We start from the raw sequence: 57671 nt of genomic DNA, 5'->3' as shown, positions 1-57671 counted from the left end.
CTTGCAGGACAGGTTGCCGATATGCAGGTCGGACTTTCGATGGTACAGGTAATGAGCCCTAATTCAAGAGAGCAGGTTCCTGTTTCGGCAGGTCTTTATCAGTATTCATTTCTTGCTATGATGCTTGTGAGCGGTTTGTACAGATACTTTGTTTCGGCTCTTGCGGATTCATTTTTGCTGATACCGGTTAATGGAGCGATATTCAATTCGGATAAGCTTCTTAACTCAATGATAAAGTTTTTGAGTGCGTATATGATCATCGGTTTTCGCATATGTCTTCCGATTTTTATTGTCACATTCATGATGAACGTTATTTTGGGTGTGCTCGCAAGAGTTGCACCTCAGATGAACATGTTTGCTGTTGGTATGCAGCTCAAGCTTATCGTTGGACTGCTTATTATGTATATAACCAGTACGTTGCTTTACAATGCGTCGGATTTCATATTTTCCAATATGCGACAAATGATCACGGAGTTTATAAATGACCTTATGTGAGGAGTTTGGACAACTTAATAATGGCCTTATGATCTCTTATGATTTGCAGTTTTTTGCGGATGGTCCCGGCGGTGAAAAAACCGAGGAACCCACAGCCAAAAAGCTGCAGGATGCGAGAAACGAAGGACAGGTTGCTAACAGCCGAGAGGTTGGAAATGCGGCAGGTCTTCTTGCGCTTTTTATTATGATCAGACTTCTTTACGGATATATGGGGAATAATTTTTCGGGGATGTTCAAGTATGTATATACTCAGATTCCGGACATTATAATAATGCATTCCGGAAATACTCCGTTTCAGAATATTACAGCAGTGATGAAACATGCGGTAATTATCATGTTTCTTACGGCACTGCCTTTTTTTGCTGCAGCTCTTCTTATCGGACTTGTGTCTAATGTTGCTCAGGTTGGATGGAAGGTGACAAGTAAGCCTCTTCAGCCCAAACTCAGTAAACTTAATCCGATAAATGGTTTTAAGAAGATTTTTTCTTCGAGATCTTTATTTGAGCTTTTTAAATCAATTGCCAAAATAGCCATAATAAGCTTTGTTGTATATAACTATTTTACAGGTGTCACAGCGTCGCTTTTTACACTCTATGATATGCCTTTGAAACAGGCCATTGGTCTTATGGGATCGATGGTTATCGATGTTGGAATAAGGATTGCTGCGATTTATGTAATTATCGCGGCGGCAGATGTTGTCTTCCAGCGAAGGAAATTCAAGAAAGATATGAGAATGACCAAGCAGGAAGTAAAAGATGAATACAAGAATACAGAAGGAGATCCTCAGATCAAAGGACAGCAGCGTCGCCGAATGATGCAGGCTTCACAGCGTCGAATGATGCAGGAGCTTCCCCAGGCAGATGTTGTCATCACAAACCCTACTCATTATGCTGTTGCGATTTCTTATGATGCTGATCTTTACGATGCGCCTAAGGTTGTAGCAAAGGGTGAGGATTATCTGGCTCAGAGAATCAAAGATGTTGCCAAGGAACATGGCATAGAAATAGTTGAAAATAAGCCTCTTGCCCGTATGCTTTATGCAAATGTGGAAGTCGGAGAGTTTGTCCCGCCGGAGCTGTATCAGGCAGTTGCTGAGGTTCTGGCATTTGTATATCACCTGCAAGGAAAAGTGTAATTACTTAGCGAGGTATTTTCGAGCTTAGTAATTACCTTGTTCTGGCGAGCGATAGCGATGTGCAGATCACCTGACGAGGTTTTTTCGAGTCTGGTGAGATGTCATACAGAGTAGAGCAGAACTTCCTCTAAACTTGTGTCCCATTTTTCTCTTGAACACAATATATGGTATGCGCTATACTAATTATGTATAATTATGAAAAAATGGGGAAAGGGGGATAATCATGAATTCAGGCTTGCTTGAAACAATAAGAAAGCGTGCTTTTGATTATGGAGTAGCGCTTTATTTTGTTGCAGCTATTATGATGCTCATTATCCCTATTCCTACGTGGCTGATGGATACGCTTCTGGCGATGGATTTGTCACTTTCTTTTGTGATACTTTTTACAGCCATGTTTTCCAAGGAAGTACTGGATATGTCATTCTTCCCGACTATCCTTTTGTTCACCACAATTTTCCGTATTGCACTTAACGTATCATCTACGCGTCTTATACTCACTGGAGGAGATGCCGGAAGGGTTATTGAGGTATTCGGATCTTTCGTAGGAGCCGGAGATCTTATCATTGGTGCGATTGTGTACGGAATGCTTATTCTTGTTCAGTTCATGGTTATCAACAAAGGTTCTGAGCGTGTCGCTGAAGTATCGGCTCGATTCACACTGGATGCTATGCCCGGTAAACAGATGGCTATTGATGCCGATCTTAACACGGGAGCTATCACAGATCAGGAAGCAAAAGAGAGACGTGAGAAGATCCAGAATGAAGCGAGTTTCTTCGGAGCAATGGACGGTGCTACGAAGTATGTAAAAGGAGACTCGGTTGCAGGACTTATTATCACCATAATAAATATTGTCGGTGGTATCCTGATGGGGGTACTCAGGCAGGGGATGCCTGTAACGGATGCACTTGATAAATATTCCATCCTTACAATGGGTGACGGACTTGTAAGTTCCATACCTTCACTTCTTGTGTCGCTAAGCACAGGTATTCTTGTTACAAAAGGCGGCAAGGAAGCAGACTTTGGACCTGCTCTTATTGGGCAGCTCTTTTCCATGTCCAAAACATTGTATCTGGTTGGCGGAGTAGTGGCTGCTTTGGGCGTATTTACACCGCTTCCTAATATTTTATATATACCGCTCGGAGGTCTTATAGCGGGACTGGGTTTCCTTATGGACAGAGAGTCAAAAATCGGACAGACTGAGGAAGAGGTTATGGCTGAAGAAGAACAGCAGGCAGAGGAGATCAGACAGCCTGAAAATGTTACAAGCCTTCTTCAGGTTGATCCTATTGAGCTTGAATTTGGATACGGGATTATCCCGCTTGCTGATGTAAATCAGGGCGGTGACCTTCTCGACCGAGTTGTTATGATACGTAGACAGATTGCACTGGAACTTGGTACCGTGGTTCCGATTATTCGCCTGCGCGATAATATTCAGCTTAATCCCAACCAATATATCATTAAGATTAAGGGAATTCAGGTGAGCGACGGTGAGATTCTGTTTGACCACTACATGGCGATGAATCCCGGGAATGTCGAGGAGGAGATAACGGGTATTCCTACATTTGAGCCTTCCTTCCATTTACCGGCAACCTGGATAACGGAGAGTCAGAGAGAGCGTGCGGAATCACTGGGGTATACTGTAGTTGATCCGCCTTCAATAATTGCAACTCATCTGACGGAGGTTATCAGAAACCATATTGCAGAGCTTCTCACAAGACAGGATGTTCAGAATCTTGTTAACAATCTTCAGGAGAATAACCCTGCACTGGTAGATGAACTTGTACCTAAGCTTATGAGCCTTGGTGAGATCGAGAAGGTTCTTCAGAATCTGCTCTCGGAGGGTATTTCCATAAGAGATCTTGTTACAATTTTTGAGACACTGGCTGATTATGCGCCGTCTACTCACGATAGCGATATCCTGACTGAGTATGTAAGGCAAAGCCTCAGAAGAGCGATTTCCAACAAGTATTTCTATCCGGGTGAAACAACAAGTGTCATAACTCTTGATCCTAAGATAGAACAGGAGATAATGCAATCTGTTAAGCAGACAGAAACAGGCGCATATCTTACACTTGATCCCACCAGAACCAAGGCAATACTCAAGTCTGTCGGTGAGCAGGCTAAAAAGCTTGAGGATGCCGGAATGATACCCATTATCATGACATCACCGATAGTTCGAATGTACTTTAAGAAGATGACGGAAGATTATTATAAGGACCTTATTGTTCTTTCATACAACGAAGTTGAACCTAATGTAGAAATGCAGTCTGTAGGAATGGTAGCGGCATAATATGATTATTAAAAAATTTACCGGAAAAACTGAATCGGATGCTACAGAAATTGCAAAGAAAGAGCTGGGAGACAACATTGTAATAATGAATGTCAGACCGGTTAAAAAGAGTGGCTTTTTTTCTATTTTTGCTCCCTCAAAAATAGAGGTTACGGTAGCGCTTGAAGATGAACCATCGAAGATAACGAGGTCTGTTAAGCCTACAAAGGATACTAAGACAGTAAGACCAAGTAAACCTGTATCGATGGCAGACAAACTGTTAAAGGCCCAGGCAGAGGGAGAGATTCCTCCGCTAAAAGTGTCTTCAGCTTCTCAGCCCCCTGCAACGCAGAAACGTGAGCCGATAAAGGAGCATGTCTTGCAGGAGGAGAGCAGTGCAATCGAGGAAAAACTGGATAGTCTTCATAACCTTCTTGAGCAAAATCTCAAAAACGAGAAGGATGATGTGAAAACTGACCTGTATTCTGAGGAACAGTCGGATATACGTGAGGAAAAGAACACTGTATCGGAAGAGACGCTCTCATTTGTCCGTGTATTATACAATACTCTGATAGAAAATGAGGTTGATGAGATTTATGCAAATCAGCTTACCGATGAGGTTGAAAAGGTAAGTAAACCCAATATTCCGATGGAATATGTTCTTGCCAATGTTTATCAGAAAATGGTACTTAAATTTGGACCGGCCAGCAGAATCAAGGAGAGCCAGGATGGCCCGATAGCTGAGATTTTCATAGGTCCCACCGGCGTAGGTAAGACTACAACAATTGCGAAACTGGCTTCGGATCTATGCATAAACAGAAAGAAGAAGGTAGCACTGTTGACAGTTGATACCTACAGAATTGCTGCCGCTGAGCAGCTTCGTACTTATGCGACCATTATGGATATACCCTTCAGAGTTATTTATTCTGTTGAAGAGATGAAGCAGGCAGCTGAGGATTTCAAGGATTATGATTACCTCATGGTTGATACGGCAGGCCACAGCCTTCATAACGAAGAGCAGAAGATGACAATGATAGGTTTTATAAATGCACTTGAAGAATGCGTAGAAACCGAAAACTATCTCGTACTTTCCGCAACAACCAAATACAGGGATCTTATTGAGATAGCTGACGGATATTCGGAGCTCGTGAAATATAAACTGATTTTCACCAAGATGGACGAGACAAGCTCAGCCGGAAATCTGTACAATATACATATGCACACGGGGGCACCTATGTCATATATAACTAACGGGCAGAACGTTCCGAGCGATATTGCCGTCTTTGATGCACAGAGAAGTGTTAAGGGGCTTCTTGGCGGAAAATAGTAGATGATTTTTGCATATTTTGATAGAATAGAAACAGGATTATTTTTATGGATCAGGCACAACAGCTAAGAGAAATTATAAAAGCAGAACATGCCCCACAGAGACCCCTCGCCAGAATCATAACGGTTACGAGCGGTAAGGGAGGCGTAGGAAAATCAAATGTTTCAATAAATCTGGCGATACAGTTTAGAAGAATGGGACAGAGAGTCATCATTCTTGACGCGGATTTCGGTCTTGCCAATATAGAGATTATGTTTGGAACCGTGCCCAAACATAATCTTAGCGATTTGATTTACCAGCATAAGAATATAAAGGACATTATTACCTGGGGGCCCGAAGGAGTCGGATTTATATCCGGAGGATCGGGAATCTCGGGTATGTATAATCTGGAAAGAAAATACCTGGTTGATATTATCGTTAATCTTGCTGAGCTCGATGCTATTGCAGATACAATAATAATTGACACCGGTGCGGGTATTTCGAGTGCAGTTATGGAGTTCCTCGTAGCAAGTGGAGAAATAATACTTGTTACCACTCCGGAACCCACATCGATAACGGATTCGTATTCTCTGCTTAAGGCATTAAACCAGCAGGAGAGATTTTCCAGAGACAATACGATGATTAAAGTTGTTTCCAACAGGGTTAATTCCGCAGAGGAGGGACAACAGTTATTTAATAAATTAAATGCTGTAGTTGCCAGATATTTAAAGCTTCCGCTTACATATCTGGGAGCTATTCCACAGGATCAGATGTTGGCTCGCGGTGTTATGCAGCAATCACCGGTTTCAATACAGTATCCTAATTCAAAGTCAGCCAAATCTTTTGAAAAGATTGCAGCTGATCTTGTGAAGAAAACGGAGAGTGAAAAATATAAGCCAAGGGGTATGGCAGCGTTTTTTTCACATATTATTACAGGTCGCAAATTGAACTCGGTGAAAAATACCGGAGACAAAGCATCCGGTCAATAAATAAAAGGTAAGAGGGGTACCTGTATGCTTGCGGACTATATTGCGCCAGGCAACAAAATTGAACTGAAGGCCATCGGGAAGGTCTGGATGGACGATGACAGCCGCACGAAGAAAATTCACCTAAGCAAGATTACCGATGTTTTGTCGGAGGACAGAATTGAAGTACTCATGCCGATGGACAAGGGGAAGTTGGTATTACTTCCCGTGGACGGTGAATACAGTTTGTGCTTTTACAGCTCAAGGGGACTGTTCCAGTGTTATGGAAGAATCATAGACAGATATCGAAGTAACAATGTCTATATTCTGGTCCTTGATCTTCTGAGCAACCTTCAGAGGTTACAGAGAAGAGAATACTACAGATTTAGTTGTGCGTTGGAACTGAGGTCGAGGATATTCTCTGAGGAGGAAGTGGAAGCTATAAGACGAAATTGGGGACTTCTGCTTGGGACGAATAAGCCTCTTCAGCGAAGTGTAATAGTGGATATCAGCGGCGGTGGTTTACGATTTGTCGCTAATTTCCAATATGAAGAGGGCAGTACGATTTACTGTTCATATCGCTTACCCGGAAACATTAATAATGTGGAGTACGAGATGGTGTGCACCGTACTTCGGGTACAGGAACTCGAAAACAGGCCGGGACTGTATGAGCACCGCATACAGTACAGCTACATTGACGAAACTTCCAGAGAAGATATCATACATTTTATCTTTGAGGAAGAACGAAAAATTAGAAAGAAGCAAAACTAAATGTCGAAAAAAATTTTATTAGTTGATGACTCTGCACTCATGAGAACCGTACTTAGTGATATAGTTAATTCAGATTCAAGATTTCAGGTTGTAGATAAGGCTAAAGACGGAGTTGAAGCCCTTGAGTTGCTGAAGAAAAATTCATATGATGCATGTATTCTTGATATCAACATGCCTCGCATGGACGGAATTACGTTACTCAAGGAGATTAACAAAAATAAAATAAGGGTGAAAGTTATGATGTGTTCCACAGATACTAAGGAAGGGGCGAAGGTTACCCTCGACTGTTTGGAACTCGGCGCCCTTGATTTTATTCACAAACCGGATCGCGCCTCGGATTGCCGCGGCGATGATTTCACTACGACGCTTACAAGAACTCTCGCAGCAGTTTGCGATTCAAAAGCGCCGGTTAGTGCGAAGGCTTTTTCAATTGATGAAATCAAAGCCTCTCGCAAGATGGTGGATATTGTCGCTAAGCATGCAGACAAGGTCACAGGTAATCGTATCGTTGCGATTGCAAGTTCTACGGGTGGGCCTCGTGCGCTTCAGGCGGTTATTCCCAAACTTCCCAAAAATCTTAAAACACCGGTTGTACTTGTACAGCACATGCCGGAAGGCTTTACAGCATCCCTTGCTGAGAGACTTAATTCCTTATCTGAGGTTACGGTTAAGGAAGCAGCCGAAGGAGATGTTCTTCAGGCCGGCACCGTCTATATCGCGAGAGGCGGAAAGCATATGCATGTATTGACCTCCGGTGGAAAGCACACCATTCACTATGTGGACGGTCCCACAAGAGAAGGTGTAAGACCATGTGCAAACTTTATGTATGAGTCACTTATGGATTCCGATTACGACTCAATTTGTTGCGTGGTACTCACCGGAATGGGTGCTGACGGTACTGAGGGAATTAAAAATCTGAAATCGGTTAAGAAGGTACATGTCATTGGTCAGGATGAAGCATCCTGCACAGTTTATGGCATGCCTAAGGCATTGGCAACAGCTGGTCTCGTTAATCAGGTCGTTACGCTTGATGACGTAGCCCAGGAAATCATTATGAACGTAGGTGTTCGATGACTAGCTTTTCCTGATTTCTGACGCCTGCGTGAGGGTTTTCTTATGGAGGTAAAGGGATTATGGATGTTTCTCAGTATCTAGGCGTCTTTCTCGACGAAGCAAAGGAGCATCTGCAAACACTGAATGACAGCATCATGCAGTTGGAGCAGGATCCGGAGAACGAGGATTGTATTAATGAAATTTTCCGTTCTGCGCATTCCATGAAAGGAATGGCAGGTACCATGGGTTATAAGAACATGCAGAATCTTACCCATGATATGGAAGATGTATTTTCTGATGTGCGTAACGGCACACTCAAAATCGATTCAAGCATGATCGACACTTTGTTCCAGTGTCTGGATGCAATACAGGCTTATGTGGATAATATCACAGAGTCACAGGACGAAGGAACTGAGGAAAATGCTAATATTATCAAGGCTTTGGCTGATATCAGAGCCGGAGCATCAGGCGGAGGAGCAGCACCCGCAGCGCCCGCAGCAGAAGCGGCACCTGCAGCAGAAGCAGCACCTGCAGCAGCGCCCGCAGCAGGAGGACCTGCACCCGATGCTGATCCTACAAAGGACTACAGAGCTATAAAGATTGATCCTGACACCAAGGGCAATTTGGAAGATATGAAGGGTCAGGGCAAAAAGCTTTATGGCCTTAATGTTAAGATACAGGAGAGCTGCATTCTTAAGGCAGCCAGAGCATTCCTCGTATTTAAGGGAATTGAGGAGATCGGTGAGCTTGTTGTTTCCGAGCCTTCTACCCAGGATATTGAGGATGAAAAGTTTGAATTCAATTTTAGTCTAATCATTTCTACAGACGAAGAAGATAAGGAAAAAATCAAAGAAATAGTAAAGAGCGTTTCTGAAATTGAGGACTGCGAGATAGGTGATTATGATCCTAATGCAGCAGCCAGCACGGAGGAAGCAGCACCCGCAGCAGGAGCACCTGCAGCCGCAGCAGCACCTGCACCCGCAGCAGCTGCTCCTGCAGCACCAGCCGCGCCTGCAGCTAAGCCTGCAGAGAAGGCACCGGCTAAGGATGCCGGAGGCAAGAAGCCTGTTGGTAAGCCTGTTGTTAACCGCACAGTTCGTGTTGATATCGATAAACTGGATGTCCTCATGAACCTGGTAAGTGAGCTTATCATTGCGAAGAACTCTTTGATATCTGCAGCAAATTCAGCAGGAATTGTAAGTGGCAATGTAAACGAGCAGATAGAATATCTGGAAAGCGTTACTACCAATCTTCATGAATCTGTCATGAAAGTTCGAATGGTACCTATCGAGAGCGTACTCCAGAAATTCCCTCGTATGATTCGAGATCTTAATAAGCAGCTTGGCAAGACAATGGAACTGACCATGACCGGTGAAGATACTGAAATGGACAGAACCGTGGTTGATGAAATCGGTGATCCTCTGATGCACTTGTTGCGTAACAGTGCCGATCACGGTATTGAGTCCGCAGAACTTCGTGCCGAGAGAGGAAAGACCGAAGAAGGTCATATTTTCCTGCATGCGTTCCAGGATGGTAACAGCGTAGTTATCGAAGTTGGTGACGATGGTAACGGTATTGATGCTGAAATAGTTAAGAACAAAGCTATTGAGAAAGGTATCGTAACACCTGAGGAAGCAGCTTCACTTACAGAGCAGCAGTGCGTGGATTTCCTTTTCCATCCCGGATTCTCCACAGCAAAGCAGGTTACTGAAGTATCAGGACGTGGCGTAGGTCTTGACGTTGTTAAGTCAAAGATTGAGTCCCTATCCGGTGAAGTAAGTGTTAAGACAAAGCTTGGAGAAGGAAGTACCTGGCAGATCAGACTGCCTCTGACACTTGCTATCATTCAGGCTCTGATGGTTGTAGTTGGCGGTGAGAAATATGCAATTCCGCTTGATTCAATTCAGAGTATTGAGGACGTTGCTCCGACCGACATTAAAACAGTTGAGAATAAGGAGGTTATTAATCTTCGCGGAAGTGTAACTCCTATTATTCGTGTAAGCAGAGCTCTTGAAACAGAGAGCACGAAGAATGAGGATGAAGATCTTGTTGTTGTTATCACAAGAAAAGGTGATCAGCAGTTTGGTCTTGTAATTGATGAACTCATGGGACAGCAGGAAATTGTTATCAAGCCTCTTGGCAGATACATGAATAAGTGCCGTATGATAAGTGGCGCAACAATACTTGGTGATGGCGAGATAGCTCTGATCCTGGATACAAATCAGTTAGCATAAAAGTAATCACTTAGCGAGGTTTTTTCGAGCTTAGTGTACTACTTTGTTCTGGCGAGCAAAGCGAGAGCAGAACTTCCGATTGAAGAAAGGATAATATTATGAATGAATTAAGAGATACTCAGGATGTCGGCGAACTGATTCAGTATATTATCATCAGGCTTGGCGACGAACAGTATGGAATAGATATCAAATATATTGATAACATTGTACGTATGCAGCAGATCACAAGGGTTCCACAGGTAGCGCATTACCTTAAGGGCGTTATCAACATTCGTGGTGTCATTGTTCCTGTAATGAGCCTCAGACTCAAGATGGATATGGAACCGGATGAGATAACGGACAAGAGCAGAATAATCATTCTTAAGGCTGAGGAAGATACTCTTATTGGAATTATTGTAGATCAGGTTAATCAGGTTCTTACTCTTGGAAGTAAGAGTATTGAGAAGGTAACCTACAGTGCCGATAAGGGCAAAAAGCTTAACAGTTTCATAAGCGGTGTTGGAAAATATGAAGGTGGGCTTGTCTCCATTCTTGATCTTGGAATGGTAGAGATGGAAGATGACAAGGCTAAGGCTTAAGAGTATTTGAAGGAGGAAGACCTTTGAGTGAAATGAGTTTGGAGAATCTGTCCAGCCAGTATTATGATGTCTTAAAAGAGCTGGGCAACATCGGCGCAGGAAATGCTACAACAGCTCTTGCACAGATGCTTAATACTAAGGTTGATATGTCTGTACCACAGGTAAGACTTCTTGATTTTAAGGACGTCGGAGACCTGATGGGTGGTGCTGAACAGATTATGACAGGCATTTATCTGAGCGTTGAAGGGGACATTAACGGAAGTATTATGTTCCTTCTGGGTATGAAAGCAGCCAGACATCTTGTTAATATGCTTATGGGCATTAAAGACAAGGACGAAACAGTCCCTTTTGATGATACGGAGCTTTCAGCAATCAAGGAAGTGGGTAACATTATTACAGGCTCTTATCTGAATGCACTTTCCATGATTACTAATCTTAAGTTGCTGCCTTCAGTACCGTTTGTTGCCATTGATATGGCGGGAGCAATACTTTCTGTGCCTGCTATTGAGTTTGGTATGATGGGTGACAAGATTCTTCTTATTGAGACAAGCTTTTTTGACACCGAGACACTGAGCGGATATTTCATTCTTCTGCCTGATATGGATGGTTACAGCAAGATACTTTCATCTCTTGGAATGGGAGATGTCACAATTAGTGGATAAGGAGCTAAGTGAATGAGTCAAATAATCAAGGTTGGTATGGCCGATCTTAATATTTGCGTCTCTCCTGACGGTATCACGACACTTGGACTTGGCTCCTGTGTAGGGATTGCTGTAAGGGATCCGGTAACGAAAATTGGCGGTTTGGCACATATTATGCTACCTGATTCTAAAGAAATAAAAAACAATTCCAATATTCCGAAATTTGCGGATACAGGAATTGATGAACTTATAAAGCAGGTAGTGGCTAAAGGTGCCAATAAATCACGCCTTGTGGCAAAGATAGCCGGTGGCGCCCAGATGTTTGCGTTTAATTCCGGCAATGCTACCATGCGCGTGGGAGAACGAAATGTAGCAGCTACGATTAAAAAACTAAAAGAACTGGGTATTCCTATTTTGGCACAGGATACCGGAGATTCTTACGGACGTACTGTTATTTTCTATCCAGAGAACGGCAACTTTGTCATTAGAGCAGTAGGAAAACCGGAAAAGACGATATGAGTGCTGAAGAGATTACTGAAGAGAAAATAGTAGAGGCCAGCGAAGAAAAGCCGGAAGAGAAGAAAAAAGAAAGAAAATTTCATAGGGAGACAAGGGTTATTACCGAAGCTCCTAAGACCAGACTTATTACCGCTTTCGTTATGCTGCTTGGAGGTGGATTCATGGCGATATTCACACTTCTGCAGCATTACGAAATCGGAGCCTGGATTAAAACTCTTCTTTTATCATTGGCTGTTTTTTTCGTGGTGGGTAGATTTTTTGAGCTGATTGTCAGTCATTTTGACAATTTGAACAGAGCCAAAGAAGATGCAATTCTTGTTCAGGAAGAGGCTATAGCTCAAAGAGAAGCCGATGAACTTGCTGCTGCCGAAGCTGAGGCGCAGGCCGAAGCTGAGAGGCTGGCTGCTGAGGAGGCTGCTGCTTTGGCAGATGAAGAAACAGAAAACCAAAATACACCGAATGAGTATAATCCATTCGGAGAAAGCGATGATTTCGTAGTCGGGGAAGACTTTTCGGAATTTTGACAGGGACTGTTAGCTTATGGATGAGACTGGAAGAAGTAAGCTTTGGAATGAATATCATAAGAATAAAGCACCTGAACTTAGAGAGAAGCTTATTTTGGAGTATGCTCCGCTTGTGAAACTGGTGGCGGGGCGACTTTCCATGTACCTTGGCTTCAACGTTGAGTATGACGATCTTGTTGGGTATGGTATTTTTGGTCTGATTGACGCCATAGATAAGTTTGACCTTATGAAGGATGTCAAATTTGAAACCTATGCAAGCGTCCGTATAAGAGGTGCGATTCTTGATCAGATAAGGAAGATGGACTGGATTCCCAGAACCATCCGCCAGAAGCAGAAAAAAATTGAGGCGGCGATACATGAGATTGAAAAAGAACAGGGGCATCCTGCGACTGATACGGAGATAGCTTCGAAACTCGGTATTTCCGATGATGAGTATGTAAACTGGCAGAATCAGATGAAGGTTACCGGTGTTGTTTCTCTCAATGAATTTATGGAACAGGGAAGCGATGTTCCGGAGGATACCAATAATCTTGCCTCGAGTTTTGAAAAACCCGAGGAAGCAATTGAAAAAGAAGAACTTAAGAAGATGCTTGCCGAAAGTCTGGCTCTTCTTACCGATAAAGAGAAGAAAGTTATTCTTTTGTATTATTACGAAGAACTGACACTAAAGGAAATAAGCAATGTGCTTGAGGTTTCCGAGTCCAGAGTTTCACAGTTGCATACGAGAGCTCTGCAAAAAATGAGAGAAAAACTCGGAAAGTACATGGGCATACTTACACAACTTGGCTAAAGGGGCTAATTGACAGGAGGGTATGAATGAACGGTTATTTTCAACTAATCACTATGCCCACTACGACCGGTATAAAGGTTTTTCCGCCTACAGATTTCGGAGAAGCCCTTCAATATGATGATATCAAGGAATACCTTGATGAAAGATCAATAAGCTATAGACCACAAGTGCTGAACGAGGCTGTTACGCAAGCGACAGGAGAGCTTGTTGTTTTAAACGACAACGCGGCTTTCCCGGAAAGAGAGAGCTACAGGCTCACTATTTCCCGTGACCGTATGGAGGCCTCGGCATTTTTTTATGCGCCTTCCGAAGGTGCAGAGGAGATGAGCCCTAAGGAGTTTATCGAAGATCTTGCGTACAGAAATATTGTATTTGGGATAGATTCTGAAGCTATAAGCAACTATTTCTCTGATAGAGAATATTGCAAGGAAATCGTGGTGGCAAAAGGGTCAAAAACAAGAGAAGGGACCAATGCGAAGGTTGATTATACTTTCAAGACGGATTTGCATGCGAAACCCACTATGCGTGAAGACGGTAGTGTTGACTATTTTAATCTGAATATTATTAACCATGTACATAAAGGCGAGCAGCTTGCCATACTAACGCCCGAAGATCCCGGAGATCCCGGACAGAATATTTATGGCGAGATTTTGAATCCTCATCCCGTAAAGGCATTAAAGCTTGTTCCGGGCAAAAATACTTATCTTTCCGAGGATGGGCTCGTTTTGTATGCCAATGCAGATGGGCATGTAACTCTGAAAGACGGTAAAGTTACGGTAAGCAACGTTATAGAGTTTGAAAACGTTGATGTCTCGACGGGAAATATAAATTATGACGGAAGTGTGGTAGTAAAGGGAACTGTAGCTTCAGGTTTTTCGATTAAAGCAGGTGCCAATATTATCGTGAAAGGTGTTGTTGAAGGTGCCAGCTTAAATGCCGGAAGCGATATTATTCTGGAACGCGGCATTAACGGTATGGGTAAAGGAGAAATAAAAGCCGGAGGTAATATTGTTACCAAGTTTATTGAAAATTCGAAAGTAACAGCGAAAGGAAGTGTTACAAGCGAGAGTATCCTTCATTCAAATGTTTCTTCCGGAACGGAAATCAATGTTTCCGGTAAAAAGGGATTTATTGCAGGCGGCAGAGTTACAGCTACTGATAAGATAACCGCGAAGGATCTCGGAAGCGATATGGGTGCCACAACTATTATTGAAGTCGGTGCAGACCCTAATATCAAGGTAAGGATAAGAGAGCTTCAAAAGGCGGTTGCAGATTCTACTAAGCGTCTGGTTACAATAAAGCCGACTGTAGAATCTATTACAAAAAGACTTAAAACAGGTGGACAGCTTTCACCGGAACAGACCAGGCAGGCCCAGCAGCTTATCACTATGAATAAAGTTCTGGTATCTCAGATTGAAAAGAACAATAAGGAACTTGAGCAACTTCAGCAAAAGCTTGCCGATTCAAAGGATGCTTACGTCGTAGTTGAAGGCACTGCTTATCCGGGAATTACAATTCATATCGGAGATCAGCAGACAACACTTAAAACAGAATCTACCTATTGTAGGTTTGAACTTAGGGATGGATATGTAAAAACCGGGCCAATATAATGTTTTTAGCGTTTTGGTACGATATAATAATTATAGAAAGGGGAGATATATTGCGGGAGAAGGGAGGTAAATATGTCGATTAACAGAATTGATTTCCAGGGCAATGTTTTAAGAACCAACGATTTTTCACAGATTAAGCAAAATGAAGACAACAAAGTCTTCACTGATCAGAATGCCTTCCAGACTGAATTCAACAAAGAAGTTGATCAGAAATCCAATTCTGTGATTAAGAAAGAAGATGTCTCCCAGCAGGAAAAAGAAAAACACGATGCCAAAGAAAAAGGAAAAAATGAGTACTTTGGAAATGGCGGAAAAGGTAAAAACAAGTATAGAACACCCGAGGAGCTTGAAAAACTGTCGGAAACCCTTATAGGGTCTGATGGAAAGCCTTTGGATATGCATATTTCCTCGGGGTTTGACTTCAAAATCTGAACACTTTATAATACTAGATAGTGTATTTCGTTACGGAGGAGCGGGATACTTTTGCTCGAGTGGGGATGTTATGATAAGTGTCACGGAAATAATTTTAATCGCCGCCGGAGTCCTGGCGGTTATAATAGGGTATCTGATTCCGGGTGGCAAAGAGGCAGACGGTTTCGATTTTGACAGAACCAATCAGAAGATAAATGATATGGTTTCCAAAGCAATCAAGAATTCTCAGGGACAAATCGATGAGATGCTTGATGATTGCATGGAGGAGGCAATTAATAAGGCCGAGCGTGCAATGGACAGGGTAACCAACGAGAAGATGTCTGCCATAAGCGAATATTCAGATACTGTCATGAATGATATCCATAAAAATCATGATGAAGTAGTTTTTATGTATGATATGCTTAATGACAAGCACAAGAACCTCAAAAACACTGTTTCTGAGGCTAATCGTGCTACCAAGGAAGTAAAGGAAGCAGAAGCTAAAAGGCAGGCTGAGCTTGAGGAAGAGGCCAAAAAACAGGTTGAACTGGAGGCTCAGGCCAGAGAACAGGCTCTGCGCGAAGAGGAAGAAAGAAGACAGGCAGAGCGTGAAGCGGAAGCGCGCAGAAGAGCTGAGATAGAGGCTGAAGCAAAAAGAAAAGCAGCTGAGGAAGAAGCAAGACTACGCGCTGAGGAAGAAGCCGCAAGACAGGCTAAGTTACAAGAAGAAACCGCAAGACAGGCCAGATTACAGGAAGAAGCAAAGCAGGCGGAGATTGAGGCAGGGGTGCAGGAGGAATCAGCACCGCAGTTTTCATCACTTGCCGATATTCTTGACAGAGCTGATGCTGTTGCAGCTAAAAAGACTCAGAACAGAGTAATAGGTTCGGAGCCTGAAAGCGCAGCCCAGGCTATGCCGGAAGAACTGGAGTATTATGATAACGAGCCAATGGAACTTCGTTCACAATATTGGCCGGATTCAGATGAGAATAATTTTCTTGATGATATTGCTGATGAGGTTATTGAGAACACTCCCCTCGTACAGCCTGAAATTCAGACTGCTGTTGCTGTAGATGATTCTACTGAACAAATCCCGATGGAAGAGGTGCCTGCTCAGGTTGAAAAGCCTGCGAAGGTAGTTTCGATTTCTGATGCTACAAGGAAAAAGACTATTGAAGAGGTGGTTGTTCCGAATAATGATGTAATAAGTGATCCCGCTTCAAGAAATCAGAAAATACTTGATATGCATAAGGCAGGAAAGTCAGCGGTAGTCATTGCGAGAGAACTGAGACTTGGCATAGGAGAGGTTAAGCTTGTAATAGATCTTGCCGGAAAACATAAGAAAAACCGCAGTTCAATAATGTAACAGCGGTTTTGGGGGAATGAAAGAGTTATCATGAAACTAAAATATTATTTAAGGGGACTTGGTCTCGGAATTGTCCTTACAGCTGTGATAATGGGTATTGCGCTTGGAAAACGTACTGCCAAAATGAGTGATGAGGAAATAATAAAGAGGGCTAAGCAGCTCGGGATGGTTGAAGCCGAAAGTACGTTGTCAAGCTATTCGGAGACGGCTAAGAATTCGGAGGTAATCGATGAAGCCAATAACACTGCATCCGATTCGCAAGTGGATGAAAAAGGAGAAGAAATATTTGAAGAAATCCACGAAGACGAGTCTGCAGCAGGTGAATCAGTTCCTGAAGTGGATGAAAAGACGCAGGAGAGCGAACCGACTGGAGAAAGCAGTGAAAGCATTTCAGCCGAAGAAGATGTTAAGCTCGCTTCGGATAACGCTTCTGAAACAGCTTCCACAGAAACTCTTCAAGCCGAAGAAACAGGAGCAGAAACTTCAGAAACAGAAACTTCAGAAACAGAAACTTCAACAGACGAGGCGGAAATTGCTCCGGAAGAAGCCTCAGTAAGTGAAGCTGCTTCTACAAACGATTCTTCAAATGAGAGTTCAGAAACTTCTCAGGTGGCAAACAGCAGTGATACAAATTATGTGGTTGTTGTTTTGCCAAGCGGCAGCGATTCGGATGACTGTGCCAGAATTTTAAGAGAGGCAGGAATTATTACTGACGGAGTTGAGTATAATAACTACCTTATAAGTACCGGGAAGGACAGATTTATACGATCCGGAACGAAACAGATCCCTCGAGGTGCTTCCTTTGAGGAGATCACATCAATAATTACAAAATAAAAATGTCTTGTCAAAAGCCCAAAATCATGGTATTCTTATGAAGCTGTGAGCATTTGGGCTTTTTTATGCCCATTTTTAGCTGACAGTGTAGCAAATAAACACGTATTTCCAGATTTCATCCGGTGTCTGACATGGATAGGGTGATAGCTTTCCAAAGGATTTAACGCCCCTTTGGGTTAAAAGAGCAAAGAAATGCGGAAGATTAACCAAATGGAGGTAATAACATGAGCGTTGTATCTATGAAACAGTTACTTGAAGCAGGTGTACATTTCGGACACCAGACCAGAAGATGGAACCCTAAGATGGCTCCTTACATCTTCACAGAGAGAAACGGTATCCACATTATTGATCTTCAGAAGTCAGTTGTTAAGGTTGACGAGGCTTACAAGGCAGTATTTGAAATCGCATCACAGGGTGGTACAGTTCTTTTCGTTGGTACTAAGAAGCAGGCACAGGACGCAGTTAAGTCTGAGGCTGAGCGTTGCGGTATGTACTATGTAAACGAGAGATGGCTTGGTGGTATGCTTACCAACTTCCGTACAATTCAGAGCAGAATTGATCGTCTTAAGAAGCTTGAGAAGATGCAGGAAGATGGTACTTTCGATGTTCTTCCCAAGAAGGAAGTTGCACAGCTCAAGAAGGAATATGAGAAGCTTAACAAGGTTCTTGGCGGAATTCGCGATATGAAGAGAATCCCTGATGCTATCTTTGTAGTAGATCCTAAGAAGGAAAGAATCTGCATTCAGGAAGCTGAGGCACTTGGTATTACACTTATCGGTATCGGCGATACAAACTGCGATCCTGATGAGCTTGATTTCATCATTCCCGGAAATGATGATGCTATCCGTGCAGTAAAGCTTCTTGTTGGTAAGATGGCTGACGCTGTTATCGAGGCTAACCAGGGTGCAGAGAACCTTACATCTGAGGAGCAGGTTGCAGACGAAGAGGCTGCAGAGGCTACTGAGGAGTAATCCTTATTCAGAATATTATTTGAAAAATATAATTTAAATATCGTGGAGGATAATACACATGGCTATCACAGCAGCAATGGTTAAAGAGTTACGTGAGTCTACCGGCGCAGGTATGATGGAGTGCAAGAAGGCTCTTACTGAGACAAACGGAGACATGGACGCAGCAGTTGAGTTCCTTAGAAAGAACGGTCAGGCTAAGGCTGAGAAGAAGGCTAGCAGAATCGCAGCTGAGGGTCTTACAAGAATCGCAGTTAAGGATGATAAGACTGCAGCAGTTGTAGAGGTTAATTCAGAGACAGATTTCGTTGCTAAGAACGAGCAGTTCCAGACTTTTGTTGAGGCAGTTGCAAAGCAGGCTGTTGAGTCTGATGCTAAGGATATGGATAGCTTCATGGCTGAGAAGTGGAATGTTGATACTTCTAAGACAGTTCAGGAAGCACTTATCGATATCACAGCAGTTATCTCTGAGAAGCTCAGCATTCGTCGTTTCGAGAAGATTACTGCAGAGAACGGTATTGTAGTACCTTATGTTCACGGTGGCGGAAGAATTTCTGTTCTTGTTGAGGCAGATACAGATGTTGTTAACGATAACATCAAGGATGCTATCAAGAACATTGCAATGCAGATTGCAGCACTTTATCCTAAGTATGTTGATATGAACGATGTTTCTGAAGAGTTCAGAAACCATGAGAAGGAGATTCTTCTTGCTCAGGCTACTAAGGAGAATGAAGAACTTCCTGAAGGAAAGAGAAAGCCTCAGCAGATCATCGAGAAGATGCTCGAGGGCCGTCTCCAGAAAGAGCTTAAGGAGATCTGCCTTAACCAGCAGGTTTACGTAAAGGCTGAAGATGGTAAGCAGACTGTTGCTCAGTATGTTGCTCAGGTTGCTAAGGAGAATGGCGCAAACCTTTCTATCAAGCGTTTTGTTCGTTTTGAGACCGGTGAAGGCATCGAGAAGAGAGAAGAGAACTTCGCAGAAGAGGTTGCTAAGCAGGCAGGAATGCAGTAATATTCCTATCAAGTATTAGATTTGATTGCCCTTGCCGTTATATAACGGCAGGGGCGTTTTTATTGAATAATATCGAAAAAGTTTGTTTGGGAGGAGTTATAGATGGGGGCAGTTAATCTTAAAGGTACGGGAAAAGGAATTATCCTTGAACTGGATCCCAAGGAGTCATTTGAGATTCTTGTTAAAGAGATTGCTGACAAGTTCCGTGAATCAAAATCCTTTCTGGGAAAAGCCTCTATGGGGATGATAATAAGAGGCAGGACTCTTTGCGACAAAGAAGAGAATGAAATTCTTGATACTATTTCCAATAATTGCGATATAGATGTGTGCTGTGTTATCAGAGATGATCCGGACACTGACAGAATTTTTGCAAGCTATGTAAAACAACCTGTAATTGTACAACAGGAAGAGGATAGTAAACCGGATGAAGAGCAGTTAGGGATTGATCCGGATATTATAAAAAAACAAGCAGATATACATACGGGTAATCTGAGATCCGGCCAGGACCTTTCTTTTGGCAAAAGTGTAGTAATTCTGGGGGATGTTAAACCCGGAGCATCAGTAAGTTCGGAGGGCAATATTTTTGTTATGGGGGCTCTTAGAGGCAGCGCACATGCAGGAAGCACAGGCGATGAGAGTGCTTTTATAATGGCGTTGGAGCTTGATCCATTGCAGGTCAGAATTGCCGATAAGATTGCTATTTCTCCCGATTCAGATGAGGGCCCCAGGCTGAAAATGAAAAGTTTTATGAAAGGTCAGACTGACAAAAAAACCGAGGTGGCATATATTTTAAACGGACATATTGTAAAAGATGTTTACGGCGCAGCATTTTTGAGAGATAATCGTCTTATATAAATTTTCTATGGAGGGTTGTATGGGAGAAGTAATAGTCGTAACTTCCGGCAAAGGCGGTGTTGGGAAAACAACAACTACTGCAAATATTGGTACAGCGCTTGCAAAGCTTAACAAGAAGGTTGTGCTGATTGATACCGATATTGGGTTAAGAAACCTTGACGTTGTCATGGGTCTTGAAAATCGAATCGTGTATAATCTCGTCGATGTTGTTGAGGGAAGCTGTAAGGTGAAGCAGGCGATGATAAGAGATAAGAGATTTGATACTCTTTTTCTTTTGCCGGCGGCACAAACGAAGGATAAGACCAGCGTAACACCTGATCAGATGAAGATGCTTTGTGAGGAACTGAAGCAGGAATTTGATTATGTTATTATGGATTGTCCTGCCGGTATAGAGCAGGGCTTTAAGAATGCTATAGCAGGTGCAGAAAGAGCTATTGTTGTTACTACTCCTGAGGTTTCTGCTGTACGAGATGCAGATAGAATAATTGGTCTTCTGGAAGCTAATGAGATAGGACAGACTCAGCTTGTTGTCAATAGAATAAGACCGGAGATGGTTAGAAGAGGCGATATGATGAGCGCCGATGACGTTGTGGATATCCTTGCTATTGATCTTCTTGGTGTCGTACCGGACGATGAGAATATAGTTATTGCAACCAATAACGGAGAACCGCTTGCAGGTGACAGCACACTTGCGGGACAGGCATATATGAATATATGCCGAAGGATACTTGGTGATTCTGTTCCGTTCCTTGATCTTGATGAGAGAAAGGGATTGTTCGCAGCTATAGCCAGCGTTTTCCATAGGTGATAGGGGGATATGTCATGAATCTGACAGATGTTTTTAAGAAAAAAACTTCCGGTCAGGCAGCCAGGGATCGCCTTAAACTTGTTCTGGTTTCTGACAGGCAGAACTGTTCACCTGAAATAATGGATCGAATTAAAAATGATATAATCGAAGTGCTTTCAAAATATGTTGAAGTGGATAAAGAAGGCCTTGATATTAAGTTTACACAGATGGATACAGAAGGGACAGGCGATGAAAAGAAATGCGTTCCTGCCCTATACGCGAATATACCGATTAAGAATATTAAGCATCAGGTGAAAGTATAAAAATATGAGGATGCGGTCAGCATCCTTTTATTTTTGGAATCAATCATTTAAATTTTGATTATATTTTTTTAAAAAATATTGATTTTGACTGACAATGTGCTATCATAAGATAACAGTATAATTGCTCGCAATTTAATTTGTTGTTATTTGGAGGGAAAAATGAGTAAAGAAAACTTTGATCAATTAAAGCTTGAGAATCAGCTTTGTTTTCCGCTTTATGCTTGTTCTAAGGAGATAATAAGGGCTTATAAGCCTTATCTGGATGAACTGGATCTGACATATACTCAGTACATCACGATGATGGTACTGTGGGATAAAAAGGAGATGAATGTAAAGAGTCTTGGGGAATGCTTATACCTTGACTCCGGTACACTTACGCCTGTTTTGAAGAAACTTGAGAGTAAAGGTTATATAAAAAGAACCAGATCTAAGACGGATGAGCGTAATCTTCTCGTTTCTATTACTCCTGAAGGAGAGGCAATAAAGACTCAGGCAAAAGATATTCCGGGAAAGATCGGAAACTGCGTAAAGCTTTCGGAAAATGATGCTAAAGAGCTGTATAGATTGCTATATTTGATCATTTCGAAAGTTCGCTAAAATTTTTATAAATAATTTGTTTTTTTTATAACAATTTTTTATGAAAAACTTAGTGTTTTGTGGTAGTATATTTAAGGCAACTTTTGCGGTCTTTTGCAAGGGATTTGCATAATATTATCCTGAAAGGGGTGGAGAATCTTTGACTATTTCAATTCTAAAAGCAGTAAGTTTCCTGATTCTTTTTCCATTTGTAATTGCAGTTCTCATGTTCTGCATTAAGAATTCATCACTACTGCGCAATTTTGTTGCAATTGTAGGAGGATTCAGTGTTATGGCTACCGCTATAATGGTAGGCATAAGGGTTCTTTCCATGAAGGGAACTACTCGCAATACATATCTGACTGCGACTGCTCCACATGATCATATTATCATGGGAGGAGAGCTTCTTCTCATGGCAATAGTTGTTTTCCTGAGTATAAAGTATAAGAAGTATTATGCTATACTTTTGTCCATGGTGGGTACAATTCCGGTACTTGCGATGGATTTATCAGGTTATGCGGTAGAGGGAGCGCCTCACTTAAGAGTGGATTTCCTCTCAGCAGTTATGATACTTATTGTTGGTATTGTAGGTATCCTGATCTGTATCTACGCAGTTGGTTATATGAAGGACTATCATAACCACCATACTGAGGTAGAGGACAGATCCAATTATTTCCTGGCACTTTTGTTTGTTTTCGTAGGTGCCATGTTCGGACTCATCGTGTCCGATAATCTCGGATGGATATATTTCTTCTGGGAAATCACAAGCGTTTGTTCATTCCTTCTCATCGGTTATACAAGGACCGAGGAAGCTGTAAACAACAGCTTCAGAGCACTTTGGATGAACCTTCTTGGCGGATGCGGATTTGGAGCGGCGCTTCTTGTCTGCAATCTTGTTCTTGGTATTTCAAACTTAAGTCAGCTTACAGCACTTGTTCCGAGACAGAATATGTTTGTAATGGTGCCTGTAACACTTATTGCATTTGCTGCTCTTACAAAGAGTGCACAGTTCCCGTTCTCAAGATGGCTCCTTGGAGCGATGGTTGCGCCTACTCCCAGTAGTGCACTTCTTCACTCAGCTACCATGGTTAAGATTGGTGTATATATGCTCATCAGACTTTCACCTATGCTTAACGGAACCTTCACAGGTGTAATGATCACTGTTATCGGTGGATTCACATTCTTTGCAGCATCACTTCTTGCTATCACAGTAAGTGATGGTAAAAAGGTACTTGCTTATTCAACAATTTCAAACCTCGGACTTATCACAGCCTGTGCTGGTACAGGTACTACAGAGGGTGTATGGGCAGCTACAATGCTTATTCTTTTCCACGCTGTATCAAAGTCACTTCTGTTCCAGACAGTCGGCGATATCGAGAACTGCATGCACAGCCGTGACATTGAGGATATGCATGGTCTTATTATCAAGCTTCCTAAGCTTGCATTCATAATGATCATCGGAATTTGCGGAATGTTTATGGCTCCTTTCGGAATGCTAGTTTCAAAGTGGGCTGCTCTTAAATCATTCGTTGATTCAAACTCTGTATGGCTTGTTCTTTTCCTTGTTTTTGGTTCAGGTTCAACATTGTTCTACTGGGCTAAGTGGCTTGGAAAGATTTGTACTGTTATTCATCAGTCTTATGAGCTCGAGGATATTACTCCCAAGAGTGAGATGATTTCACTTGTACCGCTTACTATGATGATCATTATTATGTGCTTCGCTTTCCCGAAGATGTCTGACATCATGGTTCAGCCCGTACTTAATGAGGCATTCCACAAAAATATTCCCAATGTTATCGGTGGCTCCGATGTCATCATAATGATGATCATGGTAGCCATGATATTTGCTATTCCTATAGGAAGCCGAATACTTGCCATTGGTAAGAAGAGTAAGATGACTATGTCCTACGTTGCCGGTGTTAATGCAGGTGATGACCGTAATTATATTGACTCTTTCGGAAAGGCAAGACCTCTGTATATGTCAAACTGGTATATGACAGAATACTTCGGAGAGGATAAGCTTCTTGTTCCCAGTATTGTGATTTCTGCAATAATCGTAATCGTAATGCTGATTATAGTTTGCGGAGGTGCTTTCTGATGATTATGACAGTGATTAAGGTTGTTCTTTATATTTTACTTGCACCCATCCTGGGTGGACTCATGGAAGGTGTTGACCGTGTCGTATCAGCCAGAATGCAAAGAAGACAGGGACCTCCGCTTTTCCAGCCGTTTTATGATGTTTATAAGCTTCTTGCGAAGCAGACCACTGTTGTTAACAGTATTCAGGTTCTCTTTGTGATTGCTTATACAATATTTACTATTTTTACAGGTGCACTTTTCTTTGGTGGCGGTGATATGCTGCTAGTATTCTTTGCTCTGTCAATGTCAGAGGTTATGATGGTTCTTGCTGCATATTCAACAAACGGCCCTTACAGTGCACTTGGAGCAAACCGTGAGCTTTTGCAGATGATGTGTTATGAGCCCATGATTCTTTTGGTTGCCATTGGTTTTTATGAAGCAAACGGAAGCTTTATGGTAAATGATCTTATTCATGCTGCAAACCCTGCAATCATTAAGATTCCCGGAATGCTCATCGGATTTTTGTTTATACTTACAATCAAGTTTAGAAAATCTCCTTTTGACATGAGTACCTCTCATCACGCACACCAGGAGATGGTTAAGGGTCTTACCTCTGATATTTCAGGTACGAACCTTGCTTTCTATGAGATAGCGGAATGGTATGATGAAGTCCTTATGATGGGTATCGTTGCTATGTTCTTTATTTACAACAATCCTATCAGTATCGTTTGGGCTGTTATAGCATGCATAATATTCTATCTCATGGAGACACTGATAGATAACATATTCCCCCGTGTTAAATACATGGCAATGCTTGTTTCCAGCTGGGTAGTAATTCTTGTAACAGCCGGAACAAACCTGCTTATCTTAAGTGTAATTAAGTAAAAGGAGAAACTATGAAAATTTCAAAATCACCCTGGGTGTTACATTATGATGGATCCAGTTGCAACGGATGTGATATTGAGGTTCTTGCAACAATGACTCCACTTTATGACGTTGAAAGATTCGGAATTATAAATACAGGAAATCCCAAGCATGCTGATATTCTGCTTCTTACAGGCGGTATAAATGCTCAGACAGCACCCGTAGTAAGACAGCTTTATAACCAGATGCCGGATCCCAAGGTAGTTATTGCCTGCGGAATTTGTTCCTGTGACGGTGGTATCTTCAAGGAGTGCTATAACATTCTCGGAGGTTCCGATAAGGTAGTTCCTGTTGATGTATATGTTCCCGGATGTGCAGTAAGACCAGAGGCACTTATTGATGGTGTGGTTAAGGCACTTGCCATTCTTGAGGAAAAGAGAGTTAAGGTTAAGGAATCAATGAAGCAGGGTTACTGCACAGTTGATTACAGTAAGATTGCAGTTCGTATGAAGGCTGAGGATTATGATCCGGCTACGCAGTATGATGCAGTTTTGACAGAAGAGGCATTAAGAGAGCAGGCAGAGGCCAAGATGGCACAGACAGCAAAGCCTGCACCTAAGCCGGCTGCACCCGCTGCTACAGCTCCTGCGAAGGCAGCTGCACCCGCAGCACCTGCAACGGAAACGGCTGCGCCTAAAAAGGATGAAGGAGGAAACGCCTGATGAATACAGAATTTAAGATTGTTAAGGCGGAGGAAGTCATCGACGAGGCGCAGAAGCTGAAGTTTGATGGTTACCATCTTATGCAGCAGTGTGCTACAAAAACCGCTGAAGGCTATGAACTTGTATACAGCTTTGGAAAGGCACTTGAGGTATTACAGGTCAAGATAATCCTTGAGAATGATCAGCCCATAAACAGTATCAGTCATGTTTTTCCCTGTGCTTTTCTTTATGAAAACGAGATGCATGATCTGTTCGGAATAGATATTCAGATGATCAGTCTTGACTACAAGGGTAATTTCTATAGAACAGCTATAGAAACTCCATTTAAGTAACTTCCTTGTGATTAGTTTGTATTAATAACGTAAATAGAAAGAGGAGATTCTATGTCAACTAGAAGTGTAATTCCTTTCGGACCTCAGCATCCTGTTTTGCCGGAGCCCATACATCTTGATCTGGTACTTGAGGATGAGAAGGTTGTCCAGGCTATTCCTTCCATTGGTTTCATCCATCGTGGTCTGGAAAAGCTTGTAGATAAAAAAGATTTTCATGAAATGGTATATGTAGCAGAGCGTATCTGCGGTATCTGCTCACTTGGTCATGGACTTGGCTATTGTGATGCTGTTGAGCACATTATGGACCTTGAAGTGCCAGACAGAGCAAAGTTCCTTAGAACAATGCTTTCAGAGCTTAGCAGAATGCATTCACATATGCTTTGGCTTGGACTTCTTGCAGATGCATTTGGTTTTGAGTCATTATACATGGAGTGCTGGAGAATCCGTGAAGAGATTCTTGATATGTTTGAGATGGCTACCGGTGGTCGTGTTATCTTCTCCATAATGAAGATTGGCGGACTTCGCCGCGATATTCCGGACGATATGCTCAAAGATTTCAGACAGAGACTTGATAGTATTGAAGAAGGCCTTAAGATGGTTAGCAAGCCTTTCTTCGATGATGTTGCTGTTAAGAACAGACTTGTAGGTGTTGGTATCCTTACTCCCGAGAAGGCAGATCTTCTTGGTACAGCAGGTCCTTTCCTTCGTGCAAGTGGTATTGCAAGAGATATCAGATCAACAGGTTATTGCGCATATGATAAGATTGAGTTTGAGCCTATCATCAGCACAGATTGCGATTCTTATGCTCGTACAGAAGTGCGTATCAAAGAGCTCTATCAGTCAATTGATATTATGAGACAGTGTATAGATAAGATGCCTGCAGGTGAGGTTGATTTACAGGTTAAACCTAATCAATTGCCTAACGGTGAGTACATGGCAAGAATCGAGCAGCCAAGAGGTGAAGCTCTTTACTATGTAAAAGCGAACGGTACAAAGTTTATCGATCGTATGAGAGTTAGAACTCCCACATTTGCAAATATTCCTGCACTTGTTGATATTCTGGCAGGATGTGATTTTGCAGATGTTCCGATTCTCGTACTTACCATAGATCCTTGTATCAGTTGTACAGAACGCTAACGCTTATTTAGAAAGAAGGTAGAGAGATTTGAGTCTAATAAATTTTAACGGTACAGTATTAAAAAATCTGTTCTCAAAACCTGCGACTCGTAAATATCCTTTCGAGCCAAAGGTATATCCTGAGCGTACTCGCGGTCATGTACAAAACGACATGGACGTGTGCGTACTTTGCGGTCTTTGCTCCATAAAGTGTCCGACACATGCGATAACTGTTGATAAAACTGAGAAGACCTGGTCAATCAGACCTATGAGTTGTATTCAGTGCAGATGCTGTGTTGATAACTGTCCGAAGAAATGTCTGTCTATGGACACTCACTTTACAGAGCCCGGAACTGAAAAGGTTACCAAGACGTTTAAGCAGTCAGAAAAGGCTATTGCAGCTCAGGAAGCACTTATGAAGGCAGCCAAGGAACGTGCGGCAGCCGCAGCGGCAGCAAAGGCAGCTGCAGCAGGAAACGCAGCACCTGCAGCAAATGCAGCATCCGCAGCTAATGCAGCTCCTAAGCCCCAGGCACCTGCAGCAGAGAAAAAGGACGAATAAAAATGAAAGCACTTATCCGTGTTACAGGGGCTGTCCAAGGCGTTGGTTACAGACCGTTTGTAGCAGAGCTTGCAAATAAATATGAGCTCAGAGGAGAAGTGAAGAATCTTGGTGGTATAGTGGAAATAACTGCTGAGGGTGATGGTGATAAGATTAGTTCATTTGCAGATGAACTTAGGACTAATTCACCGTCGGGAAGTATTGTTTTAAGAGTATCACTCGATTATTCAAAATGTAACGAACCGGAAGGTCAAATTGACCATTCCGGTTTTCGTATTGTAGAGAGCAGCGGAGAATTTGATAAAAATTATTTGCCTGTATTTCCACCGGACATAGGTATATGTCCGACATGTATGAAGGAACTTCTTGATAAAAAAGACAGAAGGTATCGGTATCCGCTCATAAGTTGTGCTTCCTGCGGACCAAGATTCAGTATATTAAAAGAACTTCCCTATGACAGAGAGACGACCACAATGGACGTCTTTTCAATGTGCCCGGTTTGTGAAAAGGAATACAGAAGTGGGAGAAGAAGACATGCCCAGACCATATCCTGTCATGACTGCGGCCCTCAAATCGTTTTCAGGAGCGGAAATGATGGTGATTTCTTCGAAAAAGAAGATGCTTTGTCACAGGCGACACGGGTTATTAGAGATGGCGGCATTATAGGGATAAAAGGTATAGGCGGATATCAACTTGCCGCAAGTCCATATAATTACGATACGGTAAAAAGACTGCGTCTGCTTAAGGGAAGAGAACAAAAGCCATTTGCAGTTATGTTTGATTCAGTTCGGAAAATAGAGCAGTTCTGTTTTGTTTCGGAACTTGAAAAGAAGTATTTGGAATCTTCGGCAAGACCTATAGTTCTTTTGGATAAAAAAGAGGATCCTTTTGCGGAAAATGTATGTGGAGATTCAAGGCAGATAGGTGGATTTTTACCTTCATCGGGGGTTCACAGATTACTTACTCTTGAACTTTCCGAACTTATCGTGACAAGTGGCAATATTTCCGGGGAACCGATGATAACAGATGATACGGTTTTTGCTGATAAATTTATGGATAGCATTGACGGGATACTCTATTATGAGCGTGATATTTTGAGACCGCTTGATGATTCAGTTTTACAGATTTATCGATCAGAAGACGGCTATGAATGCCCAAGGTTCATAAGGCGTGCCAGAGGATATGTTCCGCTCCCGATGTTTTTGGAAAAGCCGCTTAAGGATAAAATACTGTATGAGGCATATGGAGCGGATCTTAAGAATTCCTTTGCTATAGGCTTTGGGGATAGAATTATCCAGAGTCAGTTTTTTGGAGATATGGAAGACTACAGTGTCCTAAAGCTTCAAAGAAATGAACTACCGGAATTTGAGAAGATTTTTAGAACTGACAATTTAAGTACTGAAAAGAAAATTGCCATTTCAGATATGCATCCGGGATATCATTCAGCTGTTCTTGCAGATGAGGCTGGTGGGGAGCGTCTGAAGATTCAGCATCATCATGCTCATATTGGTTCTGTCATGGCGGAAAATGCACTTACAGAGTGCATTGGTGTAGCATTTGATGGTACAGGCTACGGTACCGATAATACTATTTGGGGCAGCGAATTTCTTATCTGCAGGAGCGGAGATTTTGAGAGGGCAGGACATTTTAAGAGTGTGAGAATTGCAGGTAGTGATGAGGCTATGAAAAATGCGGAAATATCTGCATTTTGCTATCTGTATGATTCAGGTATAGATATACCTGATCATATTCTGAATGAGTCGGAAAAAGGGTTATTGAAGGCAGCGCTTCAAAATAATATAAATGTACACAAAAGCTCAGGAATGGGACGGCTGTTTGATGCTGTAAGCTGTATTCTCGGAGTATGTAATTACAATTCCTATGAGGGTGAGTGTGCTATAAAGCTTCAGAATAAGGCTGAGGATTATTTGAAATCCCGGAAATCTGATGATATTGTCAAAAACCTTCCGATTTCAGAGCTGATCAGGATTAATTATGATAATGAAGAATACATTCCTGATATGCAAAAGCTCCTTGGGTATCTGACTGATAATGCCAATAGAAAGGATACCGGCATGCTCGCATATGCCTTTCACAATGTGATAGCGCAAATAACTTTAAGAGTATGTCTGAAACTCAGAGAAATGACAGGACTTAACAGCATATGCCTTTCTGGCGGAGTTTTTACCAATAGGGTTCTTTTGTCATTATGTGAAAGATTACTTGTAAATGATGGTTTTGTGGTATACTATAACCGCGTTTTTCCTACAAATGATCAGGGAATAAGCGCAGGTCAGATATATCTGGCAGACTTAAAGGAAAAATTAAATTAGTATTTATAATATTTGAAAGGAATAATTATGTGCGTAGCAATACCCGGTCGTATTACGCAGCTTAACGGAACAAAGGCAACTGTGGATTTTTCGGGCAACACGGTTGAGGCAGAGGCAGGACTTGTAAAGGTGAAAATCGGAGACAGAGTTCTGGTACATGCAGGCTGCATAATTCAGACAATGAGCGATGAAGAAGCTGATGAGATAGAAGAACTTTTCCGGGAAATAGAGGATATTCAGATTTAATTTATGAATAAATTAGAGCTTATAAAGGAAAAACTAAAAAATTATGACGGCGAAGAGCTCCGTTTTATGGAAGTTTGCGGAACTCACACTGCGGCTATTTCTGAAAATGGTATACCGGGGATGATATCGCCCAAAATCCATCTGATATCAGGTCCCGGATGTCCGGTATGTGTTACTGTCACAGCAGTAATTGACAGGCTTACAGAGCTGGCACTCACTGACAATACTACAGTGCTTACTTTTGGGGATCTTATAAGGGTAAAAGGCTCAAAGATGAGCCTTGCCGATGCGAGGGCAAACGGTGGCAGCGTCGAGATGCTCTATTCTCCGATGGATGCTGTGAAAATGGCAAAGAATAACCCTGACAGGAATTATGTTTTTGCAGCTATCGGATTTGAGACTACAACACCTGTCTACGCGATGGTATTAAAAGAAATAATTGCGCAGGATGTGCATAATTTTAAGCTTTTGACATCCCTTAAGACTATGCCCCAGGTGATAAGATGGGTTTGCAAAAATACCGATAATATAGACGGATTTCTTGCTCCCGGACATGTAAGTGTAATTACAGGTTCGGACCTGTTTAAAGAACTTTCAGAGGAGACAGGGCTTCCGTTTGTTGTAGCAGGTTTTGACGGCCAGGGACTCTTGGCTGCTGTATATGCTCTTTGCGGAATGAAGGGCGAAAGCGGAATAAAGAATGTATATAAGAGTGCTGTCACTGAAAAAGGAAATGAGGAAGCAAGAAAAGCAGTAAGCGAATTTTTTGAACCCTGTGACGCTTCATGGCGCGGAATGGGAATGATTCCCGGATCCGGTATGAGACTGAAAAAGGAATATAGCGAGTATGATGCCGGAAGCTATGGTCTTGATGAGGATCATATGCCGCCGGGATGCAGCTGTGCACGGGTACTGACCGGGGAGATATCTCCCGATGAATGCCCGCTGTTTGGAAAAAAATGTACGCCTGAGGATGCTCACGGTGCATGCATGGTCTCAACAGAGGGAAGTTGTTACAACTATTATATTTCAGGCAGAAAGAAGAGATAAGGAATAAATATAGATGAAAGTTACAATGGCACATGGAAGCGGCGGTGCTTCAACAACTGAACTGATAGAAAACATATTTGCCAAACATTTTAAGAATGAATATCTTGATCAGATGGAGGATTCCGCAGTTGTTCCCGGAAGCGGGAGACTGGCGGTTACTACAGACAGTTTTGTTGTAACCCCGTATTTCTTCCCGGGCGGAGACATCGGAAGACTATCCGTATGCGGCACCGTTAATGATTTGCTTATGAGCGGTGCTGTTCCCAAGTATCTTACCTGTGGATGTATCCTTGAGGAAGGAATGGATCTGGATGATCTTGATAAGATAATCGAATCCATGGCAGCTACAGCGAAAGAAGCAGGTGTCACCATAATAACAGGTGATACAAAAGTTGTGGAAAAGCGAGGGGATTTTGGCGGAATAATGATAAATACATCAGGCGTCGGTTTTATGCCCGAGGGTGTTTCACTTTCACCTTCAGGACTTAAAGAGGGCGATGTAATCATAGTATCCGGTAATCTCGGTGACCACCATGCAGCAATTCTATCGGGCAGAATGAATATAAAAAATAATATTAAGTCCGATAATGCACCTCTTTCCGAGATGTGCCGCTCACTTATAGATGAGAATGTAAAAGTACATGCCATGAGAGATGTGACAAGAGGTGGTCTCGGAACTGTTTTACATGAGTTTTCGAAGGCTTCAGATTGTGAGATAAATATATATCAGGATAAACTGCCTGTTAGTGGAGAAGTCGGGGATTTTTGTAAAATGCTCGGACTTGATCCGGTTTATATGGGAAATGAAGGGAAGATGATCTGCGTGGTTTCAGGTGACGACGCGGATAAGGCACTTTCTATCATAAAGTCATCAAAATATGGTGAAAATGCAACTATTATCGGAGTGGTCAAAAAAGCCGATAATTCAGGTGTAATACTTCATACATCAATCGGAGGAACAAGACTTATCGGGCCACTGTATGGTGAGGGACTTCCGAGAATATGCTGATAGGACATAAAGCGTAAATTGCTTTGTAATTTGAATATACTGTGATATAATGCACTATATGTTGTGATTTGAAAGTGGCTTTTGACATATTTGGAGTTTAATATGAAATTTACAAGAGTTAATAAGGACACTGTTAACTGCATAATTACAGAAGATGATATGGACGAGCAGGGACTTCGTCTCGAGGATCTTTTTGATAAGAGCCAGGAGGCTATGGATTTCCTACACGAAGTTATGGAGAAAGCAGCTGCTGAGGTTGATTACAAGCCCCAGGGAGCTTTTACACCCATGCAGATAACCGTCCTTCCGGACCATTCAATATCGCTTACTCTTTCCGAGAACACGGAGGGAGCTTTTGCAGATATGCTTAAGAATTTAACTGAAAAAGCGGGGCTGAGATTTCCCAAGAATTTCCTGGAGGAACTCGGTGATGTTCCAGAGGAAGACAGAATTCCCAAATTGAGTGAATATCTTCAGAGCCTTAAGGATTTCACCAATTCAGTTAAGAATATGGTGGAGAAGACTTCATCCGATATGAATGATAAAGAGGATGACAGTATACCGGTAAAGAGAGGATCTGTACGACAGACCAGAATAGAAAACAGAGACGAAAAAAGGGTATCTGAAGAACTTGAGAAGATCGGCTTTAAGACTTTTGTCTTTTCAATTAAGGATTTGAGGACAGCTATTTTACTAAGTAAGCAGATTCCCGATGATGTTGTCATGGGCAGTACATTGTATAGAAATCCTTCCGATAATATGTTTTATATGGTATTTGACCGAAAGGATGAAAATGCAAAAACATTTGCTGCAGTTTTCTCTGTGTGCTACGAGTTCGGCAAATTTGTAACCACGAAGAACAGTATAATCTGTCATATGGATGAGAACTTTGATACTGTTCTTAACGGGGATGCAATAGAGAGACTCCGCAGTTTATAACTTTCGAAGAAGGACCACTGCATTTATAAATGAGTTTTACCAAAAGGGACGACTTCCGATGAAGGACGTTCCTTTTTTATACTATGAAAACCACGAATATATTCTAAGAACAAAGAAAATATGGAAGAGATTAGATTAAATAAATATATTGCCATGTGCGGTGTATGTTCACGGCGGGATGCTGACAAGCTCATAGAGGAAGGAAGAATAACCGTCAATGGTAAGCAGGCTCAGTGCGGGATGAAGGTTAGCGATGAGGATGAGATTCTGTGCGACGGTGTTTTGATATCCCGATTTGGTGATAAAATTGTTATTGCGTATAATAAGCCTGTGGGCGTAGTTTGCACTGAAAAGGATGAACATGCAGAGAGAACAATAATTGAGGATCTCGGTTTTGACAGACGTGTGACCTACGCAGGCCGCCTGGACAAGGATTCTGAGGGGCTTATGATCCTTACGAATGATGGGGATCTTATTCAGGCAATGATGAAATCCTGCAACGGCCACGAGAAGGAATATGTCGTTGAAGTTGATAAATCCATTACGGAAGAGTTCCTAACTGATATGGAAAAAGGGGTTTATCTTAAAGAACTTGATAAAACGACAAGACCCTGTAAGGTGAAAAAAATATCTGAGAATTGTTTTGGAATAATACTAACTCAGGGGCTGAACAGGCAAATAAGACGAATGTGCGACGCTTTCGGATATAGTGTTGTCAGGCTGAAGAGAGTGCGCATACTCAATATTGAGCTGGGTGAGCTTGGGTATTCAGAGCATCGTATGATTGAGGGCGATGAACTCAAAATGCTCTATGAGCTTGCCCGGAAGAATTAGTATGAAAAAGGCAAAATAAGTTGTTTATGGGGAGTTTTTTATGGCAGATAATGATACACAATTAAAATATAAGGAGCTTTCGGAAAAAATCCGCTATCATATGGACCGGTATTACAATCAGGATGCTCCTGAGATTTCTGATTATGAGTATGATCAGCTGATGCTGGAACTTAAAAAAATGGAGAAAGAGCATCCGGAGCTCATAACCAAGGAGTCGCCGAGCCAGATTATCGGAGGCACAGCAAAGAGAGAAGCCGGAGTGAAGGTAACTCACAATGTTCCTATGCTTTCAATCGAAGACGTATTTGACAAGGCAGATGTTACTTCCTGGGTGAATAAAGTTCATGAAAAGCATCCGGATGCGCAGTTTTCTGTAGAACAGAAGATAGACGGTCTTTCGATGACTCTCAGGTATGAGGCGGATACAGATAAGCCCGGTTTTATGAAGCTTGTGATGGCTGAGACCAGAGGGGATGGAAGAATCGGGGAAGATGTTACAATAAATGCTCTTGTGATTCCTGATGTACAGAAGGAAATAAGGTACAGTGCAAGTTATCTGGAGCTTCGCGGTGAAGTATATATGTCACACGAGGACTTTGACAGATTCAATGAACAGCAGGAGAAGCTCGGCAAAAAGCTTGCAGCTAATCCGAGAAATCTAGCGGCGGGAACGCTTAGGCAGCTTGACAGTGCAGTTACAAAGGAGCGCGGCCTTCGAATGTTTGTGTTTAATGTTCAGGATGGCCCTGCAGCGCTTTTGGAAAGCCACTGCAAAGCACTTGATACTTTGGAGGAGCTCGGTATTCCTGTTGTACGACACAGACTCTGCAATAGTTCCGAGGATGTTATTGATGCGATAGATGCCATCGGTGACGAGCGATTTGACCTTACTTTTGATCTCGACGGAGCTGTAGTAAAGGTTGATCATACAGCCTGGAGAGACGATTTTCCGGCAGGCAGCAAATACTCAAGCGGACATATTGCATACAAGTACCCGCCTGAAGAAAAAGTTGTTGTAATGGATGAAATCATTGTAGATGTAGGCAGAACTGGTAAGCTTACTTTTACAGGAAGTTTTCATGATAAAGAGACCGGAAAACCCGCAAGACTTTGCGGAACCTCAGTTTCAAGAGCAACACTGCACAACCAGGATTACATCAGGGATATGAAAATAGGTATAGGAGGAGCATATAAACTCTTCAAATCAGGTGAGATCATACCAAAATTAAATGGTTGTGTGGAAGAACCTGCAGAGATATTCAAAGCTCCTGAAATATGTCCTGTATGCGGGCATAAGCTAGTTCGGGAAGAGGATACAGCAGACATAAGGTGCGTTAATCCCACATGCCCTGCTCAGGTTACGAGAACTATAGCCTATTTTACATCAAGAGATGCCATGAACATCATGGGACTTGGTGATACGCTCATAGAAGCCCTGACAAAAGACGGATATCTGAAAAGCTATGCCGATATATATGACCTTTACAAGTACCGTGATGAGATGGTTGAAAAGGGAATAATCGGTAAGGAAAAGAATACAGATAAACTCCTATCTGAGATAGAAAAGTCAAAAGAAAATGACCCGGTAATGCTTCTGACAGGACTTGCCATAAGAAATGTCGGGAAAGCTACAGCCAGAGAAATCATGAAACATGTATCGGATCTTACTGATCTTTTCAAAATTACTGTGGATGGATTTTTGTCTATGCCTGATATTGGAGATACGACGGCAAATGATTTGTACGAGTTCTTCCACAGCAAGGATAATGAAGAATTGATACTCAGGATGAAAGATGCCGGGGTAAATATGGCTGTTAAAATTGATGAGGACGCCTCGGATAAACTAAGCGGTATGACAATTGTTGTTACCGGAACACTGCCCAGTCTTGGGAGAAAAGAAGCAGAAGAGCTTATTACGAAGAACGGTGGAAAAGCTGCCGGAAGTGTTTCGAAGAAGACTACAATGGTTCTTGCGGGAGAAGCTGCAGGCAGTAAACTGACCAAGGCACAGGAACTGGGTATTAAAGTTATAAACGAAGCAGAATTTCTTGAATTAATAAAATAATATACCTTTTATAAGGTGATGGAGGTTATGGTATGCCGATCAAAATTATGAATGATCTCCCGGTACGTGAGATCCTGGAAAAAGAAAATATCTTTGTGGTTGATGAAAATCGCGCCATGCATCAGGATATTCGTTCTTTGAATATTTGTATTCTGAATCTGATGCCATTAAAGGAGGATACAGAGCTTCAGCTCCTTAGATCTTTATCTAATACACCTTTACAGATAGATGTTTCTTTTATGAGAGTTAGCAGTCACAAGTCGCTTAATACATCGCCAAACCATCTTAACAGATTCTATCATACCTTTGATGAGCTTCAGGATAATACCTATGACGGACTTATTATAACAGGAGCTCCGGTTGAGCAGATGGAATTCGAAGAGGTCGATTATTGGGAGGAACTCTGCAGAATTTTCGAGTGGTCAAAAACAAACGTGACTTCTACTTTTCATATCTGCTGGGGAGCACAGGCCGGACTCTATTACCATTACGGAATAAAGAAACGCCCACTGCAGGAAAAACTTTTTGGTTTATTTGAGCACAGGGTGGAGAACAGGAAAGTTCCGCTTGTAAGGGGATTTGATGATGTATTTCTTATGCCCCATTCAAGACATACGGAATCACCCTCTTCAGAGATACATGCATGCAAAGACCTTGTAGTTCTCGCGGAATCAACTGTTGCAGGTGTTTTTCTTTGCATGAGCAGAGACGGAAAAAACATTTTTGTTATGGGACATGCAGAATATGACAGACTGACTCTTCACAACGAATACATTAGAGATTTAAGCAAGGATCTTCCTATACATATTCCTGAAAACTATTATCCGGAAGACAATCCTGATAATACACCAAAGTTAACCTGGCGTTCACACTGTAATAATCTGTATTCCAATTGGCTTGATTATTATGTATATCAGGCAACTCCATATAGATGGGGCCAGATCCTTGATGACGAGAAAAAAACCAAAGCAACCTCTGCCCTTACGACTGAAACTATCTGAAATGTTTTTTTTATAAACATAAAAGTTTTATGAAATATGGGGTACTATGTCCGCAAACGATAAAAAATAAGCTAAAATATAATATATCGATGATGTTTAGCTTGCGGATTTTTATCTGCGGAAAAGGGGTAACCTATGGGTTTAGATCTTGAAGAGGAAGAGAAGGAAGTAAAGACTACAACTAAGACCAGAACCAAGAGAACCAAAGAACTTTTGGAAGAGAATGCCAAGCGGATGGAAGAGCTTAAGACTGAGCATGCCAATATGGAGAGAGAGATAGAGGATCTCGATAAAGAAGCAGCAGCTCTCGGAAACAAGGATGCCTTGAATTTAAAGATTACTCATGAGAAATTTGGCAAAGGCACAATTGTTAAGCAGGATGGCAAATATATAGAGGTTGAGTTTTCGGATGTAGTCAAAAAGTTTGTACTTCCGGGGGCAATAGCCGATGGATACCTTAAGATCGATGATGAAAATCTGCTTGATTATTTCAAGAAGAGAAACGATGTTCATAATCGTTCCCTTAAAGCGCATCTGGCTTTAAGATCTAATGAGTTTGCTATGGAACGACTTCAGGATGACATCGATAAACTTAATGAAAAGGCAAGGTAATTAAACAAATACAGCCGGTGCAAATGCACCGGCTGATTTTTATTTCTCATACTTTATGAAATTGCTTTTGCCTCTTCAAGCTTTTCTTCTTCATGAGCCTTGGTGTGAGCCGTAGAGAGCATGAGCTTGATTCTGTTAAGCTGATTTACTTCACTTGCACCCGGGTCATAATCAATTGCTACGATATTACATCCGGGATAGAGTTTTCTCATCTGCTTAATTACGCCCTTACCAACAACATGGTTCGGAAGACAACCAAAAGGCTGTGTGCAGACAATATTGGAGGCACCTTCCTTGATGAGCTCAACCATCTCGCCTGTAAGGAACCAGCCTTCACCTGTCTGGTTACCGATTGAAACAATAGGCTTTGCATATTCAACAAGCTTATAAATGCTTGTAGGAGCATCAAAGTGAATACTCTTTTCAAATGCTTTGGAAGCTCCGCCGCGAAGCTTTTCCAGAGCCCATATACCTGCTTTACAAAAGGCCTTGGTCTTAGCGCTTGTTCCAAACTGATCAGCTTTGTAAACCTGATTGTAGAAGCAGTAGAGCATGAAGTCTAAAAGATCCGGAACAACAGCTTCGGCGCCTTCTGATTCAAGAAGCTCTACAAGGTGATTGTTAGCAGCGGGAGCAAATTTTACAAGAATCTCTCCTACAACACCGACTCTTGGTTTAATGGCATCGGTAATTGGAATCTTATCAAAATCTTCAACTATTTCCCTGCACATACGCTGGAATTTGAAGAAGCTTAGATGCTTTGCAGAAACAAATTCTATACACTTTTTCTTCCACTTATCATGAAGGGCATTAACCGAACCTTCAGTAACTTCGTAGGGACGCATACGATATACGCATCTCATGAAGATATCACCGAAAACTGCCGCATAAGCAGCTCTTTCAAGCATCTCAAAATTGAGATGGAAGCCCGGGTTCGCCTCAAGCTTACTTAAGTTGGCGGAGATAACGGGGACTTGTTCCATACCGGCTTTTCTCAAAGCCCTTCTTATGAAACCAACATAGTTGGTAGCACGACATCCACCGCCTGTCTGGCTCATGAGCACGGCAGTTCTATCAAGATCATATTTTCCTGAGTGAAGCTCATCCATGATCTGACCGACAACCCAGAGTGAAGGGTAGCAGGCATCATTGTTAACATACTTAAGACCCATATCTATAGCATGCTTATTATCATTCTGCATTACAACAATGTTGTAACCGCATGCGGAAAGAGCCGGCTCAATGATGTCAAAATGTATAGGAGACATCTGAGGAACGAGAATGGTGTAATTTGCTCTCATTTCCTCCGTAAAGAGCTTTCTGTTAATTGCGGTTGAACCTATTGTGCGTTCTTTGTTTTCTTTCTGTGCGCGCACACGTATAGCTGCAAGCAATGAACGAACACGAATTCTTGCGCTGCCAAGATTATTAACTTCATCAATTTTAAGACAGGTATAAATTTTATCTGAACCAGATAATATATCATTTACCTGATCTGTGGTTACTGCGTCCAGACCGCAACCAAAAGAGTTAAGCTGAATAAGATCAAGATCATCTCTTGTGCGTACAAAACTTGCTGCGGCATACAGACGTGAGTGATACATCCACTGGTCTGATACAATAAGTGGGCGTTCAGGTGTCCCGAGGTGAGATACTGAATCCTCTGTAAGAACCGCAACACCGTAGGAACAAATCATATCCGGAATACCATGATTGATCTCGGGATCTACATGGTAGGGGCGACCTGCTACAACAATACCGTGGCGATTGTTGTCCTTCATCCAGCGAAGAGTCTCTTCGCCTTTCTTTCGGATATCATCCCTTGCTTTTTCCATCTCAGCCCAGCCTTCGCTTGCCGCTGCAATTATTTCATTGGCAGGAAGCTCTGAAAATTCCTTAACAAGTGCATCAGTGGCAGTCTTAAGGCTTGCAAAGGACATAAAAGGATTTCTAAGCTTTACTTTTCCATCAGTAATTGCTTCTACGTTATTCTTTATATTCTCAGAATAAGAGGTAACAATAGGGCAGTTATAGTGGTTTGTTGCTCCATCTACCTCGTCGCGCTCGTAGAACAGACCGGGATAGAAGATGAAATCAACGTTATTTCTGATGAGCCACTCAATATGACCATGAGAAATCTTTGCCGGATAACACTCAGATTCGCTGGGAATTGATTCAATACCAAGCTCATAAATCTGGTGAGTGGATCTGGGTGAGAGAACTACGCGATATCCGAGCTTTGTGAAAAATGTAAACCAGAAAGGATAGTTCTCATAATAATTCAGAACTCTGGGAATACCAACTGTTCCGCGTTTAGCCTCAAGTTCATTAAGAGGCTTGTAATCAAATATTCTCTTGTACTTATATTCAAAAAGATTAGGAATGCCGGCAGCATTTTTTACTTTGCCAATACCGCGTTCGCAGCGATTACCTGAGATGTGCTGACGTCCACCCGTAAATTTATTAATCGTAAGACGACAATGATTGGTGCAGCCCTGACAGGTAGTCATGCTTGTTGAATACTCGAGCTTGTTAATCTGATCGATTGTAAGCATGGTTGTCTTAGAGCTGTTTTTTTCGTGGAATCGATTTCTTGCGATAAGAGCAGCACCAAAAGCACCCATAATGCCGGCAATGTCAGGTCGTGTAACCTGAGCACCTGAAATTTTCTCAAATGCTTTAAGAACGGCATCGTTGTAGAAGGTACCTCCCTGAACAACTATGTGATCACCGAGTTCCTTTGCATCTGATACTTTTATAACCTTAAAGAGTGCGTTTTTAATAACCGAATAAGCAAGTCCCGCAGAAATATCAGCAACAGAAGCACCTTCCTTCTGAGCCTGCTTTACTCGTGAGTTCATGAAAACCGTGCAGCGTGTACCAAGATCAATGGGAGCATCAGCAAACAGAGCGATCTTTGCAAAGTCCTGAACGTTATAATTAAGAGATTTTGCAAAAGTCTCTATAAAGCTTCCGCAACCGGAAGAACATGCTTCGTTAAGCTGAACGCTGTCGACAGTTTCATTTTTTATATGAATACACTTCATATCCTGACCGCCTATATCAAGGATACAGTCAACTTCAGGATCAAAGAATGCAGCGGCATTATAATGTGCAATAGTCTCTACTTCACCATCATCGAGCATAAGCGCGGACTTAAGCAAAGCCTCACCGTAACCGGTGGAGCAGGAACGAGCTATATTAACGCCCTCGGGCATAAGCTTATAGATTTCCTGAATAGAGCTGATAGCTGTTTTAAGAGGGCTTCCGTTATTGCTTGAATAGAATGAATAAAGAAGATCACCGTCCTCAGATACGAGGGCACATTTAGTAGTGGTGCTTCCCGCATCGATTCCGAGGAATGCGTTTCCTTTATAAGTGTCAAGCTTTGCGGTTTTTACACGGTAATTATTCTGGCGATCAAGGAATTCCTTATACTCATCTTCAGACTCAAAGAGTGGCTCAAGTCTTGAGACCTCTGCCGCCATTGTAATCTTATGTGAGAGCTTGCCAATCATATCAACCATGGAGTAATGGCAGTCTTCCTGCGCATTCATGGCTGAACCGATTGCAGCAAAAAGATGAGAATTATCAGTGTCGATAATATGCTCATCATCAAGCTTAAGTGTGCGGATAAAAGCAACCTTAAGCTCTGAAAGGAAATGAAGAGGACCGCCGAGAAATGCGATGTGTCCTCTGATGGGCTTACCGCAGGCAAGACCGCTTATGGTCTGATTTACCACAGCCTGGAAAATAGAAGCCGCAAGGTCTTCCTTAGTTGCACCTTCATTGATAAGAGGCTGTATGTCTGATTTTGCGAATACTCCGCATCGAGCTGCAATAGTATAGAGAGACTGATAATTCTTGGCATAATCATTAAGACCGGATGCATCTGTCTGTAAAAGAGATGCCATCTGGTCGATAAATGAACCTGTACCGCCTGCGCAGATACCGTTCATTCGCTGCTCAACATTACCGTCTTCAAAGTAGATGATCTTTGCATCCTCGCCGCCAAGCTCAATAGCCACGTCAGTCTTGGGAGCAAGAGCCTTCAGTGCTGTGGATACGGAGATAACTTCCTGGACAAAAGGTACTTCCAGATGGCTGGCAAGAGTAAGACCGCCGGACCCTGTAATGACAGGGTGAAGGGTAACATTACCGCTTATTTTTGCAGCATCCTGAAGAAGTGATAAGAGTGTCTCCTGAATGTTTGCAAAATGTCTCTTATAATCTGAAAAGACGATGTTTCTGTCTGAGTCCATAAGAGCAATCTTGACGGTGGTAGAACCAATGTCAATGCCAAGTGTGTAGTCCTTTGAAATCATAAATAAAAACCTCTGAAACCTAAAAAACCTAAAAACAAATCTGTTACTACTTATATTTATATCGCAAAAATAAAATGCGCATTACGCTACATTATAATCGAAGAAAGTTTAAAAATCAATTATTCAAATATCGGTGCAAAAGGGCATAAAATGTGATAAACTCAATAAGAATGTGTAAAAACATATAATAAAATTTTGCAAAGAAAGCTATTTTTTGTGATAGTTTTCATAATAGGAGTTATATGAGTAATTTTGAAAAGAAATTCGGGAAATATGCAATAAAGAATCTGACACTTGTTCTTATTATATGTTATATAATCGGCTACATTTTTAGATTTGCTCCAATTGGAACAGGCATATTAAATATGCTTACTCTTAATCCACATTTGATTCTGCGTGGCCAGATATGGAGAATTGTAACCTGGATACTTATTCCACCTACGGAGAGTAATCTTTTCTTTGTACTTATCATGCTGTATTTTTATTATTCAATAGGAACGACCATGGAGAGAGTATGGGGAGAGTATAAATATAATCTCTATATTTTTACCGGTTTACTTTTAATGATCATAGCTGCTTTTTTAAGCTATGCATTTGTTCTGTTTGAATTAAAAATGGGAATGAATACACCTTATATGACAGGAGATGTCGGATTTGAGATGCAACTGGCTGCGTATTCATTTAGTACATATTACATTAATATGTCTATACTGCTTGCATTTGCCGCAACTTTTCCTGATAACGTTGTACTTTTCATGTTCATTATTCCGCTTAAGATGAAGTGGCTTGGAATAGTATATGGTGGCTGGCTTGCCTTTGAAGCTATTTCCGCATTTGTGAATGGAAATATTTATCTGTTCTTTGCTATTATGGCCTCACTTTTAACCTTTGCCATTTTCTGGTTCTCAGGCGGACGCCTCATGCATCTTCGGCCGAAAGAAGTCAAGAGAAGAAACGATTTCAAGCGTTCTGTAAAGATAACGCCGCCAGGAATTACAAAACACAAATGTGCTGTTTGCGGCAAAACAGAAAGTGATGATCCCACCATGGAATTCAGATTTTGTTCCAAATGTAACGGCAATTATGAGTATTGTCAGGAACATCTTTTTACTCATACACATGTGAAATAACAGGAGATTTATATGTCTAATCTTGATAATAAGGAAAAGGAATTCACGCAGGTTCTTGCAGATATTACGAAGCATGCAAGAAGACAGGGCGGAACGGTTACTGAGGACGAGATAAGGGATGCATTTGAAAACCTTGAACTTAGTGATGCCCAGTACGAACTTATATATGATTATTTAAAAAAGCACAATATAGGTATTGGAGAGACAATCGATTCAAGTGAGTACCTCAGTGAGGAAGAATCGGGATATCTTTCTGAGTATCTTGAAGAATTATCCATGATTGAAACTGTTTCTGACGGTGAAAAGGAAGCAATTATTATTTCCGCCATGGCGGGAGAAACAGATGCGCAGAAGAAACTGGCGGAGATAAGCCTTTCCATGGTTGCCGATGTTGCAAAGCTGTATGCAGAGCAGGGAGTACTTATTGAGGATCTTATAGGTGAGGGCAACATTGCTCTTATGAAGGCGGTTGGAGATCTCTCCAATATGGAAGATCATAAAGAATGTGATGCATTTCTGGCTCAGATGGTTATGGATGCCATGGAGAATCTTATAGAGGATGATGCTGCAGAAACAGCCAGAGCGCAAAAAGCTGTTAAGCTTGTTCAGGAGGTTGCGGATAAGGCTAAGGAGCTGGCCGATGAACTCAGAAGAAGCTGTACTGTAGATGAGCTTGCTGAAGAGACCGGCTGGGACAGAGCAAAAATACTTGAAGCAATCAAAGCGTGCGGCAATCAGATAGAAGATATAGATTATAAACCTGAAAAGAAGGAATGATTTCCCTTCAATCGGATTTGTTTTGAAAATAAGGGTGATTTATCGTACACCAAAAATGATAGTATTAGGTAGAACAAAGGGGACAGGTACTTGTACAACATTGTAAACGAGGATGATTTTAAATATACCATGCAGGATGTTTCAAAATATTATTTTGGAGCAAGGCTGAGTTATACAGAAATCCTCGCGGATGAGATGGCACCGTTTAAGTTTAAGACTATCGTGGAGCGGTACATAGTTAAGGATATGGATCCGGCCACAACCCTTGAGAGTCACCTTTATTACCTGGCAGAGGAGGATTTTCAGTTTCAGGTTTTCAAACAACTCAAGGCTAAGGTAAGAGTTAGCCAGTTAAGAAAAGGATCCTCTGATCACTATCAGGAAAAAGTGTATACGATGAACCAGCTTGCAGCAATTACTCCTTCGGAAAAAGAAGAAGCAGGTATGATAGTAAGGGAACTTATTGTTTCCAAACTGGCTCTCTTTGCATTTTCTGTGTGATTCTTATACACAGATTTTGGGGTTGACTTTTCTTCCAGGTGTGTGTAATATACAAAAGTCTTAATTATGGCGTGTCGCCAATTTTTCCATTTTTTATTTGTTTTACGGGTAAACTTTCGAGTTTTTTATGTTGACACATACGAACATTTGTTTTATTATCATTACAGAACGCTTGTTCTGGAGAAAAGGAGAAGAACAGTATGGAAAGAGAAGATAAGCAGAGAGCATTAGAGGCAGCACTCGGACAGATTGAGAAGCAGTTTGGTAAAGGAGCTGTTATGAAATTAGGCGATCCTTCGGCTCAGATGAATGTTGAGACCACTCCGACAGGCTCACTCAGTCTTGATATAGCACTTGGTCTTGGAGGTATTCCGAAGGGACGTATTGTTGAGATTTATGGACCTGAGTCCAGTGGTAAGACAACGGTCACACTCCACATGATCGCAGAGGTTCAGAAGAGAGGCGGTATCGCAGGATTCATTGATGCTGAACATGCGCTTGATCCAGTATATGCCAAGAATATCGGTGTTGATGTGGATAATTTATATATTTCACAGCCGGATTCAGGTGAACAGGCTCTTGAGATTTGCGAGACAATGGTTCGCTCAGGTGCTATAGACATAGTTGTAGTAGACTCTGTAGCTGCGTTGGTGCCTAAGGCAGAAATAGATGGCGATATGGGCGATTCCCATGTCGGACTTCAGGCCAGACTCATGTCACAGGCACTTCGTAAACTTACAGCGGTTATCAGCAAGTCCAATTGCTCGGTTATCTTTATAAATCAGCTTCGAGAGAAGGTTGGTGTTATGTTTGGCAATCCGGAGACTACAACCGGCGGACGTGCTCTCAAATTCTATTCTTCCGTAAGAATGGATGTAAGAAGAATTGAGACCTTGAAGCAGAGCGGAGAGTCTATCGGAAACCGTACAAGAGTGAAAATTGTTAAGAATAAGATTGCACCTCCGTTTAAAGAGGCTGAATTCGACATCATGTATGGCAAAGGAATTTCTTATACTGGTGATGTACTTGATCTTGCAGCCGCTTGTGACATTGTGAATAAGAGTGGCGCGTGGTACCAGTACGGAAGCGACAAGATCGGCCAGGGACGTGAGAATGCTAAGACTTATCTTGCTGAACATCCTGAAGTACTTGAAGAAATTGCTGCAAAAGTAAGGAGTCATTACGGACTTGAGGGCGGCGAAGAAGCCAAGGAAGAGGAGCCGGCTCCCACAGGAAAAAAGTCTAAGGCTTCCAAATCAGAAGAGGCATAAGCATCATGACTGTAACGGATATAGTAGCGTTTGACAATAAAAGATCTAAAGTATTTATAGATGGTGAATTCGCTTTTATCCTGTACAGAGGCGAGATAAGAACTTATGGAATTAAAACAGGCGAAGAGATTTCTTCGCCTGTTTTTAATGAGATAACAGAGACGGTTATTCCTAAAAGAGCAAAGCTAAGAGCTATGAATTTGCTTCAAAAACGTGATTATACTGAACGCAAGCTGCGGGATAAGCTTAGGGAAGGAATGTATGCCGAATCTGTGATCGATGAGACTATAGATTATCTTAAATCCTACAGATACATTGATGACGAGAGATATGCCGGGGATTACATCAGATATCAGATGAATCTTCGGAGTAAAAACAGAATAAAACAGGATCTGATACAAAAAGGGATTTCTGCTGACATAATTGAGAAAATTGTATCTGAGGCTTACTCAGAGGAAAATGATGACCCCGAGCTTGAGCTTTGTATTTCTCTTTTACGAAAGAAACGCTTTGATAATGAGAATGCCACCTACGAAGAGAGGCAGAAAATGATGGCATTTTTATACCGAAAAGGCTTTGACGGCGACACTATACAAAGAGCGTTATCACTTGACACGGGCATAAACTGAGCGTAAACTTAATATGTTGTTATATTGTATGAAATAATGAATTTTTTAATCATTTTATACAAAATATCGTACAATGAAAATTAAATAAGGAGGTGCTCCTGTATGCTTGCAATTATTTTTGTAGCAGTAGCAGCAACTCTTGTCATTTCGGTACTGGTAACCGCTTTGGTCATGACATTCCGTCAAAAGAAAATTGACGCTGAGAATGAGAGCAAGATCGGAACCGCAGAGGAAAGGGCAAGAAAAATCATCGACGATGCTGTAAGAGCTGCCGATGAATCGAAGCGCGAAAAACTCCTGGAAGTAAAAGAAGAATCACTTAAGGCCAGAAATGACCTTGAAAAGGAAGTGAGGGATAGGAGAGCAGAGGTTCAGCGTTCAGAAAGAAGAGTTCAGCAGAAAGAAGAGAACGTCGAAAAGAGATCAGAAGCAATTGAGAAGAAAGAGGCCAGTTTAAATGCACGTGAAGATGCATTGAACAAGAAAACGCAAGAGGTTGCGAAGCTTGATGAGCAGAGAAGACAGGAACTTGAGAAAATCTCAGGCTTAACCTCCGAGCAGGCAAAAGAGTATCTTTTAAAGATTGTTGAAGATGACGTAAAACATGAATCCGCAGTCATGATTAAAAACATGGAAGCGGAGGCTAAGGAAGAGGCAGATAAGCGCGCTAAGGAAATTGTGGTAAATGCAATTCAGAGATGCGCAGCAGATCATGTTTCGGAGACAACCATTTCGGTTGTTCAGCTTCCTAACGATGAGATGAAGGGACGTATTATCGGCCGAGAGGGAAGAAATATCAGAACTCTCGAAACCATGACAGGTGTTGATCTTATTATTGATGATACACCTGAGGCTGTTGTTATCTCAGGATTTGATCCTATCAGAAGAGAAGTAGCCAGAATCGCTCTTGAAAAACTGATTGTAGATGGCCGAATCCATCCTGCAAGAATTGAAGAGATGGTTGAAAAGGCACAGAAGGAAGTTGCCAATAAGATTAAAGAAGAAGGTGAGAATGCCGCTCTTGAAGCAGGTGTTCATGGACTGCATCCTGAAATCATCAAACTTCTTGGTCGCATGCGTTTCCGTACAAGTTATGGTCAGAACGCATTAAAGCATTCTGTTGAAGTATCACAGCTTTGCGGACTTATGGCTTCAGAATTGGAGCTTGATGTTCGTCTTGCTAAGAGAGCCGGTCTCCTTCATGATATCGGTAAGGCCGTTGATCATGAGATGGAAGGCTCACATATTTCGCTTGGTGTTGATATTTGTAAGAAGTACAAAGAATCTGCAACCGTCATCAATGCAGTAGAGGCACATCACGGAGATGTTGAACCTCAGTCACTTATAGCTGTTATAGTACAGGCTGCTGATACCATTTCAGCTGCAAGACCAGGAGCTCGTAGAGAGACTCTGGAGACTTATACCAGCAGATTAAAAGAACTCGAGGAGATCACAGGAAGCTTTAAGGGCGTTGATCACTCATTTGCTATTCAGGCCGGAAGAGAAGTCAGAGTAATGGTTGTTCCCGAACAGATAAGTGACTCCGATATGGTATTAATGGCAAGAGACATTGCCAAGAAGATTGAGAACGAGATGGAATATCCCGGACAGATCAAGGTTAATATCATTCGTGAGAGTAGGGCAACTGATTTTGCTAAATAATTATAGGCTTAAATGATAATGACCGATGTGGAAAACACATCGGTCATTTTTATTTTGTAAAGTTTGATAGTGCTAACGGTTTATACTATACTAATAAAGATACAAAAACATATCTTAAGGAGGCTTATATGCAAGAGTCAGGTGAAGACTATATCGAAACAATATATCTCTTGAAAAAGAGAAATGGCTACGTTCGTTCAATAGATGTTGCTAATGAACTTGGCTTTTCAAGACCCAGCGTTTCGAGGGCTGTTGGAATCCTAAAAGAATACGGATTCATTACCGTGGCAAACGATGGTGAGCTTGAACTTACACAGGAAGGCTTAAAAAAGGCCAAAAGTGTTTATGACAGACATACAAATCTTACAAAATTTCTCATGCTGACTGCAAAAGTATCTCCGGAAATAGCAGAAAATGATGCGTGCAGAATTGAGCACATCATTAGTCCGGAAACCTTTAAGGGAATTAAGAAATATATAAAAGAGCATAAAGATGAGTTTGAGTAATGACTTTGAAAAAAGGATAAAGGCTATTCTCGGAGATGAATTTGAACAGCTTGAGGAAGCCCTTGAAAGAGAGCCCGTAAGGGCAATAAGGTTAAATCCTTTACGACTTGGGGATACGAGTGCGAACAAAGCCTCGATAATTCTTGATAAAACCTCAGCCAATCTTGAGGATGAAATCTTATGGGAACCTACAGGCTATAGTTTTAATTCCGGAACTCCGGGTAAACATCCTTATCATGAAGCAGGGGTTTACTATATCCAGGAACCCAGTGCAATGTCGCCGGTGAGTTTTCTGAATCCTCAGCCGGGTGAAAAGGTGCTCGACCTTTGTGCTGCTCCGGGAGGAAAAAGTACTCAGATTGCATGCCGGATGAAGGGTAAGGGCATACTTGTAGCAAATGAGATTGACAGGAAAAGAGCACAGACATTATCACTGAATGTTGAGAGGCTTGGAATTAGAAACGCTCTTGTCACGAACATGAAGCCGGAGATGCTTTCTGAAATTTTTGAAGGATATTTTGACAGAATACTTGTTGATGCACCCTGCTCCGGTGAAGGTATGTTCAGAAAAAATGATGAAGCGATTGATAACTGGAGCGAGGATAATGTGGAGCTTTGTGCAAAGAGACAGACAGATATATTAAAGTATGCGGTTAAAATGCTCGCACCGGGCGGCCGACTTGTTTATTCTACATGTACCTTTGCACCTGAAGAGGATGAACTTCAGGTCGGTATTTTGATTCAGGATGGATTAAAGCCTGTAAGCATAGAATTATATGACGGCATGGTTCCCGGAGATATCGCTAATATTCAAAAAGTCAGAGATATTGTCGGAACTTTTGATTTTGATGAATATATATCTTTTCAGAAGCAGATTTCTTCGGAGATTAACGAGGCAGTAAAAAAATGTACGGCAAGACTGTGGCCTCATAAGATTAAGGGAGAAGGCCATTTTCTTGCAGTGTTTGAAAAAGAAGGGGATATTAGTCTTAATCATGGGAATTATGGTATTAACGGAAATATAAAACCCGTGAAGGAAACAGATATAAAACCCTTCATGCAATTTGCTGATGAAAATATAAAAGAAATAGATATTACTAAGGACCAAAAAGGATTTGTACATATACAAGGCTGTATAAGTGGTAATCCTTTTCTTTTTGGTGACCAGTTATATTTGGCCCCGGACGGGATGCCTGGAATCAGAGGGCTTACTGTTTTGAGACCGGGGTTACACTTGGGAACTATAAAAAAAGACCGTTTTGAACCATCTCATGCGTTGGCACTTGCAATAACGACAGAGGATGTACGGTATTCGTATGAACTTCATGATACTTCAAAAGCAATGCAGTTTATAGGAGGCATGAGCTTCAGAGAACCGGGGCTTTCAAATGGCTGGTATCTTATCACATTTGATGGCTACAGCCTGGGATGGTCAAAGTATGCGGGGGGCTCATTAAAGAACCACTATCCGAAAGGACTAAGAATTTATACATGAAAAAGTTACTGAAATATCTTAAGAAATATTCATTGGAAGCCGCCCTGGGTCCGCTTTTCAAATTGCTTGAGGCCAGTTTTGAGCTTATAGTGCCTCTTGTTGTTGCAGCCATTATTGATAAGGGTATCAGAAACAACGACAGCTCGTATGTATTAAAAATGAGCCTGGTTCTCATACTTCTTGCAGTAGTAGGGTATATCAGTTCTGTAACGGCGCAGTTTTTTGCAGCTAAGGCAGCTTCTTATTTTGCTGCTGCGGTTAAGAAAGATCTTTTTAAGAATATCCAGGGGCTGTCTTACGAACAGATTGACAGCCTTGGTACCAATACTTTGATAACCAGGATGACAAGTGATATAAACCAGGTTCAGCAAGGAGTTAATCTTACCCTTAGACTGCTTCTTCGTTCACCTTTTGTTGTCTTTGGTGCAATGGTTATGGCTTTTACTATTGATTTTAACCAGGCACTGATTTTCCTTGTTACGATAATTGTTCTGTCTATAGTTGTTTTCGGAATTATGCTTTGGGGAATTCCAAGATATAAAAAGGTTCAGGAACTTCTGGATAATGTTCTTGGACTCACAAGAGAAAATCTTTCGGGAGTCCGTGTTATAAGAGCTTTTGGACTTGAAAAAAAAGAAACGGGCAACTTTAGAGCTAAAAATGAAGGGCTCACTAAGCTTCAGGAGTTTGTCGGCAGGGTTTCTGCACTGATGAACCCTATAACTTATGTGATTCTTAATCTTGCAATAATAATTCTTCTTAAGACGGGGGCGGATAAAGTTTATACCGGAATTCTTACCACCGGAGCAGTAGTGGCTCTTTATAATTATATGTCTCAGATTCTGGTAGAGCTTGTTAAGCTGGCAAATCTGATCATTCAGGTTACGAGATCGTTTGCCTGCGGAAACAGAATTCAGACCATGCTTGAAGAAACAGGGTCAATGACAGGTGGAAGTGTTGATGCAAAAAGTGTATCAATGAAGGATGATATTGTAATATGTTTTGAGAATGTATCATTGTGCTACAAAGGTGACAGCGAAGATTCACTTTCGGAAGTGACTTTTTCCGCAAAGAAGGGCGAATCGATCGGAATTATCGGTGGTACCGGTTCGGGAAAAACTACGCTTGTTAATCTTATTCCGAGATTTTATGATGCCACAGGCGGAAGCGTTAAATTCAAAGGAAGAGATGTCAGGGATTATACCCTTGAATCCCTGAGAGATGTGATTGGGGTTGTTCCTCAGAAGGCAGTTCTTTTCAAAGGAACCATAAGAGATAATCTCAGATGGGGCAACGCAAATGCGAGTGATGAAGAGATTTGGGATGCTGTTCATACTGCGCAGGCAGCCAAAGTTGTGAAAGAAAAGAAGGGGCAGCTTTCAGCTGAAATAACACAAAGCGGCAGGAATCTCTCGGGAGGTCAGAGGCAAAGGCTCACGATAGCGAGAGCTCTTGTCAAAAAGCCCGAAGTTCTGATACTTGATGACAGCTCATCAGCTCTCGATAATATGACTGATAAAAATCTTAGAAATGCTATTTCAAAGCTTTCATATAAGCCGGTAACATTTATAGTTTCGCAGAGAGCGGCATCAATAAGATTCTGTGACAAAATAATAGTTCTCGATGACGGACATGTCGATGGAATCGGAACGCATGAAGAACTTCTTATGAACAGTGCGACTTACAGAGAAATTTTTGAGTCACAGTTTGGAAAGGAGGCCGTAAATGCGTGAACTTAAACGTGTTTTGAAATATGCCTCCGCATATAAATTATTGATATTTTTATCAATCAGTTTTGCTGTTATATCAGCCGTACTAACGCTGTATGCGCCTATAATTGCAGGGCAGGTTGTGGACTGTATCGTTGGCAAAGGAGATGTGAACTTTGAACTTATAAGGTCGCTCCTTATCAGGATGGGAATTGTTATTGGTATTACTGCACTTTGCCAGTGGTTTATGTATGGTGTTAATAACAGAATTACATTTAGCGTTATCAGAGATGTAAGAAATGACGCCTTTGATAAGCTTCAGATATTGCCCTTTGAATATCTGGATAGTCATCCACAGGGAGAAGTGGTTAGTAAGGTTATTTCAGATGTTGACCAGTTTGCAGATGGTCTTCTTATGGGCTTCACACAGCTTTTTACAGGCATTGTTACCATTGCCGGTACGTTGGTTTTCATGTTCTACCTTCAGTGGAAGATAGCTGCTATGGTAGTGATTCTAACGCCTATATCACTTCTTGTTGCGAGATTTATAGCAACAAGATCCTACTCACTTTTCAAGGAGCAGTCTAAAGCAAGAGCTGAGCAGACGGCGCTCATTGATGAGATGATAGGCAATCTGAAGGTTGTAAAAGCCTTTGGACACGAAGATGAAAATCAGGAGACTTTTGATGAAATTAATGAACGACTCGCAAAGACTAGCTTAAAGGCCACATTTTTCTCATCCCTTACAAATCCCAGCACCAGAGTTGTTAATAATACTGTTTATGCTTTTGTGGCACTCTTTGGAGCTTTCGAATGTATAAATGGAATAATGAGTGTTGGATCGCTTACAATTTTTTTGAGTTATGCTACGCAGTATACTAAACCTTTTAATGAGATATCAGGTGTTGTAACAGAACTTCAGAATGCGCTTGCCTGTGCAAGGCGAGTATTTGATCTTATTGATGAAAAGCCGCAGATCCCGGATGCTGTTCCTTGCGATGAACTCGGCATTGCAAAAGGCAATATTGAAATTAAAGATGTGGAGTTTTCGTACGATAAGGACAGAGAATTGATCAAAAACCTCACACTTTCCGTAAAAGAAGGTCAGAGAGTAGCTATAGTAGGTCCGACTGGAAGCGGAAAAACAACTATTATCAATCTTCTGATGAGATTCTATGATGTAGATAAGGGTGCTATAAGTGTCGAGGGATGTGACATAAGAAACTTAAGAAGAGCGCAGCTTCGCGAAAATTATGGAATGGTACTTCAGGAGACCTGGCTTAGAAGCGGGACTATAAAGGATAATATTACTCTTGGCAGAACAGGCTTTACTGAGGCTGAGGTTATAGAAGCGGCGAAAAAGTCGCATGCTCACAGCTTCATAAAAAAATTACCGGACGGATATGACACCGTGATAAGTGAGGATGGAGGAATGCTTTCTCAGGGACAGAAGCAGCTCTTGTGTATTACAAGAATTATGCTGAGTGTACCTCCGATGCTCATTTTAGATGAAGCGACAAGCTCTATTGATACACGCACGGAGATGAGAATTCAGCGAGCATTCCAGAAAATGATGGTGGGTAGAACAAGCTTTATCGTTGCTCACAGATTGTCTACTATCAAGGAAGCCGACAGGATACTTGTAATGAAAGACGGACATATTATAGAGCAGGGAGATCATAACTCGCTTCTTAAAGCCAACGGTTTTTACTCAGATCTATACAGAAGCCAGTTTGAACAGTGAAAATATTAAATATTTTTTACATAAAATGAGTTAAAATAATAGGCAAAAGATTGCCACTATAAAACAAGGATTTTTATACATAGATTCAGGAGAAGTATATGAAGAAGAGACCGGTATACGTTATTGGACATAAAAACCCGGATACAGACTCTGTCTGTGCAGCAATATGCTATGCGAATCTTAAGAACAAGATTGCAGGTGAAGAAGTCTGTGAACCCAGACGATGCGGGCATCTTAATGAGGAGACACAGTTTGTACTTGGTCGCTTTGGCATAACTGCACCAAAGTATACGAAGGATGTGCGTACGCAGGTTTGCGACATGGAGATAAGAGACCTCCATGCTGATGATGATCATATTTCCTTAAAACGCGCCTGGGAGAGAATGAAGGATGAGAATGTAGTTACTCTTTGCATTACTCAGAATGGAAAACTGACAGGTCTTATTACTACAAATGACATCATGGAGACCTGTATGGATGTTCATGATGCGACAATTCTTTCCGAAACAAAGACCTATTACGGAAATATAGTTGATACGCTTGATGGCAATATGCTTGTGGGGGATATGTCAGAGCAGATTACATCAGGTAAAGTTCTGATTGCGACAGCTTCTCCGGAAATCATGGAGGAGGTAATTGATCCCGGAGATATAGTTATATGCGGTAACCGCTATGAAACACAGCTTGTTGCTATAGAGAACCAGGCAGCCTGTATAGTTGTCTGCATAGATGCTAAGGTCACCAATACAATACAGAAGCTTGCGGAGGAGCGTGGCTGTAGGATTATCACAACTCCTTATGATACCTTTACCGTAGCAAGACTTATCAATGAGAGCGCGCCTGTTGGCTCCATCATGAAAAGAGAACAACTTGTTTCTTTTCATACCAATGATTTTATTGAAGATATTCAGCAGACCATGGCACAGGTTCGCCACAGATATTTCCCGGTTTTAGATGAAGATGAGAACTTTGTGGGAATGATTTCACGCCGTAATTTGCTGGGAGCGATGAGAAAACAGCTCATTCTTGTTGATCATAATGAAAAGAGTCAGACTGTTGATGGAGCTGAGAGTGCAGAAATTCTTGAGATAATCGATCACCACAGACTCGGATCATCGATAGAGACTGCAAATCCGGTATTTTTCAGAAATCAGCCCCTTGGTTCGTCGTGTACAATAATCTATTCGATGTATAAAGAATCTGGGATTGAGGTTGATAAAACCACGGCGGCACTTATGCTGTCGGCCATTATCTCGGATACACTCATGTACAGATCTCCTACCTGTACAGAGATAGATAAGCGCGCCGGTGAAGAGCTTGCTGCTATTGCGGAGATAAATGTTGAGGACTTTGCAAGGGAGATGTTCCGTGCAGGATCCAATATGGGAAGTAAAACTCCAAAACAGATTGTTCATCAGGACTTCAAAAAGTTTACCGTTGAAGATAAAACAATCGGTATTGGTCAGGTCAATTCTATGAGCGCAGAAGAGCTTGCAGAGATCAAGGAGAGAGTACTTCCTGAACTCAAGGATATTATGGTGAGCGACGGACTTGATATGATTTTCTTTATGATGACCAATATAATAAGCGAATCTTCGATTGTGGCTTTTGAAGGGAACAAGGCGGAGAGTATCATTGATACAGGTTTCCATGTGACAGCAGGCAGCGACCATATAGCGCTGTTAAAAGGTGTTGTATCAAGGAAAAAGCAGCTTTTGCCCACAATAGTTGAAGCTTTGCAACAATAAAAAAATCATCAATAAATGTAAAGATACTAAAAATGTGTTATAATACCCTCAGTAACATTTTTTCGTTATTGAGGGTTATTTAATGAAATATTTTTTTACGAGGGAAAAGATCAGGTTCATCGCTATCGCTCTGATAGCTTTTCTTTTCGTGAGTTCTTCGGAGAATTATTCCATTATTTCCAAAGCAGAGGATAATAACAGATATTTTGAAACTACAGAGGCAATCTATAGGGTTAATCCTTTATATGCCGGGATTATTTCTGAGGATGAGCTTTATCACGGCCCTGAACTTCGGGTTACCGAGGAGGCTGTTCTTAATGCGGAAAAGAGTTCTTCTGTAGCTGAGGCAGCTGCTGTCTTGCGAGAAGGATTAAAACGTAAGGATAGGAATATCTATGTGTACTTCACATTCCCAGGTACGGATTATGATGCTTCTTCGCTTATAACTATGGAGAATAATGCTTTCAATATTGCAATGCAGCATACAGGCAAGGGTAATGAAGGTGATTATCTCAAATGGGGCTATAGCGGCATGGGAATGCAGATAGCCTACGATAAGAAGGATGGCAAAACAAGCGGAACTTTCACTTTTTATATGACTTATTATACTTCTGCAGCGCAGGAACAATCTGTGAATGCAAAAGTAAGCCAGATTTCATCCGCATTGTCGCTCTCATCAAAGGGAGAATATGACAAAATTCTGGCGGTGTATGAATATGTATGCAACAACGTAAAATATGAGTATGGTAATTCTCAGTTAAAATATACCTGCTATGCGGCTGCGATAAATAAAAGTGCTGTTTGTCAGGGATATGCGCTCCTTGTTTACAGACTTTTAAATGATGCGGGGGTAAGCTGCAGGCTTATTGCCGGGAATACAAGTTCCGGAGGGCATGGCTGGAATATTGTTAGAGTCGGAGATTATTACTATAACATTGATGCAACCTGGGATGCGGGAAAAAACAAGGAAAAATATGCGTACTTTATGAAATGTGACAGTGAATTTGATGATCACAAAAGATGGTCGCAGTATGCGGATTCGTCATTTTATCAGCTTCATCCCATGAGTTCTACAAGCTATAATACGGGAACTGTAGGTTCCTATGTATCTGTAAAGACGCTGTCACTTAGTAAAGATAAACTTACTTTGAAGGCCGGAGAAAGCAGTCAGCTTAAGGCGACGGTTAAGCCTGCCAGAGCAGAGTCACTTCTTACATGGAAGAGCAATAACAAAAATGTGGCTTCAGTAGATTCAAACGGCAAGGTGAATGCTGTAGCAGCAGGAACCTGTACCGTAACGGTTTCTGCTCCTGATGGCAAAAAGGATATCTGTTATGTCACGGTTACTGAGGAAAACTCAGAAATAAAGTCATTAAAGCTGAATAAGAAAAAACTAAAGTTGAAAAAGGGAAAGAAGTTCAAACTGACTTTGAAAACTAACCCGGTTTCAGCTAAGGATACTACGCAGCTTGTATGGAAGTGCAGCAACAAAAAAGTCGCCAAGATAACAAAAAAAGGTGTTGTGAAGGCAAAAGGAAAAGGGACTTGTATCGTCACAGTATCTACAAAGGATGGGAAAAAGAAAGCAACCTGTAAGGTTACTGTAAAATAAACATAGGACATATATAATATTGAAATATGAACGACAAAAACGGACATTTTCTCAAAAATGTCCGTTTTTGTTCTTATGGAATAGGGTTATACTATCGTATCAGCTGACAAAAAACTTGTCAGCAATAGTCTCCATATAAATGTCACGCTGATCTTCAGGCACATCATATTCATCCATTGCCTTGGATACAGACCAGTGATTAATGCCTATGGAACGAAGCATATGTCTGATAAGTGTATAATCGATAACGTTGTCGTTGGTCATATCAATATCAAATTCTTTTGTTAAAATGGCTGACATAAAGAACCCCCAAAAATAGTAAAATCCAACATATACATACATATAGTTGAAATAATTCCCCTTCAACTACTATATATTGTATTACATATTTGAATTAATTCAATAGATTTCTTTCGAAAATTTGAAGATTATTTTTATGAGTAACTTGTAAAACTAAATTCCACCCCTTTAACACACGACATGGAACTTACTAATTCCAAACTCGGGTATGGAATTTACTAATTCTTATTGATATCATCCATAGGTTCATCCACATATGCTCTCCGGCATTAAGGAGGAACTTATGGAATCCACTAATAAGAACAAGCATCTTGATTTAGACAAGCGTTATGAAATCCAACATGGTTTGGATGACTCTCTCAGCTTTAAAGCCATTGGAGCTGCGATAGGAAAAGACTGTACCACTATTTCAAAAGAAGTCAGAGCACATATCATATATGAAAAGAAGGGCGCTCCTTATCGGCCTTTCAATGACT

General features: G+C 41.6%; 53 protein-coding genes (1 of these 53 running past the window's edge). 51 read left to right on the top strand and 2 right to left on the bottom strand.

The window, feature by feature from the left end; genetic code table 11:
* The 38 genes from BLR42_RS09400 to BLR42_RS09215 all read left to right on the top strand — a co-directional run.
* Positions 1-495, top strand: partial view of a flagellar biosynthetic protein FliR gene (locus BLR42_RS09400; protein ID WP_091868510.1) — the 3' portion only. The gene continues 285 nt to the left of window position 1, outside the view; 495 of the gene's 780 nt are visible here — the last part of the coding sequence; its start codon lies beyond the left edge, outside the window; its stop codon occupies positions 493-495.
* Complete coding sequence (gene flhB, locus BLR42_RS09395) at positions 482-1630, top strand: flagellar biosynthesis protein FlhB (RefSeq protein WP_022760153.1); 1149 nt, start codon at positions 482-484, stop codon at positions 1628-1630. The genes BLR42_RS09400 and flhB overlap by 14 nt, the downstream gene beginning before the upstream one ends.
* A gap of 223 nt (positions 1631-1853) precedes the next feature.
* Positions 1854-3920 (top strand): flagellar biosynthesis protein FlhA, encoded by a 2067-nt coding sequence (gene flhA, locus BLR42_RS09390; protein WP_091868508.1) that lies wholly within the window; start codon positions 1854-1856, stop codon positions 3918-3920.
* A 1-nt stretch (position 3921) separates the two neighbouring features.
* Positions 3922-5226, top strand: coding sequence for a flagellar biosynthesis protein FlhF (flhF, locus tag BLR42_RS09385; RefSeq protein ID WP_091868506.1), 1305 nt, complete (start codon positions 3922-3924; stop codon positions 5224-5226).
* A 47-nt stretch (positions 5227-5273) separates the two neighbouring features.
* On the top strand, positions 5274-6194 hold the full coding sequence (locus BLR42_RS09380; protein WP_091868504.1) for a MinD/ParA family protein: 921 nt from the start codon (positions 5274-5276) through the stop codon (positions 6192-6194).
* A 24-nt stretch (positions 6195-6218) separates the two neighbouring features.
* Positions 6219-6941: a flagellar brake protein gene (locus tag BLR42_RS09375; RefSeq protein WP_022760149.1), complete on the top strand. Its 723-nt coding sequence runs from the start codon at positions 6219-6221 to the stop codon at positions 6939-6941.
* Positions 6942-8015 (top strand): protein-glutamate methylesterase/protein-glutamine glutaminase, encoded by a 1074-nt coding sequence (locus BLR42_RS09370; RefSeq protein WP_022760148.1) that lies wholly within the window; start codon positions 6942-6944, stop codon positions 8013-8015.
* A 59-nt stretch (positions 8016-8074) separates the two neighbouring features.
* Positions 8075-10228 (top strand): chemotaxis protein CheA, encoded by a 2154-nt coding sequence (locus tag BLR42_RS09365; RefSeq protein WP_091868502.1) that lies wholly within the window; start codon positions 8075-8077, stop codon positions 10226-10228.
* Between the two features lie 98 nt (positions 10229-10326).
* Positions 10327-10806: a chemotaxis protein CheW gene (locus BLR42_RS09360; protein ID WP_022760146.1), complete on the top strand. Its 480-nt coding sequence runs from the start codon at positions 10327-10329 to the stop codon at positions 10804-10806.
* A 23-nt stretch (positions 10807-10829) separates the two neighbouring features.
* The gene (locus BLR42_RS09355; protein ID WP_091868500.1) at positions 10830-11468 is read left to right on the top strand and encodes a chemotaxis protein CheC; all 639 of its coding nucleotides are present in this window, start codon (positions 10830-10832) and stop codon (positions 11466-11468) included.
* Positions 11469-11480: 12 nt separating this feature from the next.
* Positions 11481-11966 carry a chemotaxis protein CheD gene (locus BLR42_RS09350; RefSeq protein WP_022760144.1) on the top strand — a complete coding sequence of 162 codons (486 nt, stop codon included), beginning with the start codon at positions 11481-11483 and terminating at the stop codon, positions 11964-11966.
* Positions 11963-12490 (top strand): hypothetical protein, encoded by a 528-nt coding sequence (locus BLR42_RS09345; protein WP_022760143.1) that lies wholly within the window; start codon positions 11963-11965, stop codon positions 12488-12490. Before BLR42_RS09350 ends, BLR42_RS09345 begins: the two co-directional genes overlap by 4 nt.
* Positions 12491-12506: 16 nt before the next feature.
* Entirely contained in the window at positions 12507-13280 is a 774-nt protein-coding gene (locus BLR42_RS09340; RefSeq protein ID WP_022760142.1) for a FliA/WhiG family RNA polymerase sigma factor, read from the top strand.
* A 26-nt stretch (positions 13281-13306) separates the two neighbouring features.
* Positions 13307-14890 (top strand): FapA family protein, encoded by a 1584-nt coding sequence (locus BLR42_RS09335; RefSeq protein WP_091868498.1) that lies wholly within the window; start codon positions 13307-13309, stop codon positions 14888-14890.
* A 72-nt stretch (positions 14891-14962) separates the two neighbouring features.
* On the top strand, positions 14963-15322 hold the full coding sequence (locus BLR42_RS09330) for a hypothetical protein (RefSeq protein ID WP_091868495.1): 360 nt from the start codon (positions 14963-14965) through the stop codon (positions 15320-15322).
* A gap of 70 nt (positions 15323-15392) precedes the next feature.
* The gene (locus tag BLR42_RS09325) at positions 15393-16667 is read left to right on the top strand and encodes a DUF6115 domain-containing protein (RefSeq protein WP_091868493.1); all 1275 of its coding nucleotides are present in this window, start codon (positions 15393-15395) and stop codon (positions 16665-16667) included.
* 30 nt (positions 16668-16697) lie between these two features.
* Positions 16698-17501: a hypothetical protein gene (locus BLR42_RS09320; protein ID WP_091868491.1), complete on the top strand. Its 804-nt coding sequence runs from the start codon at positions 16698-16700 to the stop codon at positions 17499-17501.
* Between the two features lie 224 nt (positions 17502-17725).
* Positions 17726-18472 carry a 30S ribosomal protein S2 gene (gene rpsB, locus BLR42_RS09315; RefSeq protein WP_091868489.1) on the top strand — a complete coding sequence of 249 codons (747 nt, stop codon included), beginning with the start codon at positions 17726-17728 and terminating at the stop codon, positions 18470-18472.
* 58 nt (positions 18473-18530) lie between these two features.
* Positions 18531-19481, top strand: a complete 951-nt coding sequence (gene tsf, locus BLR42_RS09310; RefSeq protein ID WP_091868487.1) for a translation elongation factor Ts — start codon at positions 18531-18533, stop codon at positions 19479-19481.
* A 102-nt stretch (positions 19482-19583) separates the two neighbouring features.
* Positions 19584-20336: a septum site-determining protein MinC gene (gene minC, locus BLR42_RS09305; RefSeq protein ID WP_091868485.1), complete on the top strand. Its 753-nt coding sequence runs from the start codon at positions 19584-19586 to the stop codon at positions 20334-20336.
* Positions 20337-20355: 19 nt separating this feature from the next.
* Positions 20356-21144 (top strand): septum site-determining protein MinD, encoded by a 789-nt coding sequence (gene minD, locus BLR42_RS09300; protein ID WP_022760134.1) that lies wholly within the window; start codon positions 20356-20358, stop codon positions 21142-21144.
* A 14-nt stretch (positions 21145-21158) separates the two neighbouring features.
* Positions 21159-21446 (top strand): cell division topological specificity factor MinE, encoded by a 288-nt coding sequence (minE, locus tag BLR42_RS09295; RefSeq protein WP_091868483.1) that lies wholly within the window; start codon positions 21159-21161, stop codon positions 21444-21446.
* 159 nt (positions 21447-21605) lie between these two features.
* Complete coding sequence (locus BLR42_RS09290; RefSeq protein WP_091868481.1) at positions 21606-22043, top strand: MarR family winged helix-turn-helix transcriptional regulator; 438 nt, start codon at positions 21606-21608, stop codon at positions 22041-22043.
* A 139-nt stretch (positions 22044-22182) separates the two neighbouring features.
* Positions 22183-24120 carry an NADH-quinone oxidoreductase subunit 5 family protein gene (locus BLR42_RS09285; protein WP_022760131.1) on the top strand — a complete coding sequence of 646 codons (1938 nt, stop codon included), beginning with the start codon at positions 22183-22185 and terminating at the stop codon, positions 24118-24120.
* The gene (locus tag BLR42_RS09280; protein ID WP_091868479.1) at positions 24120-24986 is read left to right on the top strand and encodes a respiratory chain complex I subunit 1 family protein; all 867 of its coding nucleotides are present in this window, start codon (positions 24120-24122) and stop codon (positions 24984-24986) included. The genes BLR42_RS09285 and BLR42_RS09280 overlap by 1 nt, the downstream gene beginning before the upstream one ends.
* An 11-nt stretch (positions 24987-24997) precedes the next feature.
* A complete protein-coding gene (locus tag BLR42_RS23905; RefSeq protein WP_091868477.1) occupies positions 24998-25687 on the top strand; it encodes an NADH-quinone oxidoreductase subunit B family protein in 690 nt (229 codons plus the stop codon).
* Positions 25687-26019, top strand: coding sequence for an NADH-quinone oxidoreductase subunit C (locus BLR42_RS09270; RefSeq protein ID WP_026497412.1), 333 nt, complete (start codon positions 25687-25689; stop codon positions 26017-26019). The genes BLR42_RS23905 and BLR42_RS09270 overlap by 1 nt, the downstream gene beginning before the upstream one ends.
* Before the next feature lie 51 nt (positions 26020-26070).
* Positions 26071-27156 carry a hydrogenase large subunit gene (locus BLR42_RS09265; protein WP_022760127.1) on the top strand — a complete coding sequence of 362 codons (1086 nt, stop codon included), beginning with the start codon at positions 26071-26073 and terminating at the stop codon, positions 27154-27156.
* Between the two features lie 28 nt (positions 27157-27184).
* Positions 27185-27697: a 4Fe-4S dicluster domain-containing protein gene (locus BLR42_RS09260; RefSeq protein ID WP_242876577.1), complete on the top strand. Its 513-nt coding sequence runs from the start codon at positions 27185-27187 to the stop codon at positions 27695-27697.
* A gap of 2 nt (positions 27698-27699) precedes the next feature.
* A complete protein-coding gene (gene hypF / locus BLR42_RS09255; protein ID WP_091868475.1) occupies positions 27700-30030 on the top strand; it encodes a carbamoyltransferase HypF in 2331 nt (776 codons plus the stop codon).
* A 27-nt stretch (positions 30031-30057) separates the two neighbouring features.
* Entirely contained in the window at positions 30058-30276 is a 219-nt protein-coding gene (locus BLR42_RS09250; protein WP_022760124.1) for a HypC/HybG/HupF family hydrogenase formation chaperone, read from the top strand.
* Between the two features lie 3 nt (positions 30277-30279).
* Complete coding sequence (hypD, locus tag BLR42_RS09245; protein WP_091868474.1) at positions 30280-31326, top strand: hydrogenase formation protein HypD; 1047 nt, start codon at positions 30280-30282, stop codon at positions 31324-31326.
* Positions 31327-31339: 13 nt separating this feature from the next.
* Complete coding sequence (gene hypE, locus BLR42_RS09240; RefSeq protein WP_091868473.1) at positions 31340-32335, top strand: hydrogenase expression/formation protein HypE; 996 nt, start codon at positions 31340-31342, stop codon at positions 32333-32335.
* A gap of 102 nt (positions 32336-32437) precedes the next feature.
* Positions 32438-33274: an adaptor protein MecA gene (locus tag BLR42_RS09235; RefSeq protein ID WP_091868471.1), complete on the top strand. Its 837-nt coding sequence runs from the start codon at positions 32438-32440 to the stop codon at positions 33272-33274.
* A 120-nt stretch (positions 33275-33394) separates the two neighbouring features.
* Complete coding sequence (locus BLR42_RS09230) at positions 33395-34108, top strand: pseudouridine synthase (protein ID WP_091868467.1); 714 nt, start codon at positions 33395-33397, stop codon at positions 34106-34108.
* A 40-nt stretch (positions 34109-34148) separates the two neighbouring features.
* Positions 34149-36173, top strand: coding sequence for an NAD-dependent DNA ligase LigA (gene ligA / locus BLR42_RS09225; protein WP_091868465.1), 2025 nt, complete (start codon positions 34149-34151; stop codon positions 36171-36173).
* 32 nt (positions 36174-36205) lie between these two features.
* On the top strand, positions 36206-37174 hold the full coding sequence (gene metA / locus BLR42_RS09220) for a homoserine O-acetyltransferase MetA (RefSeq protein WP_091819525.1): 969 nt from the start codon (positions 36206-36208) through the stop codon (positions 37172-37174).
* A gap of 135 nt (positions 37175-37309) precedes the next feature.
* Entirely contained in the window at positions 37310-37786 is a 477-nt protein-coding gene (locus BLR42_RS09215) for a hypothetical protein (protein ID WP_091868463.1), read from the top strand.
* A 53-nt stretch (positions 37787-37839) separates the two neighbouring features.
* On the opposite strand, the gene BLR42_RS09210 is transcribed toward BLR42_RS09215, so the two are convergent.
* On the bottom strand, positions 37840-42111 hold the full coding sequence (locus tag BLR42_RS09210) for a 2-hydroxyacyl-CoA dehydratase (protein WP_091868461.1): 4272 nt from the start codon (positions 42109-42111) through the stop codon (positions 37840-37842).
* Positions 42112-42353: 242 nt separating this feature from the next.
* Between BLR42_RS09210 and BLR42_RS09205 the strand changes: the two genes are divergently transcribed.
* From BLR42_RS09205 to BLR42_RS09150, 12 genes are all read left to right on the top strand, one after another.
* On the top strand, positions 42354-43241 hold the full coding sequence (locus tag BLR42_RS09205; protein WP_091868459.1) for a hypothetical protein: 888 nt from the start codon (positions 42354-42356) through the stop codon (positions 43239-43241).
* A gap of 12 nt (positions 43242-43253) precedes the next feature.
* The gene (locus tag BLR42_RS09200; protein WP_091868457.1) at positions 43254-44018 is read left to right on the top strand and encodes an RNA polymerase sigma factor region1.1 domain-containing protein; all 765 of its coding nucleotides are present in this window, start codon (positions 43254-43256) and stop codon (positions 44016-44018) included.
* Positions 44019-44108: 90 nt separating this feature from the next.
* The gene (locus BLR42_RS09195; RefSeq protein WP_091868455.1) at positions 44109-44519 is read left to right on the top strand and encodes a hypothetical protein; all 411 of its coding nucleotides are present in this window, start codon (positions 44109-44111) and stop codon (positions 44517-44519) included.
* A gap of 200 nt (positions 44520-44719) precedes the next feature.
* On the top strand, positions 44720-45790 hold the full coding sequence (gene recA, locus BLR42_RS09190) for a recombinase RecA (protein ID WP_022760112.1): 1071 nt from the start codon (positions 44720-44722) through the stop codon (positions 45788-45790).
* 5 nt (positions 45791-45795) lie between these two features.
* Complete coding sequence (locus BLR42_RS09185; protein WP_091868452.1) at positions 45796-46419, top strand: regulatory protein RecX; 624 nt, start codon at positions 45796-45798, stop codon at positions 46417-46419.
* 102 nt (positions 46420-46521) lie between these two features.
* Complete coding sequence (rny, locus tag BLR42_RS09180; protein ID WP_022760110.1) at positions 46522-48081, top strand: ribonuclease Y; 1560 nt, start codon at positions 46522-46524, stop codon at positions 48079-48081.
* A 128-nt stretch (positions 48082-48209) separates the two neighbouring features.
* A complete protein-coding gene (locus tag BLR42_RS09175; RefSeq protein ID WP_091868450.1) occupies positions 48210-48587 on the top strand; it encodes a metal-dependent transcriptional regulator in 378 nt (125 codons plus the stop codon).
* Positions 48574-50082: an RsmF rRNA methyltransferase first C-terminal domain-containing protein gene (locus BLR42_RS09170; RefSeq protein WP_091868448.1), complete on the top strand. Its 1509-nt coding sequence runs from the start codon at positions 48574-48576 to the stop codon at positions 50080-50082. The genes BLR42_RS09175 and BLR42_RS09170 overlap by 14 nt, the downstream gene beginning before the upstream one ends.
* Positions 50079-51815, top strand: coding sequence for an ABC transporter ATP-binding protein (locus BLR42_RS09165; RefSeq protein ID WP_091868446.1), 1737 nt, complete (start codon positions 50079-50081; stop codon positions 51813-51815). The genes BLR42_RS09170 and BLR42_RS09165 overlap by 4 nt, the downstream gene beginning before the upstream one ends.
* The gene (locus BLR42_RS09160) at positions 51808-53535 is read left to right on the top strand and encodes an ABC transporter ATP-binding protein (protein ID WP_091868444.1); all 1728 of its coding nucleotides are present in this window, start codon (positions 51808-51810) and stop codon (positions 53533-53535) included. The genes BLR42_RS09165 and BLR42_RS09160 overlap by 8 nt, the downstream gene beginning before the upstream one ends.
* A gap of 98 nt (positions 53536-53633) precedes the next feature.
* Positions 53634-55283 carry a putative manganese-dependent inorganic diphosphatase gene (locus BLR42_RS09155; protein ID WP_091868442.1) on the top strand — a complete coding sequence of 550 codons (1650 nt, stop codon included), beginning with the start codon at positions 53634-53636 and terminating at the stop codon, positions 55281-55283.
* Between the two features lie 82 nt (positions 55284-55365).
* The gene (locus tag BLR42_RS09150) at positions 55366-56895 is read left to right on the top strand and encodes an Ig-like domain-containing protein (protein WP_091868440.1); all 1530 of its coding nucleotides are present in this window, start codon (positions 55366-55368) and stop codon (positions 56893-56895) included.
* A 99-nt stretch (positions 56896-56994) separates the two neighbouring features.
* On the opposite strand, the gene BLR42_RS09145 is transcribed toward BLR42_RS09150, so the two are convergent.
* Positions 56995-57195, bottom strand: a complete 201-nt coding sequence (locus BLR42_RS09145; protein WP_022760103.1) for a hypothetical protein — start codon at positions 57193-57195, stop codon at positions 56995-56997.
* Positions 57196-57478: 283 nt separating this feature from the next.
* Between BLR42_RS09145 and BLR42_RS09140 the strand changes: the two genes are divergently transcribed.
* The coding region (locus tag BLR42_RS09140) for a helix-turn-helix domain-containing protein (protein WP_139165132.1) at positions 57479-57671 on the top strand (193 nt) is incomplete at its 3' end.

Source organism: Butyrivibrio sp. INlla16 (assembly GCF_900104155.1).
Lineage (GTDB): Bacteria > Bacillota > Clostridia > Lachnospirales > Lachnospiraceae > Butyrivibrio.
Note: the sequence above shows the minus strand (reverse complement) of the source record. Positions and strands in the feature narration are given on the sequence as shown.

Coding starts and splice junctions, on each gene's coding strand:
- flhB (WP_022760153.1), top strand. CDS start 482: ATGACCTTATGTGAGGAGTTTGGACAACTTAATAATGGCCTTATGATC.
- flhA (WP_091868508.1), top strand. CDS start 1,854: ATGAATTCAGGCTTGCTTGAAACAATAAGAAAGCGTGCTTTTGATTAT.
- flhF (WP_091868506.1), top strand. CDS start 3,922: ATGATTATTAAAAAATTTACCGGAAAAACTGAATCGGATGCTACAGAA.
- BLR42_RS09380 (WP_091868504.1), top strand. CDS start 5,274: ATGGATCAGGCACAACAGCTAAGAGAAATTATAAAAGCAGAACATGCC.
- BLR42_RS09375 (WP_022760149.1), top strand. CDS start 6,219: ATGCTTGCGGACTATATTGCGCCAGGCAACAAAATTGAACTGAAGGCC.
- BLR42_RS09370 (WP_022760148.1), top strand. CDS start 6,942: ATGTCGAAAAAAATTTTATTAGTTGATGACTCTGCACTCATGAGAACC.
- BLR42_RS09365 (WP_091868502.1), top strand. CDS start 8,075: ATGGATGTTTCTCAGTATCTAGGCGTCTTTCTCGACGAAGCAAAGGAG.
- BLR42_RS09360 (WP_022760146.1), top strand. CDS start 10,327: ATGAATGAATTAAGAGATACTCAGGATGTCGGCGAACTGATTCAGTAT.
- BLR42_RS09350 (WP_022760144.1), top strand. CDS start 11,481: ATGAGTCAAATAATCAAGGTTGGTATGGCCGATCTTAATATTTGCGTC.
- BLR42_RS09345 (WP_022760143.1), top strand. CDS start 11,963: ATGAGTGCTGAAGAGATTACTGAAGAGAAAATAGTAGAGGCCAGCGAA.
- BLR42_RS09340 (WP_022760142.1), top strand. CDS start 12,507: ATGGATGAGACTGGAAGAAGTAAGCTTTGGAATGAATATCATAAGAAT.
- BLR42_RS09335 (WP_091868498.1), top strand. CDS start 13,307: ATGAACGGTTATTTTCAACTAATCACTATGCCCACTACGACCGGTATA.
- BLR42_RS09330 (WP_091868495.1), top strand. CDS start 14,963: ATGTCGATTAACAGAATTGATTTCCAGGGCAATGTTTTAAGAACCAAC.
- BLR42_RS09325 (WP_091868493.1), top strand. CDS start 15,393: ATGATAAGTGTCACGGAAATAATTTTAATCGCCGCCGGAGTCCTGGCG.
- BLR42_RS09320 (WP_091868491.1), top strand. CDS start 16,698: ATGAAACTAAAATATTATTTAAGGGGACTTGGTCTCGGAATTGTCCTT.
- rpsB (WP_091868489.1), top strand. CDS start 17,726: ATGAGCGTTGTATCTATGAAACAGTTACTTGAAGCAGGTGTACATTTC.
- tsf (WP_091868487.1), top strand. CDS start 18,531: ATGGCTATCACAGCAGCAATGGTTAAAGAGTTACGTGAGTCTACCGGC.
- minC (WP_091868485.1), top strand. CDS start 19,584: ATGGGGGCAGTTAATCTTAAAGGTACGGGAAAAGGAATTATCCTTGAA.
- minD (WP_022760134.1), top strand. CDS start 20,356: ATGGGAGAAGTAATAGTCGTAACTTCCGGCAAAGGCGGTGTTGGGAAA.
- minE (WP_091868483.1), top strand. CDS start 21,159: ATGAATCTGACAGATGTTTTTAAGAAAAAAACTTCCGGTCAGGCAGCC.
- BLR42_RS09290 (WP_091868481.1), top strand. CDS start 21,606: ATGAGTAAAGAAAACTTTGATCAATTAAAGCTTGAGAATCAGCTTTGT.
- BLR42_RS09280 (WP_091868479.1), top strand. CDS start 24,120: ATGATTATGACAGTGATTAAGGTTGTTCTTTATATTTTACTTGCACCC.
- BLR42_RS23905 (WP_091868477.1), top strand. CDS start 24,998: ATGAAAATTTCAAAATCACCCTGGGTGTTACATTATGATGGATCCAGT.
- BLR42_RS09270 (WP_026497412.1), top strand. CDS start 25,687: ATGAATACAGAATTTAAGATTGTTAAGGCGGAGGAAGTCATCGACGAG.
- BLR42_RS09265 (WP_022760127.1), top strand. CDS start 26,071: ATGTCAACTAGAAGTGTAATTCCTTTCGGACCTCAGCATCCTGTTTTG.
- hypF (WP_091868475.1), top strand. CDS start 27,700: ATGAAAGCACTTATCCGTGTTACAGGGGCTGTCCAAGGCGTTGGTTAC.
- BLR42_RS09250 (WP_022760124.1), top strand. CDS start 30,058: ATGTGCGTAGCAATACCCGGTCGTATTACGCAGCTTAACGGAACAAAG.
- hypD (WP_091868474.1), top strand. CDS start 30,280: ATGAATAAATTAGAGCTTATAAAGGAAAAACTAAAAAATTATGACGGC.
- hypE (WP_091868473.1), top strand. CDS start 31,340: ATGAAAGTTACAATGGCACATGGAAGCGGCGGTGCTTCAACAACTGAA.
- BLR42_RS09235 (WP_091868471.1), top strand. CDS start 32,438: ATGAAATTTACAAGAGTTAATAAGGACACTGTTAACTGCATAATTACA.
- BLR42_RS09230 (WP_091868467.1), top strand. CDS start 33,395: ATGGAAGAGATTAGATTAAATAAATATATTGCCATGTGCGGTGTATGT.
- ligA (WP_091868465.1), top strand. CDS start 34,149: ATGGCAGATAATGATACACAATTAAAATATAAGGAGCTTTCGGAAAAA.
- metA (WP_091819525.1), top strand. CDS start 36,206: ATGCCGATCAAAATTATGAATGATCTCCCGGTACGTGAGATCCTGGAA.
- BLR42_RS09215 (WP_091868463.1), top strand. CDS start 37,310: ATGGGTTTAGATCTTGAAGAGGAAGAGAAGGAAGTAAAGACTACAACT.
- BLR42_RS09210 (WP_091868461.1), bottom strand. CDS start 42,111: ATGATTTCAAAGGACTACACACTTGGCATTGACATTGGTTCTACCACC.
- BLR42_RS09205 (WP_091868459.1), top strand. CDS start 42,354: ATGAGTAATTTTGAAAAGAAATTCGGGAAATATGCAATAAAGAATCTG.
- BLR42_RS09200 (WP_091868457.1), top strand. CDS start 43,254: ATGTCTAATCTTGATAATAAGGAAAAGGAATTCACGCAGGTTCTTGCA.
- recA (WP_022760112.1), top strand. CDS start 44,720: ATGGAAAGAGAAGATAAGCAGAGAGCATTAGAGGCAGCACTCGGACAG.
- BLR42_RS09185 (WP_091868452.1), top strand. CDS start 45,796: ATGACTGTAACGGATATAGTAGCGTTTGACAATAAAAGATCTAAAGTA.
- rny (WP_022760110.1), top strand. CDS start 46,522: ATGCTTGCAATTATTTTTGTAGCAGTAGCAGCAACTCTTGTCATTTCG.
- BLR42_RS09175 (WP_091868450.1), top strand. CDS start 48,210: ATGCAAGAGTCAGGTGAAGACTATATCGAAACAATATATCTCTTGAAA.
- BLR42_RS09170 (WP_091868448.1), top strand. CDS start 48,574: ATGAGTTTGAGTAATGACTTTGAAAAAAGGATAAAGGCTATTCTCGGA.
- BLR42_RS09165 (WP_091868446.1), top strand. CDS start 50,079: ATGAAAAAGTTACTGAAATATCTTAAGAAATATTCATTGGAAGCCGCC.
- BLR42_RS09160 (WP_091868444.1), top strand. CDS start 51,808: ATGCGTGAACTTAAACGTGTTTTGAAATATGCCTCCGCATATAAATTA.
- BLR42_RS09155 (WP_091868442.1), top strand. CDS start 53,634: ATGAAGAAGAGACCGGTATACGTTATTGGACATAAAAACCCGGATACA.
- BLR42_RS09150 (WP_091868440.1), top strand. CDS start 55,366: ATGAAATATTTTTTTACGAGGGAAAAGATCAGGTTCATCGCTATCGCT.
- BLR42_RS09145 (WP_022760103.1), bottom strand. CDS start 57,195: ATGTCAGCCATTTTAACAAAAGAATTTGATATTGATATGACCAACGAC.